This is a genomic window from Blautia sp. aa_0143 (genome assembly GCF_004167315.1).
Lineage (GTDB): Bacteria > Bacillota > Clostridia > Lachnospirales > Lachnospiraceae > Blautia_A > Blautia_A fusiformis.
Window position 1 is genome coordinate 1 of record NZ_RCXU01000029.1, and the last position, 49,148, is coordinate 49,148.

General features: G+C 46.1%; 43 protein-coding genes. 37 read left to right on the forward strand and 6 right to left on the reverse strand.

The window, feature by feature from the left end; genetic code table 11:
• Nucleotides 1-77: 77 nt before the first annotated feature.
• From EAI83_RS13760 to xylB, 3 genes are all read left to right on the forward strand, one after another.
• Nucleotides 78-554, forward strand: a complete 477-nt coding sequence (locus EAI83_RS13760; RefSeq protein ID WP_129975770.1) for a DUF4867 family protein — start codon at nt 78-80, stop codon at nt 552-554.
• Between the two features lie 83 nt (nt 555-637).
• Nucleotides 638-2,122, forward strand: coding sequence for an L-fucose/L-arabinose isomerase family protein (locus tag EAI83_RS13765; RefSeq protein WP_015527462.1), 1,485 nt, complete (start codon nt 638-640; stop codon nt 2,120-2,122).
• Between the two features lie 198 nt (nt 2,123-2,320).
• Entirely contained in the window at nt 2,321-3,781 is a 1,461-nt protein-coding gene (gene xylB / locus EAI83_RS13770; protein ID WP_059086154.1) for a xylulokinase, read from the forward strand.
• A 74-nt stretch (nt 3,782-3,855) separates the two neighbouring features.
• Here xylB and EAI83_RS13775 read toward each other — a convergent pair whose 3' ends face one another.
• The gene (locus EAI83_RS13775) at nt 3,856-4,746 is read right to left on the reverse strand and encodes an AraC family transcriptional regulator (protein ID WP_129975772.1); all 891 of its coding nucleotides are present in this window, start codon (nt 4,744-4,746) and stop codon (nt 3,856-3,858) included.
• A gap of 345 nt (nt 4,747-5,091) precedes the next feature.
• On the opposite strand from EAI83_RS13775, the gene EAI83_RS13780 reads away from it, so the two are divergent.
• From EAI83_RS13780 to glpK, 13 genes are all read left to right on the forward strand, one after another.
• Entirely contained in the window at nt 5,092-6,327 is a 1,236-nt protein-coding gene (locus tag EAI83_RS13780) for a galactokinase (protein WP_129975794.1), read from the forward strand.
• A gap of 282 nt (nt 6,328-6,609) precedes the next feature.
• Nucleotides 6,610-7,074, forward strand: a complete 465-nt coding sequence (locus tag EAI83_RS13785; RefSeq protein WP_022426942.1) for a DUF1700 domain-containing protein — start codon at nt 6,610-6,612, stop codon at nt 7,072-7,074.
• Nucleotides 7,075-7,745: 671 nt separating this feature from the next.
• Complete coding sequence (locus EAI83_RS13790) at nt 7,746-8,612, forward strand: carbohydrate ABC transporter permease (protein ID WP_022426943.1); 867 nt, start codon at nt 7,746-7,748, stop codon at nt 8,610-8,612.
• Nucleotides 8,612-9,430, forward strand: coding sequence for a carbohydrate ABC transporter permease (locus EAI83_RS13795; RefSeq protein ID WP_021651865.1), 819 nt, complete (start codon nt 8,612-8,614; stop codon nt 9,428-9,430). The genes EAI83_RS13790 and EAI83_RS13795 overlap by 1 nt, the downstream gene beginning before the upstream one ends.
• A gap of 89 nt (nt 9,431-9,519) precedes the next feature.
• Nucleotides 9,520-10,842 carry an ABC transporter substrate-binding protein gene (locus EAI83_RS13800; RefSeq protein ID WP_015527452.1) on the forward strand — a complete coding sequence of 441 codons (1,323 nt, stop codon included), beginning with the start codon at nt 9,520-9,522 and terminating at the stop codon, nt 10,840-10,842.
• Between the two features lie 288 nt (nt 10,843-11,130).
• On the forward strand, nt 11,131-11,847 hold the full coding sequence (locus EAI83_RS13805) for an MgtC/SapB family protein (protein ID WP_022426944.1): 717 nt from the start codon (nt 11,131-11,133) through the stop codon (nt 11,845-11,847).
• Nucleotides 11,848-12,312: 465 nt separating this feature from the next.
• A complete protein-coding gene (locus EAI83_RS13810; protein ID WP_129975776.1) occupies nt 12,313-13,770 on the forward strand; it encodes an NAD(P)/FAD-dependent oxidoreductase in 1,458 nt (485 codons plus the stop codon).
• Between the two features lie 7 nt (nt 13,771-13,777).
• Complete coding sequence (locus tag EAI83_RS13815) at nt 13,778-15,064, forward strand: NAD(P)/FAD-dependent oxidoreductase (RefSeq protein ID WP_118752936.1); 1,287 nt, start codon at nt 13,778-13,780, stop codon at nt 15,062-15,064.
• A gap of 5 nt (nt 15,065-15,069) precedes the next feature.
• The gene (locus tag EAI83_RS13820; protein WP_044961717.1) at nt 15,070-15,441 is read left to right on the forward strand and encodes a DUF1667 domain-containing protein; all 372 of its coding nucleotides are present in this window, start codon (nt 15,070-15,072) and stop codon (nt 15,439-15,441) included.
• 296 nt (nt 15,442-15,737) lie between these two features.
• A complete protein-coding gene (locus EAI83_RS13825; protein WP_021976755.1) occupies nt 15,738-16,469 on the forward strand; it encodes a glycerophosphodiester phosphodiesterase in 732 nt (243 codons plus the stop codon).
• Between the two features lie 141 nt (nt 16,470-16,610).
• The gene (locus EAI83_RS13830) at nt 16,611-17,729 is read left to right on the forward strand and encodes an Ldh family oxidoreductase (RefSeq protein ID WP_015527445.1); all 1,119 of its coding nucleotides are present in this window, start codon (nt 16,611-16,613) and stop codon (nt 17,727-17,729) included.
• 213 nt (nt 17,730-17,942) lie between these two features.
• Nucleotides 17,943-18,518 carry a glycerol-3-phosphate responsive antiterminator gene (locus EAI83_RS13835; protein WP_114002061.1) on the forward strand — a complete coding sequence of 192 codons (576 nt, stop codon included), beginning with the start codon at nt 17,943-17,945 and terminating at the stop codon, nt 18,516-18,518.
• Between the two features lie 51 nt (nt 18,519-18,569).
• On the forward strand, nt 18,570-20,069 hold the full coding sequence (glpK, locus tag EAI83_RS13840; RefSeq protein ID WP_022426947.1) for a glycerol kinase GlpK: 1,500 nt from the start codon (nt 18,570-18,572) through the stop codon (nt 20,067-20,069).
• Nucleotides 20,070-20,195: 126 nt separating this feature from the next.
• On the opposite strand, the gene EAI83_RS13845 is transcribed toward glpK, so the two are convergent.
• On the reverse strand, nt 20,196-20,603 hold the full coding sequence (locus EAI83_RS13845) for a DUF6465 family protein (protein ID WP_015527442.1): 408 nt from the start codon (nt 20,601-20,603) through the stop codon (nt 20,196-20,198).
• A 171-nt stretch (nt 20,604-20,774) separates the two neighbouring features.
• Between EAI83_RS13845 and holA the strand changes: the two genes are divergently transcribed.
• Nucleotides 20,775-21,770, forward strand: coding sequence for a DNA polymerase III subunit delta (gene holA / locus EAI83_RS13850; protein WP_022426949.1), 996 nt, complete (start codon nt 20,775-20,777; stop codon nt 21,768-21,770).
• A gap of 3 nt (nt 21,771-21,773) precedes the next feature.
• Here the strand turns inward: holA and EAI83_RS13855 are convergent, their stop codons facing one another.
• Both EAI83_RS13855 and rpsT read right to left on the reverse strand, forming a co-directional pair.
• Nucleotides 21,774-22,346: a M48 family metallopeptidase gene (locus tag EAI83_RS13855; protein WP_022426950.1), complete on the reverse strand. Its 573-nt coding sequence runs from the start codon at nt 22,344-22,346 to the stop codon at nt 21,774-21,776.
• Between the two features lie 132 nt (nt 22,347-22,478).
• Nucleotides 22,479-22,742 (reverse strand): 30S ribosomal protein S20, encoded by a 264-nt coding sequence (rpsT, locus tag EAI83_RS13860; RefSeq protein WP_022426951.1) that lies wholly within the window; start codon nt 22,740-22,742, stop codon nt 22,479-22,481.
• Nucleotides 22,743-22,812: 70 nt separating this feature from the next.
• Between rpsT and EAI83_RS13865 the strand changes: the two genes are divergently transcribed.
• From EAI83_RS13865 to EAI83_RS13945, 17 genes are all read left to right on the forward strand, one after another.
• A complete protein-coding gene (locus tag EAI83_RS13865; protein WP_015527439.1) occupies nt 22,813-23,031 on the forward strand; it encodes a hypothetical protein in 219 nt (72 codons plus the stop codon).
• 4 nt (nt 23,032-23,035) lie between these two features.
• On the forward strand, nt 23,036-23,965 hold the full coding sequence (gene gpr / locus EAI83_RS13870; RefSeq protein ID WP_129975778.1) for a GPR endopeptidase: 930 nt from the start codon (nt 23,036-23,038) through the stop codon (nt 23,963-23,965).
• A gap of 23 nt (nt 23,966-23,988) precedes the next feature.
• Nucleotides 23,989-25,359, forward strand: a complete 1,371-nt coding sequence (locus EAI83_RS13875; RefSeq protein ID WP_243113513.1) for a stage II sporulation protein P — start codon at nt 23,989-23,991, stop codon at nt 25,357-25,359.
• Nucleotides 25,360-25,441: 82 nt separating this feature from the next.
• A complete protein-coding gene (gene lepA, locus EAI83_RS13880; RefSeq protein ID WP_021651884.1) occupies nt 25,442-27,250 on the forward strand; it encodes a translation elongation factor 4 in 1,809 nt (602 codons plus the stop codon).
• 11 nt (nt 27,251-27,261) lie between these two features.
• Nucleotides 27,262-27,648, forward strand: a complete 387-nt coding sequence (locus EAI83_RS13885) for a hypothetical protein (protein WP_129975780.1) — start codon at nt 27,262-27,264, stop codon at nt 27,646-27,648.
• Nucleotides 27,638-28,774 carry a radical SAM family heme chaperone HemW gene (gene hemW, locus EAI83_RS13890; protein WP_129975782.1) on the forward strand — a complete coding sequence of 379 codons (1,137 nt, stop codon included), beginning with the start codon at nt 27,638-27,640 and terminating at the stop codon, nt 28,772-28,774. The genes EAI83_RS13885 and hemW overlap by 11 nt, the downstream gene beginning before the upstream one ends.
• 154 nt (nt 28,775-28,928) lie before the next feature.
• On the forward strand, nt 28,929-31,778 hold the full coding sequence (gene uvrA / locus EAI83_RS13895; protein WP_129975784.1) for an excinuclease ABC subunit UvrA: 2,850 nt from the start codon (nt 28,929-28,931) through the stop codon (nt 31,776-31,778).
• 132 nt (nt 31,779-31,910) lie between these two features.
• Nucleotides 31,911-32,894 (forward strand): rod shape-determining protein, encoded by a 984-nt coding sequence (locus tag EAI83_RS13900; protein ID WP_044961702.1) that lies wholly within the window; start codon nt 31,911-31,913, stop codon nt 32,892-32,894.
• Between the two features lie 125 nt (nt 32,895-33,019).
• Nucleotides 33,020-35,293, forward strand: a complete 2,274-nt coding sequence (gene recD2 / locus EAI83_RS13905) for an SF1B family DNA helicase RecD2 (RefSeq protein WP_129975798.1) — start codon at nt 33,020-33,022, stop codon at nt 35,291-35,293.
• Complete coding sequence (locus EAI83_RS13910) at nt 35,290-35,997, forward strand: ComF family protein (protein WP_243113512.1); 708 nt, start codon at nt 35,290-35,292, stop codon at nt 35,995-35,997. Before recD2 ends, EAI83_RS13910 begins: the two co-directional genes overlap by 4 nt.
• 147 nt (nt 35,998-36,144) lie before the next feature.
• Complete coding sequence (locus tag EAI83_RS13915) at nt 36,145-36,579, forward strand: hypothetical protein (protein ID WP_129975786.1); 435 nt, start codon at nt 36,145-36,147, stop codon at nt 36,577-36,579.
• Nucleotides 36,576-37,685 (forward strand): hypothetical protein, encoded by a 1,110-nt coding sequence (locus EAI83_RS13920; RefSeq protein WP_021651892.1) that lies wholly within the window; start codon nt 36,576-36,578, stop codon nt 37,683-37,685. Before EAI83_RS13915 ends, EAI83_RS13920 begins: the two co-directional genes overlap by 4 nt.
• A 42-nt stretch (nt 37,686-37,727) precedes the next feature.
• Nucleotides 37,728-38,612, forward strand: coding sequence for a diadenylate cyclase CdaA (cdaA, locus tag EAI83_RS13925; RefSeq protein WP_021651893.1), 885 nt, complete (start codon nt 37,728-37,730; stop codon nt 38,610-38,612).
• The gene (locus EAI83_RS13930) at nt 38,593-39,894 is read left to right on the forward strand and encodes a CdaR family protein (RefSeq protein WP_021651894.1); all 1,302 of its coding nucleotides are present in this window, start codon (nt 38,593-38,595) and stop codon (nt 39,892-39,894) included. The genes cdaA and EAI83_RS13930 overlap by 20 nt, the downstream gene beginning before the upstream one ends.
• Nucleotides 39,895-39,952: 58 nt before the next feature.
• Complete coding sequence (locus tag EAI83_RS13935) at nt 39,953-40,216, forward strand: HPr family phosphocarrier protein (RefSeq protein ID WP_015527424.1); 264 nt, start codon at nt 39,953-39,955, stop codon at nt 40,214-40,216.
• A 52-nt stretch (nt 40,217-40,268) separates the two neighbouring features.
• Complete coding sequence (locus EAI83_RS13940) at nt 40,269-43,169, forward strand: L,D-transpeptidase (RefSeq protein ID WP_129975788.1); 2,901 nt, start codon at nt 40,269-40,271, stop codon at nt 43,167-43,169.
• Nucleotides 43,170-43,340: 171 nt separating this feature from the next.
• Nucleotides 43,341-44,888 carry a GH25 family lysozyme gene (locus EAI83_RS13945; protein WP_129975790.1) on the forward strand — a complete coding sequence of 516 codons (1,548 nt, stop codon included), beginning with the start codon at nt 43,341-43,343 and terminating at the stop codon, nt 44,886-44,888.
• A 43-nt stretch (nt 44,889-44,931) separates the two neighbouring features.
• Here EAI83_RS13945 and EAI83_RS13950 read toward each other — a convergent pair whose 3' ends face one another.
• Both EAI83_RS13950 and EAI83_RS13955 read right to left on the reverse strand, forming a co-directional pair.
• Entirely contained in the window at nt 44,932-45,270 is a 339-nt protein-coding gene (locus tag EAI83_RS13950; protein WP_015527421.1) for an EamA family transporter, read from the reverse strand.
• Nucleotides 45,263-45,613, reverse strand: a complete 351-nt coding sequence (locus EAI83_RS13955; RefSeq protein WP_015527420.1) for an EamA family transporter — start codon at nt 45,611-45,613, stop codon at nt 45,263-45,265. Before EAI83_RS13955 ends, EAI83_RS13950 begins: the two co-directional genes overlap by 8 nt.
• Before the next feature lie 168 nt (nt 45,614-45,781).
• Here EAI83_RS13955 and EAI83_RS13960 point away from each other — a divergent pair, with 168 nt between their 5' ends.
• From EAI83_RS13960 to EAI83_RS13970, 3 genes are read left to right on the forward strand one after another with little or no spacing between them, the layout of a single operon-like run.
• A complete protein-coding gene (locus EAI83_RS13960) occupies nt 45,782-46,714 on the forward strand; it encodes a glycosyltransferase family 2 protein (RefSeq protein WP_129975792.1) in 933 nt (310 codons plus the stop codon).
• Nucleotides 46,714-47,685: a hypothetical protein gene (locus EAI83_RS13965; RefSeq protein ID WP_192926493.1), complete on the forward strand. Its 972-nt coding sequence runs from the start codon at nt 46,714-46,716 to the stop codon at nt 47,683-47,685. Before EAI83_RS13960 ends, EAI83_RS13965 begins: the two co-directional genes overlap by 1 nt.
• Complete coding sequence (locus EAI83_RS13970) at nt 47,682-48,974, forward strand: ATP-grasp domain-containing protein (protein WP_015527416.1); 1,293 nt, start codon at nt 47,682-47,684, stop codon at nt 48,972-48,974. Before EAI83_RS13965 ends, EAI83_RS13970 begins: the two co-directional genes overlap by 4 nt.
• The last annotated feature ends 174 nt before the right edge of the window (nt 48,975-49,148 follow it).

Genomic DNA, 49,148 nt, shown 5'->3' on the forward strand with positions numbered 1-49,148 from the left:
AGAAAACGCATACCGCTAAATCAGAATGGATGTACCGCTAATTTCAGAATAGGCGTACCGTTCGAGCAGAATTTGCACTGGAAGCTCTCGATGTGGAAAAAGAGCTGAAAAACAGAGCGTTTGGTGGATTACCTGTCCAGATCGGATATTGTAATGGTCACAATAAAAAGCTGAATGCCCTGGAATATCATCGGAATTCCGAGATCAATGTAGCAGTGACAGATCTTGTACTGCTTATCGGACATCAGCAGGATATAGAAGAGGATCTTACATACGATACCTCAAAGGTGGAGGCATTTCTGGTACCGGCAGGAACTGGGATCGAGGTTTATGCCACAACGCTCCACTATGCACCGTGTCATGTGAATGAGAGTGGATTTCAGTGTGTAGTTGTTCTTCCGAGAGGAACCAACACAGAGATTGATTTTCCGATGTCAGGGGACGGAGAGGACGGTCTGATGACAGCCAGAAATAAATGGCTTATCGCTCATGAGGATGCGAAGATCGAAGGCGCATTCAACGGATTGAAGGGTGAAAATATCACACTTGACTGATTTTGGGTGAAGTGAATAGTTACAAACGAACAATAATATCACCGGTGGAAAATCTGCCGGATATAAAAAGGAGAATGAAGATTATGAACAACATGCCAGAAGTTAAGATCGGAATCGTTGCAGTCAGCAGAGATTGTTTTCCGGAAAGCCTTTCCGTAAACAGGAGAAAAGCTCTTGTAGACGCTTACACAAAGAAATACGATGCAAAGGATATCTACGAATGTCCGGTCTGTATCGTAGAGAGTGAGATCCATATGGTCCAGGCTCTGGAGGATATCAAAAAAGCAGGCTGTAACGCACTCTGTGTATATCTTGGAAACTTCGGACCGGAGATTTCTGAGACCCTTCTTGCAAAGCATTTCGAGGGACCGAAGATGTTTATCGCAGCAGCTGAGGAAACACAGGATAATCTCTGCCAGGGACGTGGAGATGCTTACTGCGGTATGCTGAATGCAAGCTACAACCTGCAGCTTCGTAATGTAAAAGCCTATATTCCGGAGTATCCGGTAGGTGATGCAGAGGACTGCGCGGATATGATCCATGAATTCCTTCCTATCGCAAGAGCGATCGAGGGATTGAGCAACCTGAAGATCATCAGCTTCGGACCGCGTCCTACAAACTTCCTTGCCTGCAATGCACCGATCAAACAGCTTTACAACCTTGGCGTTGAGATCGAGGAGAACTCAGAGCTGGATCTTTTCGAGGCATTCAACAAGCATGAAGGTGATGAAAGGATCCCGGCGATCGTAAAAGAGATGGAAGAAGAGCTTGGTGCGGGAAACAAGAAACCTGAGATCCTTCCGAAGCTTGCACAGTACGAGCTGACTCTGAAGGACTGGGTAAGAGATCACAAAGGATATCGTAAATATGTAACACTGACAGGAAAATGCTGGCCTGCATTCCAGACACAGTTTGGATTTGTTCCATGTTATGTAAACAGTCGTCTGACAGCACAGGGCATTCCAGTATCCTGTGAGGTTGATATCTATGGTACATTAAGTGAATTTATCGGACAGGTAGTAAGTGATGATATCGTTACACTTCTTGATATCAATAACTCCGTTCCGAAGGATATGTACAAAGAATCTATCGAAGGAAAATTCAACTATACGCTTCAGGATACCTTTATGGGATTCCATTGTGGAAACACAGCATCCAGCAAGCTGTCCTTCTGTGAGATGAAATATCAGATGATCATGGCAAGATCCCTTCCAATCGAGGTTACAAACGGAACTCTTGAGGGAGATATCAAGCCTGGAGATATCACCTTCTATCGTCTGCAGAGTACAGCGGACAACAAGCTTCGTGCATATATCGCACACGGCGAGGTTCTTCCGGTTGCAACACGTTCCTTCGGTGCTATCGGTGTATTTGCAATTCCGGAGATGGGACGTTTCTACCGTCACGTGCTGATCGAGGGAGGATTCCCGCATCACGGTGCTGTAGCATTCGGACATCACGGAAAAGCTCTCTTCGAGGTGTTCAAATACATTGGTGTACCGGTTGAAGAGATCGGTTACAATCAGCCGGCAGGCGTGAGATATCCGACAGAGAATCCTTGGAGATAATTAAAACAGGCAGGTAAGATCATCCGTACGTGCTGCCTGATACAAGCAAGTCCCCACTCGCTGCTTATTGCTTTTCGTAACCCCGCAGGGGACTTTCTTGATTTGGTTAAATACGATTCAGAAACCGCGGGCTCTCAGGCGTGCAGGCGCTGCGAACTGAGAGCTGCGGTTTCTGTATTTACAGGAGGAAAAATTACTATGTATTATATTGGCGTTGATCTTGGAACTTCCGCTGTAAAGCTTCTTCTTATGGAAGGATCCGGAAAGATCTGCAACATCGTATCAAAAGAATATCCGTTGTTCTTCCCCCATCCGGGCTGGTCTGAGCAGAATCCGGAGGACTGGTTCGCCCAGAGCATGGAAGGGATCAAAGAGCTCACAGAAGGAATTGACCGCAAAGAAGTAGCAGGAATCGGTTTTGGCGGCCAGATGCACGGTCTTGTAACTCTGGATAAAGATGACAATGTGATCCGTCCGGCGATTCTCTGGAATGACGGCCGTACCGGTGAGGAGACGGAATATCTTAATACGGTTATCGGAAAGGAAAAACTTTCTCAGTATACCGCAAACATTGCATTTGCAGGCTTCACTGCACCAAAGATCCTCTGGATGCAGAAGCATGAGCCTGAGAATTTTAAAAAAGTGGTAAAGATCATGCTTCCGAAGGATTATCTTGCCTATCGTTTGAGCGGATCCTTCTGCACAGATGTATCCGATGCTTCCGGTATGCTTCTTCTGGATGTGAAGAACCGCTGCTGGTCAAAGGAAATGCTTGAGATTTGCCATATCACAGAGGAACAGCTTCCGAAGCTGTACGAGAGCTGGCAGGTAGTCGGAAACCTGAAAGCGGAAGTTGCAAAAGAGCTTGGCTTCTCAGAGGATGTGAAGGTTGTAGCAGGTGCAGGCGACAATGCTGCGGCAGCTGTGGGAACAGGAACGGTTGGCGATGGCCAGTGCAATATTTCCCTTGGAACATCCGGTACGATCTTTATTTCCAGCAAAGATTTCGGAGTAGATGAAAACAATGCACTGCATTCCTTTGACCATGCAGATGGAAGCTATCATCTGATGGGATGCATGTTAAGCGCTGCTTCCTGCAACAAATGGTGGTCAGAGGAGATCCTTAAGACAAAGGATTTTGTGGCAGAGCAGGCACCGATCCAAAAGCTTGGCGAGAATCAGGTATTCTTCCTTCCATATCTGATGGGAGAGAGATCTCCGCATAACAACCCGGATGCAAGAGGTGTATTTTTCGGAATGTCCATGGATACCACGAGAGCAGATATGACACAGGCAGTTCTGGAGGGAGTTGCTTTCGGACTTCGAGATTCCCTTGAGGTTGCAAGAAGCCTTGGGATCCATATTGAGCGCACCAAGATCTGCGGCGGCGGAGCTAAGAGCCCTCTCTGGAAAAAGATCATTGCAAATGTGATGAACTTGAAGGTGGATGTGCCGGAGAATGAGGAAGGTCCGTCCATGGGCGGTGCAATGCTGGCAGCAGTAGGCTGCGGTGAATACCCGGATGTGGAAACGATCTGTAATAAGCTGGTCAGGGTAGTAGATACGGTAGAACCGGAACCGGAGCTGGTTGCAAAATATGAAGAAAAATACCGGAAATTCCGCAAACTGTATCCGGCAATGAAAGAGTTGTTCAGATAACAGCCATTTTCACGGATAAATATTGTTCTGCTTCATAGGTATGGAGCACTGAACGGTTAAAGATCAGGAGCATGTCACAGCTCCTGATTTTTTCTGTACTGTCTTGGTGTACAGCCCTTGATTTTCGTAAAGACCTTTGTGTAATAATTAGAGTCCGAAAAACCGGACAGCAGTCCTGATTCCGTAATAGAACAGGAGGGATTTTCCAGATATTCCAGGCTGCGTTCAATGCGGTATTCCTGGATGTATCCGAAGAGAGTGATATTCATACATTTTTTGAAAAGCCGGCTGCATTCGCTGGGACTTAAGTGGATCAGGTCTGCAACATCATTCAGGAGGATCTTTTCAGAGTAGTGTTCTGCGATATAGGACATGATCTGACGGATGCGGCGGTAGTTTTCTTCATCCTGACCGGATGGAAGAGTTGTCCGGGAGATCGTATTTTCATACAAGCTCTTCCAGAAGTGCTGCAGTCTGGCGATGATCTCAAATTCATACGTGGGTTCCCGGCTACTGTCCAGGTCGATGATGTCACGGATATCTTTTATGGCCTCGGAATGCCATTTACAGGATAGATCAAGCGGTACGGCGGACAGGGAAAAGCTTCGGAGGATCGGTTCTGTATATTTCTGGAAAAGAAGGCTTCCCGAAAATCCGTAGATCAGTTTGGGGTCAAAGGTTATGGGGATATACTGACAGTCCTGATCCTGATACATATATCCGGCATGAAGGGCATTGGCATTGCCAAAGATTGCCTGTCCCTCTTTCAGGTGAAAGGTATTCTGATTGATCTTGTAGAGCATTTCGCCCTTTTCGATATAGGTAAGCTCGATCTCCGGATGCCAGTGCCACAGAAAGGAACCGGTCTCATAGCCGGAAAGCCGCTCGTAGCTTACCAGGAATGGGAAGGAGCTGTCTCCGTGTTTTTTCAGTTCTTTTCCGGCGGGATCTGTGATGATCTGCAAGGTGTTACCTCCTTCCTTCTGTGCGCGGATTCTGAAGTGTATATCTGCTTTTCATAGTGGAATTTATTTTATCAGAAAAGGCAGAAAATGCAAAGGGATATTCCAGGATCACCACAAAATAATACGGTTTTTACACAAAATTGTTATGGACAGAAAAGACGGGACTGTTATAATAAAAGTACATGAAGCGTTACTATTCACTGGTGATATTCTGCGCATTGCGAAGTGTGTTGCTGAGAACGGAGTGAACAGTAACCATGAAGCGTGACAGAGCGGAAGATTTTTTCAGGTTCTTCCGGATCTGGGGTGTAAACTATATAACAGGAGGAAGAAAAAATGGGAACAATTAAAATTCCGGCAGCAGACGTGCTGAAAAAAATCTATGGCGAGACAGAGGAGAGCAGCGCCCGTTATACCAATCTTGCTGTGAATTTCGAGAAGAAATATCATCATGACAAGGCAGAGTTTTTTACTGCTCCGGGCCGTACGGAGATCATTGGCAACCATGTTGATCATAACGGCGGTCAGATCATTGCGGCAAGTATTGATCTGGATACCATCGGTGCTGCTTATCCAAACGGAACCAATGTGATCCATATGATCAGTGAGGGTTACAAACAGGAAGTAGTTGTTGATCTTGACAAGCTCAGCACAGAAACCTATACAAAAGGTACAGATGCTCTTGTTGCAGGTATTATGGAGTATATGCAGAAAAAAGGCTATGCTACCGGTGGATTTGACGCTTATGTTTCCACCAAGGTTATTGCCGCTGCAGGTGTAAGCTCTTCTGCTTCCTTTGAGATGCTTGTATGTGCGATCACCAATTATTTCTTTAATGAGGGTAAGCTGGAGTATGGCGAGTATGCGAGAGCAGGTCAGTATGCTGAGAATGTTTACTGGAAAAAGGCTTCCGGTCTGATGGACCAGATGGCTTGTGCTGCCGGCGGCCCGATCCTTCTGGATTTCTCTGATAAAGAGAATATCAGCTGTGAGAAGATCGCATTTTCCTTTGAGGATATGGGCTGCAGACTTGTGATCGTAAATACCGGTAAGGGCCATGCAGATCTCAGTGAGGAATATTCTTCTATTCCTATGGAGATGCGTGAGGCTGCGAAGGCTATGGGCGTAGAGCTTCTCTGTGAGTCCAGTATGGAGAATCTTCTGGCACATGTGAAGGATATTCCGAATGACCGTGCTGTTCTTCGTGCGATGCATTTTTATGAAGAGAACAGACGTGTTGCAGATGCTGTGAAGGCTGTTGAGAATAAAGACGGTGAGGGATTCCTGCGCCTTCTTGAAGAGTCCGGTAATTCTTCCTGGGAGTGGCTGCAGAACTGTTATTCTCTGCAGAATTGTAAGGAGCAGAAGATCACGTTGAGTCTGGCGCTTACTAAGCTGTTTCTGAATAAGATCGGTGCTGGTATCTGCAGAGTTCATGGTGGTGGTTTTGCAGGCGTTATCATGTGCGTGCTTCCAATCGAGAACGCAGATGCGTATGTGGACTATATGGCTCAGTATGTTGGAAGGGAAAATGTCTATCCGATGAATATCAGGAGTACAGGGGCTGTTCATGTTGAGTGATTTTTGACGGCATAACGAACGTCATGGAGGGCGATTCGTTTCCGAATGCGGCTTTGGCGGCATCCGGAAATGAACCGCCCTTTGCGCTGTGCTATGATTTTTTATTTTTTAATCAAAATTTTATGATTTGTTTCTGATTTAAATTTATGGGTTATGGTATAATGAGAAAAATTTTAAGAGAGTATTAAAAAAGAATTTGCAGAAGTTTTCAAGGTGAGGTTTCTGGAGTTGTTTTGAGTTTTGTTTTTTCATTATATTTCATAAGAAAGGTTTGACATATTTATGAGCAGAAGAGAGTTTCTTGAGGTTTTACGGGGGCAGCTGTCCGGACAGATGACCCAGGGGAGAGCTGCGGCTCATGTGCGGTATTATGAGGATTACATTCAGTCTCAGGTCCGGAACGGTCGAAGTGAATCAGATGTTCTGGCAGAACTGGGGGATCCCAGGCTGATCGCCAAGACTTTGATCGATACAGATGACAGTGCAGCTGTTTATGATGAGTCTGGTTATTCTGAAGAGAGCTACGGTGCAGATGATTATGCGGATAATGGGACGGAGAGCAGTGCCGGAAAGGCAAGAAGCTTTAAACTGGATCTGAGCACATGGTATGGGAAGGCAATCGTGATCGCCATTGCAGCGTTAATTGTGATACTTTTAACAACTGTTTTGGTGGCAGTTGCTCCATTTTTGATAATTTTTGGTATAGTTTTGTATTTAATATCCTGGTACAGGAAGAAAAAAGTGTAATTGTTCCACAACAGCTGTGAATTAAAGACAATTTCCGTGTAATGAAATGGATTGCTTGTGAAAAAAGTATTTATAAGATTTGCATAAAAAATATGTGTTTGGTCTTGATTTATAGTGGATTTTACTGTATAATCTGGGTTAACAAGTTGAGATTGTGTCTGTTTTGTATAAAAACAGATGATGCCATTGAGAAGAGAGAACGGCAGAAGATATGCATCTAAGGATGCGTTATTTTCTGCCGATTTTTTTATCTGTTTTTTATGGAAGGTGATCAGAATGGATTGCCTTATTGAGGTGCGGTAAAATGTATAAAATAGATAAAAAAATAATTATTATTAAATGATAATTGTATAAAATAAATAAAGAAATATTGAAAAATAATAAAATAATTGTTGATTATATGCAAGAAATGTGTTATCATTTGGTAAAAAGTTGGTAAAGATAACAAACACGCAAATACAAAGGAGGGTAGTGGGAGGGCATTTTTGACAGCAGAACGTAAATGAGAGTTTTGCTTAATGTATTGGGGTAATTGCTGGAAGATATAACGGAAATGTTTTTCAGCAGAATGTGTAATGAGCAACATGATCAGCACTGTCAGGAGGACAGAGATATCGTGATGATGCAGCTGATCGGTAGTACGTAAATTTATGAAAAGCAGGTGATATACAATGAAAAGTAAAAAATCTTTTTTCAGGACAGTGGAGCCTTATCTCTATCTGGTTCCTGTAATGATCCTTTTTATACTGTTTGTATTCTGGCCGTTCGTTAAGACGATCCAGCTGAGCTTTGCCAGAACCACACCTCTTGGTCAGGTGGCACAGTATGTAGGACTTGACAACTATACGAATATTTTTACAGATGGAACGTTCCTTAACAGTTTGGTGACAACACTGAAATTTTCTGTTATGCGAGTTATCCTTTCTATTGTGCTCGGTTTTATACTGGCGATCATCAGTACAGAGAAGATCAGGGCAAAGGGATTTTTCCGTACTGTATATGCACTTCCGATGGCTATTTCCGCAGCAGCGGCATCTGTAGTGTTCATGTTTATTTTCCACAGCTCTCTGGGTATCCTGAACAGGGCTCTCGGAACTCATATCGGATGGCTGACAGATAAGAAATATGCACTGATCGCAGTTACGATCGTTAGTGTATGGATGGCGATCGGTATGAATTTCATTTACCTTACTGCAGCGATCCAGAGTGTACCGGCTGAGCTTTATGAGAGCGTTGCCCTGGATGGAGCGAATTTCTTCCAGAAGCACCGTCATGTAACGATTCCGTCAATCTCTCCGACACTGTTCTTCCTTCTCATCATCAATGTCATCAACTCCGTACAGGCATACGCAGAGTTCAAGATGATGACCCAGGGCGGACCGGCAGAGAGTACCAACGTTATCGTGTATGAGATTTACCAGGAGGCATTTATCAACAGCCGTTTCGGTGTGGCCTGTTCAGAATCCGTAATTCTGTTTGTTATTTTGATCATCCTGACTGCACTGCAGTTTAGACTGGAAAAGAAGGTGACCTACTGATGAAAGAAAAACCATATGTAAAAGTGGCGATGTATGCGCTGAATATTATTTTTGCAATTATTATTATTGTTCCTGTTATCTACTGTTTCAATGTTAGTATGATGGATCTGAAGGAGATCTACGGCGGAAAGTTCTGGCCGTCCCATCTGACTATCGAGAACTACACAAGAGCATTTCAGCTTGCACCGTTCTTTACCTTCATTAAGAACTCACTGATCGTATCCGGTGTTATCACATTTGCTCAGGTCGTTACAGGTGCTCTTGCAGCATATGCTTTTGCAATGATGGAGTTCAAAGGCAAAAAGGTCCTGTTCTATATTATGCTGGCAACCATGATGATCCCGAGCCAGGCGATCATCATCGCAAACTACCTGACTATTGCTGACTGGGGTATCCGTAATACATACGCAGCGCTGATCCTTCCTAATGCAGCAGCAGCTTTTGCGGTATTCAACATGCGTCAGGCATTCCTGACACTGCCGAAGGAGATCCATGAGGCGGCAGAGATTGACGGATGTACAAATTTCAAGTTCTTATATACCATCGGTGTTCCGCTTATCAAACCATCACTGGGTGCTCTGATCATCTATGTATTCCTTCAGAGCTGGAACTACTATCTGTGGCCACTGCTTGTAACAGACAGTGTAAATATGAGAACGGTTCAGATCGGTCTTGGTATGCTTCAGGGGGCTGAGGCAACAGACTTCCGACCGGTTATGGCTGGCGCTATGGTTATCCTGATTCCGTCGATCCTTGTATTTATCATTGGTCAGAAGCAGATGATCAGTGGTCTGACAGCAGGTGCTGTTAAGGGTTGATCCAATCACATAAGAGCAAGTAGCAAAAATGTTAATTTGTCCGACCTGTATTGGGGCGGGTCGGACCATTATAAAAGGAGGGTTTCTATATGAACAACAAAAAATGGATGGCGATTCTTTTAGGAGGAATCATGGCTGCATCTCTGGCAGCTCCGTGCTCAGTAAGTGCAGCTGAGAAAACAACACTTACATTCTGGCATGCAATGGGCGGCACAAACGGTGAGGTGCTTCAGCAGATCGTGGATGATTTCAACGCATCCCAGGATGAGATTGAGATTAAAGCTGAGTATCAGGGAACCTATGATGATACCATCACAAAACTGAAAGCTGCTATGCAGAGTGACTCCGGTCTTCCGGATGTCTGCCAGATGTATGACGTAGGAACAAAGTTCATGTATGACAGTGGTGCTGTCATTCCTGTAGAAGACAAATTTGAGAGCACAGGCTATGATAAGAGCTCTGTTATGGAGGTTATCAGCAGCTACTATACCGTAGACGGCAAGCAGTATGCAATGCCATTTAACGTATCCACACCTATGCTGTATTACAACAAAGACGTATTTGAGGCAGCAGGACTTGATCCTGAAACTCCGCCAACAACTTATGATGAGGTTCTTGAGGATGCCAAGAAGATCGTAGAGAGCGGAGCAGCTCCGGTTGGTTATTCACAGGCTATTTACGGATGGTTCTTTGAGCAGCAGCTTGCAGGACTTGGTGTAACATACGGAAACAATGACAATGGACGTAAAGAGGCAGTTACAGCTGTTGATTTTGATTCCAACGGCGGCGGCCTGAAAGTATTTGATATGTGGAAAAAGCTGTATGATTCCGGATATTTCGAAGATTACGGAACAACAACAGCAGATACTCAGACAGCATTCTTCTCCGGACAGGTTGGTATGATCATCGAGTCTACTGCTATCCTGAAAAATGCAGTTGATTCTTCTCCGTTCGAAGTTGGTACAGGATATCTTCCGAGAATCGAGCAGAATGATGAAGGCGGTGTTATCATCGGTGGTGGATCCCTGTGGCTTACAGATACAGGCAACGAAGCTAACGAAGATGCAGCATGGAAATTCATCGAGTACATCACAACTCCTGATGTACAGGCTAAATGGTCCATGGGTACAGGATACTTTGCGATCAACGAGAAAGCTTATGAGACAGAGGATATGAAGGCTTACCTCAAAGAAAACCCGAACTTCGAGACAGCTATCAACCAGCTGAAGGATTCTCCTGTAAACTGCAATACAGCAGGTGTTCTCTCAGGTGTACAGACAGAAGCCCGTCTTACATTCAACGAGATCATGCCGCAGGTATATGATGGCAAGCTTACAACTCAGGACGCTGTTGATCAGCTTGCAGCTTCTGTAAACAAAGCGATCGAGAACTATAACGAGTCTATTAAATAATCAGAATGCCCTCTGATCAGTAGATAGAGCAACAGATAGGGATACCGCCGCTGGGCGCCGGTATCCCTGCTGTTTTACATGCTGTGAGACTACAGATCATGTATATCCGGGGTATAGGATCATATGAAAAACTGCGTAGTGAGACGGACGGAGTGAGTCCGGCTGACTAGACAGCTTTCGAATGGAGTGAGTGTGGCCTGCGGCGTTCGTGCAAGGCAAAATGAAGTGATGCGCTATTGGCGTTATCACCGGCAGAAAATAATGTTACAACAGGAAAGGAGCAAATTTATGGGCGGAATTCTCGGAGCATGTAATGCAATATCGGATTATTTGCACACTTTAAATATGGGATCGACGCTGTTTCGGCTGATTCTTGCAATGTTTCTTGGATGTCTGATCGGTATTGATCGTGGAATGAAGAAGCGTGTGGCAGGTGTAAAAACACATATGATCGTCTGTATGGGGGCAACTTTGGTTATGATGACGGGCGATTTTATCCATGTATATTCTAATGGGGCAGGAATCGGAGATACTGCACGACTTGGCGCACAGGTTGTCAGCGGGATTGGTTTTCTTGGAGTGGGAACTATCATTGTGACCGGACAGAGACATGTATCCGGTCTTACGACAGCAGCCAGTCTTTGGACTTCTGCGTGTATCGGACTTGCTGTGGGAATCGGCTTTTACAGCGGTGCGATCTTTACCACGCTGGGGCTTATTCTGGTGTTCAAATATGCGAAATATATAGAGGTTTATGTGGAAGAGCATTCCAATACCTATGACGTATATATGGAGTTTGAAAATGAAGACAAGATGAGTATGGTCATAAAGAAGCTCCGGGAAGAGGACATCATGATCTCCAACGTAGTTATCATCAAAAAGAGATCCAAAACACAGAGTGTGGTGATCCAGGCAACAATGGAGGCTGCCAAATGGAAAGCACGCCATACTGTATTTCGTGAGGTAAGACAGCAGGAAGGAGTTATTTCTGTGGAGGAAATATGATCGGGAATCGGGAATACAATGAAACTTATCATGTTTTTGAGAAAGTTAAGAGCATGTTAAAGAAAAAACGATGTATTTTACGAAAAATGCACTTGAAATATGAAGAATAGTCTGATACAATGAATACAAAGTGAAGAAGGAATCTGATTCAGCTTGCTGAATACAGAGAATGCCATTGAGAACAGAGACCGGCATGAAGACACATGGATAAGTGTGTTTTTATGCCGGCTATTTTTATGCGCAAATGTTAATGTTTCAAAAGGATTACAAGGGTTACAAAGGGTTACGGCATAAAAATAATGGCATATTCACTTGAAAGATTGCTGTTCGTAAGCAGTACTCCTCGCAGAATATATACCTGCGGACGGCAATGCTTGTGTTGCAACGGATATTCTGCTGTTTCCGGCGCAGAGAAAGCCGGGGACAGTTCAGAAGATCCGCAAACAGGAAAGGAGAAACAGATCTATGTATGATGTGATCATTATCGGAGCAGGAGTTTCCGGAGCGGCAGCGGCGAGAGAGCTTTCAAGATATCGGCTGAAAATCTGCGTTCTGGAGCGAGAAGAGGATGTATGCTGTGGAACTTCCAAGGCAAACAGCGGAATCGCTCATTCCGGTTATGATGCAGAACCGGGAAGCCTTATGGCGGAACTGAATGTGAAGGGCAGCAATATGATGGGACAGCTTTCGAAGGAACTGGATTTTCCTTTTAAACAGACTGGTTCACTGACTGTCTGTACGACTGAGAATGGAATCGCCATGCTGCATAAGCTGCGTGAAAGAGGACTGAAAAACGGAGTAGAGGGACTGAGGATCCTTGACAGAGAAGAGGCACTTGCCATGGAGCCGAATCTGTCTGATCAGGTGCTGGCAGCGCTGTATGCACCGACAGCCGGAATTGTCTGTCCCTTTGAGCTGAACATTGCAATGGCAGAGAATGCATATAACAATGGTGTGGAATTTAAATTTGACACAGAAGTAAAGAACATCCGAAAACAGGAAAAAGGTTTTGTTGTGGAAACCTCAAAGGGTGATCTTGAGACAGGCTGTATCGTCAATGCTGCCGGTGTCTATGCGGATGTTTTTCATAATATGGTAAGTGAGAAAAAACTGCATATCACTCCTCGTAAGGGTGAGTATATGCTTCTTGATAAAAGTGCAGGAACACATGTGAATCATACGATCTTTGCACTTCCAAATAAGAACGGAAAAGGAGTTCTGGTAACACAGACTGTTCACGGTAATCTTCTGATCGGGCCTACAGCTACGGATCTGGAGGATCGGGAGGAAACAGCGACTACATCAGAGGGGATGGAGGAAGTAAGTGCCAAATCCCGGAAAACAGTAAAGGATATTCCACTGCGGAAGGTGATCACAAGCTTTGCAGGGCTTCGAGCTATCGAGGACGGTATGGATTTTGTGATCGAAGAGGTGGAGGATGCTCCCGGATTTATCGATTGTGCAGGAATCGCATCCCCGGGACTTACCAGCTCACCGGCCATTGGCTGTATGGTTGCTGACATCGTAAAAGAAAAATTACATCCGGAAGTAAATCCGGATTTTGATCCGGTGAGAAAAGGGATCCTGGATCCGTCAGAGCTTTCTCTGGAAGAAAGAAATGAGCTGATCGAAAGATCACCGGAATATGGAAATATCATCTGCAGATGTGAGATGATCTCTGAGGGAGAGATCCTGGATGCGATCCGAAGACCTCTTGGAGCGAAATCCCTGGACGGATTAAAACGTCGTACAAGAGCAGGAATGGGAAGATGTCAGTCAGGCTTCTGCTCTCCCAGAACAATGGAAATCCTCAGCCGAGAGCTTGGCATTTCCATGGAGGAGATCACAAAAACAGGCGGAGCTTCCAGACTGATCGAAGGAATCAACAAGAAAATTGCAGAGGAGGGCGAGAACCATGAATGATAAGATTATGGTGAAGAGAGATATCGTGATCATAGGCGGAGGCCCTGCAGGACTGGCAGCAGCCCTGGCTGCAAAGAAAGAGGGAGCAGAGAGTATCCTGATCCTGGAACGTGATAAGGAACTGGGCGGGATCCTGAATCAGTGTATCCATAATGGATTTGGCCTTCATACATTTCAGGAGGAGCTGACAGGACCGGAATATGCGGCACGTTTTATCCGGATGGTAAAAGAGCAGCAGATCGAGTACCGGCTGAACACCATGGTCATGGATATCAGCCAGGATAAGGTGATCACTGCCATGAGCCGCCAGGAGGGAATGTATCAGATCCGGGCAAAAGCTGTGATCCTTGCCATGGGCTGCAGAGAGAGACCGCGAGGTGCACTGAACATTCCGGGATATCGACCGGCAGGCATTTATTCAGCAGGAACAGCACAGCGCCTTGTAAATATGGAAGGATTTATGCCGGGAAAAAAAGTAGTGATCCTGGGATCCGGTGATATCGGACTGATCATGGCCAGACGTATGACGCTGGAAGGTGCAGAGGTTAAGGCAGTGGCAGAACTGATGCCATATTCCGGAGGCCTGAAGCGAAATATCGTGCAGTGCCTGGATGACTTTGGTATCCCGTTGAAGCTTAGCCATACAGTGGTTGACATAAAAGGAAAAGAGCGCGTGGAAGGAATCACTCTTGCAGAGGTAGATGAAAACAGACGCCCGATTCCCGGTACAGAGGAATTTTTTGAATGCGATACGCTTCTTCTTTCTGTTGGTCTGATCCCGGAGAATGAGCTTTCCGGACAGGCAGGTGTGAAGCTGAGCAATGTGACTTCCGGACCGGTGGTAAACGAAAGTCTGGAGACAAATGTAGAAGGTATTTTTGCCTGCGGAAATGTTCTTCATGTTCATGATCTGGTGGATTTTGTTTCGGAGGAAGCCGGCAATGCAGGAAGAAATGCGGCTCTCTATATAAACAACAATGGAGAGGACAAAATACCGGAAGAGATAAAGATCACGCTTTCGCCCCAAAACGGAGTCCGCTATACAGTGCCGTCTGAGATCCGTATCGGTCACATGGCGGAGGAGCAGCTGGTCCGTTTCCGTGTGGGAAATGTATATAAAAATTGTTACATCCGTGCATATCTGGATGGAGAACGGATCTTTTCCAGAAAAAAACAGGTGGCAGCACCCGGAGAGATGGAACAGATCAAATTGAAAAAAGAGCAGCTTCTTTCCATTCTGGAAGGAAAACAGAAACAGGATAAACATGAACTTGTGATCCAGGTGGAGGAGTGATGAAAATGGAAAAAAGAAATCTTACTTGTATCGGATGTCCTATGGGATGCGCCCTTCTGGTGGAAATGGATGGAAAAGAGATCATTTCCGTCACAGGAAATACCTGTAAAAAAGGTGCGGAATATGCAGTGAAGGAAGTGACAGATCCGACCAGGATCGTGACAACGACCGTGCGTGTGAAGAATGGAAGCATGCCGGTGGTGTCAGTAAAGACAGCACAGGATATTCCGAAAGGAAAGATTTTTGACTGTGTGGAAACGCTGCGGGATGTATGTGTGGAAGCGCCGGTTCAGATCGGGGACGTGATCCTGGAGAATGTAGCAGGCACAGGCGTGGATATCGTGGCTACAGGAAATGTGAAGCAGATCATACAGTGATCTGCAAAGGATATATGGCAATCTGTATGCTTATAATATGTCAGCCCTCCGGCAGACAAAGCGAATAAAATAAACCTGAAAAGGCTTTTTTATCGCTTTGTTTGCCATGAAATAAAATGTACAAAATGCACAAAAGATATTAGCACTTAAAAGAATAATTAATTAAAAAATAACAAAAAAATGCACAAAAGTCGATAAAAAATGTTGAAAATAAATAAAAGCTATGATATAATCAGAAATATGAATTGGCAAAAATGCTCACAACGATGTAATGCATTGAATGGAGGATGATTAGAATGAAAGTATTTGGACATCGTGGTTTCAGCGGAGAATATCCGGAGAATACAATGCTGGCGTTTCAGAAGGCAGTGGAGGCTGGTTGCGAGGGGATCGAGCTTGATGTGCAGCTGACCAAGGATCTGGTTCCGGTGATCATGCACGATGAGAAGGTTGATCGTACCACAGATGGAAACGGGTATATCTATGATCTTACATATGCTGAGCTGTGTAAACTGGATTGCAGTTATCCGGATAAGTTTGCCGGAAAATTCGGCAGGCTTCAGATTCCGACTCTGAGAGAGTATTTGGAGTGGATGGCAGAGGAGGAAGATCTGATTACAAACATCGAGCTGAAGAACAGTGTTTATTATTATGGTGGTATGGAAGAGAAGGTCATTGATATGATCTGCGAATATGGTCTGGAGGATCGGATCATCCTTTCCTCTTTCAATAACGCATCCATTGTATTGTGCAGACAGAGTGATGAGACTATTGCAGGGGGCTTTCTGGTAGAGAAATACGTGGATAATGCAGGGGTTTATGCAAGAACCTGTGATGTGCAGTATTATCATCCGAATCTGGAATACCTGAAGGAAGAACATGTACGCAGCTGTTCCCAGAACGGGATCGGGGTGAATGTCTGGACTGTAAACGAGGAAGAGGATATGAGAAGGATGAAGAAATGGGGAGTAAACTCCATCATCACCAATTATCCGGACAGAGGAAGAGCAGTGGCAGACGAGGATTGAAACTGCGATGTAAAGGCGCTTTCTGTAAGGTACATACAGGAGGCAGGCTAAATTTGAAATCTCCGGCAGGAGGGGGTCCTGCTGCAGATCTATATAAGCAAAATAAAAAAACTATAATAATGTATATGGAGGATTTTTACAATGGAGAAAGAAACAAGACCTTTTATTTCCTGGCAGCTTGCAGATGATTTTATGACTGCAGTATTTGAGAAAATGGGAGTTCCGACGGAGGATGCAAGACTTTGCGCTGATGTACTTCTGGAAAGTGACAGACGTGGAATCGAGAGCCATGGCTGCAACCGCTTTAAACCGATCTATATCGACCGTATCAAATCCGGAATCTTAAATCCTGTAACAAAGATCGATATTCTTAAAGAGACACCGACAACTGCAGTTCTTGATGCTAACGATGGTATGGGAATGGTAGCCAGCAAGAAGGCTATGGACATGTGTATTGAAAAAGCACATAAATACGGCATGGGTATGGTTGCAGTCCGTAACTCTTCCCATTATGGAATCGCAGGATATTGGACAGGTCTCGCAGCAAAAGAGAATATGATCGGTATCAGCGGTACCAACGCAAGACCATCCGTTGCACCGACATTTGGTGTTGAGAATATGCTTGGAACCAACCCACTGACATTTAGTATGCCTACAGATGAGCCGTTCCCGTTTACACTGGACTGTGCAACATCTGTTATCCAGAATGGCAAGATCGAATACTACGCACGTATCAACCATGATACTCCTAAGGGTCTTGTTATTTCCAGAGAAGGAGAGGAGCTTACAGATAGTGCAGAGATCCTTAAGAAGATCAGAAGCCAGCAGGCAGCACTTGCTCCTCTCGGTGGATTTGGTGAGACAACCGGAGGATATAAGGGATACGGATACTCTACTGTTGTTGAGATCCTTTCCGCTGCTCTTCAGTCCGGTCTCTTCCTGAAAGCTCTGGATGGTAAGGATGAGGAAGGAAAGATCCGTCCATATCATCTTGGACATTTCTTTATTGCTATCGACACAGAGGCATTTATGGGTGCAGAGGCATTCAAGAAAACATGCGGTGATATCCTGAGAGACCTGAGAGGCTCCGAGAAGGCTCCTGGACAGGAGCGTATCTACACAGCAGGCGAGAAGGAATATGATGTATGGATGTATCGTAAGGATAAGGGAGTTCCGGTGACAGAGGCAGTTCAGAAAGAGTTTATCGGACTTCGCGATGAATTCGGACTTACACAGTTTAAATTCCCGTTTGAGAAATAATGTATCTGTAGAAGGGAAGTCCATAGGGGCTTCCCTTCTTTTGCCAGAGAACAAGATTGTCTGAGAATTGTAATACAGCCGGAAATAAAACAGATATATTTGGCAAATGCGTCTGGTCTTTGAAGCAATAAACTGATACAATAAGAATAATATCTTCAAATAATGCGCGGAGATAAAATGATATTGTGTGAACATTGCGGAGGAAGAGAGAAGATGAACAAAGAATTTCTGGACGCGATCGAGGCGAACCCGATCATAGCGGCTGTAAAGGATGAGCAGGGGCTTCAGAACTGTTTGGGCAGGGAGGAGCTTACCGTGATCTTTATCCTGTATGGAGATATCCGTTCTATTGGGGGAATTGTGGAGCGGATCCACCAGGCGGGGAAGATCGCGATGGCACATATAGACCTGATCACAGGTTTAAGCTCAAAAGAGGTTTCTGTGGATTATATTTGTAAAAATATCCATGCAGATGGGATCATTTCAACAAAAGCATCCATGATCAACAGGGCGAAGAAGCTTGGAATGTATACAGTTCTGCGGTTTTTCCTTATTGATTCCATGGCGATCAAGAATATTGAGAATCTGGGAAATCAGCATGAGCAGCTGCCGGATGTGGTAGAGGTTCTGCCGGGGCTGATGCCGAAGATTCTTAAACAGATATGTAAAACAAGCAAGGTGCCTGTGATCGCAGGCGGTTTGATCTCCGATAAGGAGGATGTGATGGGAGCCCTGGGTGCGGGGGCAGCAGCGGTTTCCACTACAAATCAGAAGGTATGGAAATTATGAGGCTGCAGAGGCATTGAGCCGCAGCCAAGAAATGTATTGGAGGATTTTTATATGGCAAAATATGTTATGGCGCTGGATTCCGGAACGACCAGTAATCGCTGTATTCTTTTTGATGAAAGCGGAAGGATCCGCAGTGTGGCGCAGAAGGAGTTTATCCAGCATTTTCCGAAACCGGGATGGGTAGAGCATGATGCAGGTGAGATCTGGTCCACACAGCTTTCTGTTGCCAGAGAGGCTATGAACCAGATTGAGGCAACGGCAGAGGATATTGCAGCGATCGGTATCACCAATCAGAGAGAGACCACTATTGTCTGGGATAAGAATACGGGACAGCCGGTTTATCATGCCATCGTATGGCAGTGCAGAAGAACTTCAGAATACTGCGACAGTCTGAAAGCAAAGGGACTGGAAGAAAAATTCCGTCAGAAAACAGGACTTGTTATTGATGCGTATTTTTCTGCCACCAAGGTAAAATGGATCCTGGATAATGTGGAGGGTGCCCGCGAAAGAGCAGAGAAGGGAGAGCTTCTGTTTGGTACCGTGGAGACCTGGCTGATCTGGAAGCTGACCAAGGGAGCTGTTCATGTAACAGATTATTCCAATGCATCCAGAACGATGATGTTCAATATCAATACACTGGAGTGGGATGATGAGATCCTGGAGGAGCTTGATATTCCGAAATGCATGCTCCCGCAGGTAAAAGAGTCCAGTGAGATTTATGGTGAGACAGATCCATCCTTTTTCGGTGGAAGGATCCCGGTAGCCGGTGCTGCCGGGGACCAGCAGGCGGCGCTGTTCGGACAGGCCTGCTTTGAGAAAGGTGAAACCAAGAATACATACGGAACCGGTGGCTTTCTTCTGATGAATGCAGGAGATAAACCGGTATTTTCCAATAACGGGCTGGTTACAACCATCGGATGGGGACTTAACGGAGAGATCACTTATGTTCTGGAGGGATCCGTATTTGTGGCTGGTGCTGCGATCCAGTGGCTTCGTGATGAGCTTCATCTGGTGGATTCCGCATCGGATACCGAGTATTTTGCGGGAAAGGTACCGGATGCAAACGGCTGCTACGTCGTGCCTGCGTTTACGGGACTTGGAGCTCCCTACTGGGATCAGTATGCCCGCGGCACGATCGTGGGGCTGACCCGTGGTGTAAATAAGTATCATATTGTGCGTGCGACTTTGGAATCACTTGCATATCAGGTCAATGATGTGCTGGAGGTTATGAAGGAAGATGCAGGAAGTGACCTTGCAGTTCTTCGTGTAGACGGCGGAGCAAGTGCAAACAACCTTCTCCTGCAGATTCAGGCCAATATCAGTAATGTGGCTGTAGAACGTCCGGAATGTATTGAGACAACTGCTCTTGGTGCCGCATATCTGGCAGGTCTTGCTGTGGGATTCTGGGAAAGCAAGGAGGCAGTACTGGAAAGTCGTGATGTGGAACGTATTTTCCGCACGGAGATCGATGACGAGAAGCGAAATGCCATGGTAAAAGGCTGGAGAGCTGCAGTAGGCTGCTCCAGAGACTGGATCAAAAAGATCCAGTAAAAGATAAAAAAGAAAAGTCATGCAGCGGGACCGGATGAAAATGTCCTGTGCATGGCTTTTTTGCGTTTCCGGAATGTCACAGACAGACCGGCATAGTAAGTGATCGTGGAACAGATCCGCCGGAGCTTACAGAGTGGTCAGATCGATCCTGTAATCGTCGGAACCCTCTCCGTCAGCAGTGTAGTAAGCTGCTCTTTCTTCTGCATTTACATAGATGTGGAGCTCTTTGCCTTTCAGGCCCTTTGCTTCTGCATCTTTCTTAACAGCTGCCTCAAGGTCGGCAACTGTGATGGATGTCTCAAAAATTTCAAGTGTGATGCCGCTGATCTTATGATTTTTTACAGTGTTCTTAACTTCTTCTACTACTTCTGGTGCCTTGGCTGCTACAGTCTCTGTTGCCTTTTTGACTGCTTTAACGGTTTTTTCAGCTGCAGGTGTTTTTTCAATCTTTTCTACAGTTGATTTCACGGTAGCTTTGGCCTTGGTGGTTGCGCTCTTCAGGTTGCTTGTTCTGCTGTTTCTTCTTTTTTCCATAATGGAACACTCCCTTCCACATATTTCGCTGACAGAACGGATCTGCCGGAATATGTACCTGTTTACAGTAGCATGAATCCGGTGGAAAGTCAAATTTTTGCTTGGGTGTTGCATTTCCGGCAGTTGTCGTATAAACTGGATTACAGAGAAAATCAGACAGGGGTACAGAGATTGAAGAATATTCAGGAAGATATTAAAACAGGAAAATTTAAGCAGGCATATCTCCTTTACGGTGAGGAAGCCTATCTGAAACAACAATATAAAAGAAATCTGGTGAAGGCTCTGAACCCGGACGATGATACCATGAATTTTACCAGATATGAGGGGAAGGGGATCGATGTCCGGGAGCTTTTGAGTCTTTGTGATACCATGCCCTTTTTTGCAGAGCGAAGAGTAGTCCTTCTTGAGGATACGGGATTCTTTAAGAACAAATGCGAGGAACTGGCAGATTATATGAAAGCTCTGCCTGATTATCTGTATCTGGTGTTTTGCGAGTCTGAAGTAGATAAAAGAAGCCGTATGTACAAGGCGGTAAAAGCCTGCGGCAGCATCGGGGAATTTAAACAGCAGGATGAAAAGACTCTTATGCGGTGGGCAGCAGGGATCCTTGGAAAAAATGGCCGCAGGATCACCCAGAGAGATGTGGAGCTTCTGCTGACCATGACGGGAACAGATATGGGAAATATAAGGATGGAGCTGGAAAAGCTGATCTCCTATACGGTCGGAAGAGATGTTGTGACGGCTGCAGACATCCAGGCTGTCTGTACCACGCAGACAACCAATAAGATCTTTGATATGGTGCGTGCGGTGACGGAGAAGAACCAGAAGCGGGCCCTGGATCTGTACTATGACCTTCTGACTCTTCGGGAACCGCCGATGCGGATATTGTTTCTTTTGGCGAAACAGTTTCGTCAGATCTGCCTGACCAAGAAAATGTCACAGGAGGGTCTTTCTCAAACCGAGATCGCTTCCAAACTGGGAGTACCCTCTTTTGTTGTGCGGAACCTGGCATCCTGTGCCAGATCCTACACTGTGGAAGAGCTGGAGAATGCTGTGCGGGATTTTGTGGATGCGGAAGAGGCGGTAAAGACAGGTACACTTGGAGATGTGCTCAGCGTGGAGCTTCTGATCGTGAAGTACAGCTCGGCGAGAGCAGTGAGAGCCTGAGTTTTACGGAGACGGGTTCTGCCACAGGGTCGCTCCGTTGTCCCTGAGCCATTTTTCGCAGGCTTTATACTCCGGCATCACAGATGCCACCACTGCATAAAAGGCAGGGGAATGATTCATTTCTTTTCTGTGGGAAAGTTCGTGTACCACAACATAATCCAGGACTTTTTCCGGGGCGAAGATCAGCCGCCAGTTGAAGTTCAGGTTTCCTTCGCTGGTGCAGCTTCCCCAGCGGGTTTTTTGTTCCCGGATCGTGATACGGCCGTAGGTTACGCCCATTTTTCTGGCGTAGGCTGCGGTTTTTCTTTTGAATATTTTTCTGGCGGATTCCATATAATAACTGCGGCGGAATTCCGAAAGAGGCGGGTTTTCAGCTTGGGGCTGTGCCGGCCTGGAGGCAGAGTGGGAGAGGTGCTTCAGGATCCAGCTTTCTTTCTGGGAGAGAAAACGCTGGATGGTGGAATCTGGCATTGTGTGCGGAGCACGGACAGTCACCTGACCGGAAACGCTGACCTGGATCGCCAGGGTTTTCCGGCTGCTGCGGATAATGCGGTAGGGAAAGGGATGGGATATCATAAAAAACTCCTTTTGGTCAATGCAGAAATCTATATACAAAACAGAAATCTATATACAAAAAAGACAGTCGCTGACGGTTCGACTGTCTTTCCTTTTACTTATAAGCTTATAACTAAAATATTCCGTGGTCTATTACGCAATGCTGTTGACAGCTTTGGAAAGACGGGAAATCTTTCTGGCGCAGTTATTTTTGTGATAAACGCCCTTGGATGTAGCTTTGCTGATTGTGGAGATTGCGTCCTTAAGAGCAACCTCTGCAGCTGCCTTATCCTTATTCTCAACTGCTGTCTCAACTTTCTTGATGGAAGTCTTAACTGCAGAACGGATTGCTTTGTTTCTTGCAGCCTTAGTGCTGTTAACTAAGATTCTCTTCTTTGCGGATTTAATGTTAGCCAATTCGTACACCTCCGATTCCTTAAAAATATAATATTAAATTACATTCACAGGAACAGACACGGGCGCTCCTATGAAACATGCTTATATATATTATTATACGTGCACAGGAATGTCAAGATGTTTTTCGCAAAAATTCCAAAAAAATATGCAAAAAATACCAGATGCTGTGTGGAAAAGGGGAAATGATACATATTTATGGGAAAAAGGGGAAATAATAAAAGGGAAAACACCGGAAAAGCTGCAGGCAGCAGCGAAAAAGTCTTTGCAATCTTACAGAAAAAGAGGATGAGAGTATGGCTGGAAGGAGCAGAATCAGAACAGACCTGGCGCTGGAAGCAACGGAACGCTTTCAGGCGGAAAACGTAGAAGTACGTGGAGTAAAGATCAGGGAAAGATACGATGAGGAAAAGGATGTTCGGACTACCGTAGTGCGGATCACAACGGAAAACGGAGCCAGGACCATGGGAAAACCACAGGGGACCTATATTACCATTGAGGCACCGGATCTTTCCGTTCCGGATGAGGATTATCACAGGGAGATCTCGGAAGAGGTGGCACATCATTTGAGGGAGCTGATCGATCTCGGACGGCAGCAGTCGATCCTGGTGGTAGGCCTTGGAAATCAGGAGATTACTGCGGATTCCCTTGGCCCCCGTGCAGTTTCCAATCTTCATATGACAAGGCATGTGATCCGGGAATATGGGCTGAAGAGCAATGAACATATGAAAATGCATCAGATCAGCGGGATCGTTCCGGGTGTGATGGCACAGACCGGAATGGAAACTCTGGAAATTGTTCGGGGTGTTGTTTCTGAGACAAAGCCGGATTTGGTGATCGCCGTAGATGCGCTGGCGGCCAGAAGTACGACAAGACTTAACCGGACGATCCAGATCACGGATACCGGGATTAGTCCGGGCTCCGGCGTGGGGAATCACAGGGAAGGCCTGAATGAAGAAAATCTTTCGGTCCGTGTGATCGGGATCGGTGTTCCGACTGTGGTGGATGCGGCTACTATTGTCCATGATTCCATGGCAGAGCTTCTGGAGGCACTGGAGGAGGATGAGCAGAAGGAGTTTCTGGAAGAAATGATCTCACCGAAGCTTTACACCATGTTTGTAACACCAAAGGATGTGGATGAAACGGTACGATATTTAAGCTTTACCATTTCCGAGGGACTGAATCTGGCTTTTTCCGATAGTCTAATCGAAGAGGACAGGTCATAAAATACCATAAGAGGTGATCGTTGGTGACGAATATCCAGAGGGCTTTCTGCGTGGTTTTGAGCCTGATCTTCCTGGGTGTGGTGGCTGTCCTTCCGGGAGATTTTTTCAGGCATGGTGAGATCTACAGACAGCTGCCGCTGTATTGCTTTCTGGAAAAGAAAGCTCTGCAGAAGGAAAATGGCAGAGACCGGGAAACAGAGATGCTTTTGCAGAAAAAAAACGCAGAGCATCTGGGTGAAGAAGTGGAAGCAGAGAACCGAAAAGAGCAGGAGACGCTGCTGATGGCCGAGGCGGAAGAAGTGGAAAAGAAAGAAGCCCTTCAGAAGAAAGAAGAGCTTCAAAAGAAAAAAGAAATTCAAAAGAAAGAAGCGGAAGAGGCAGAAATGGCAGGGAAAAAATCCTCTGCCGGCAAAAAAAATGAAAAGGAGACTGTTAAGGGAAATACAGAACAGGAAGTTGCTGAGCCAGAAATTACAGAGCCGGGAGGTTCAGAACAGGAAGCTACGGAGCCGGGGGACACAGAACCGGAGACTCCTCCGTCAGAGGAGAACCGATCCGGTGAAAATACTGCGAAGGAACAGGAGACTGTGGCACTGCCACATCCGCAGATTGACTTGTCTCAGGCGAAACTGGCAGATTTTGACTATGTGATGAATCAGTTTTTTATATTGGATTCCAATACGGAAACGAATGCGCAGCAGATCAGTGCGCCCCGTTTTCTGAAGGAGGATCTGTCCGTTAAAAAGGATTCATCGGTACCCCAGATCCTGATCTATCATACCCATTCCCAGGAGGCTTTTGCAGATTCAAGAGAAGGACAGACTGAGGACACCATCGTAGGAGTGGGAGATCATCTTACTGAACTTCTGGAAAAAACATATGGATACCAGGTCATTCATATAACAGATGCCTTTGATATGATGGGAGGAACACTGGACAGGAGCAAGGCTTATGATTATGCCAGGGCATCCATAGAAAAAGTGCTGGAAGAAAATCCCACCATTGAAGTTGTGATCGATCTTCACAGAGATGGTGTGCCGGATGAGCGTCATCTGGTAACGCAGGTGAATGGAAAACCTACTGCTCAGCTGCTTTTTTATAATGGATTAAGCTATACAGTCAGTCAGGGGGCAGTGAGTTATCTGCCCAATCCTTACATAGAAGAGAATCTGGCATTTTCCTTTCAGCTGGAATATCAGGCGGCACAGTATTACCCCGATCTTTACCGGGGGATCTATCTGGCAGGTCTTCGCTATAATCTGCATCTTAAGCCACGGGCCCTGCTTCTGGAGGCCGGAGCACAGACAAATACCGTAGAGGAAGTCCGAAATGCCATGGAACCATTTGCAGATATCTTAAACAGAGTTCTGAAAGGCAGTGACAAAGAAGGCTGAAATATGATATGATAAAGAGCAGTATGGAAAAATATGCGTTCTGAACGCTTTATACGAGAGAAATTTAAGGAGGACTTCCTGAATGATAGACCAGAGTAAAATTCGGAATTTTTGTATCATTGCACATATCGACCATGGCAAGTCAACACTTGCGGACCGTATCATCGAGATGACGGGACTTCTTACCGAGAGGGAAATGCAGGCCCAGGTTCTGGATAACATGGACCTTGAGAGAGAACGAGGGATCACCATCAAATCCCAGGCGGTTCGTATTGTATACAAAGCCAAGGACGGAAATGAGTATATTTTTAACCTGATCGATACCCCGGGACATGTGGATTTTAACTATGAAGTTTCCCGAAGCCTTGCTGCCTGTGACGGAGCGATCCTTGTTGTGGATGCAGCACAGGGAATCGAAGCTCAGACACTTGCCAATGTATATATGGCACTGGACCATGATCTGGATGTGGTTCCGGTGATCAACAAGATCGACCTTCCAAGTGCGGATCCGGAGCGTGTTATCAATGAGATCGAGGATGTGATCGGAATTGAAGCGCAGGATGCACCGCAGATTTCCGCAAAAACAGGACTGAATGTAGACCAGGTCCTGGAGCAGATCGTCAATAAGGTCCCGGCGCCGGCGGGGGATGTGGATGCACCTCTGAAGGCTCTGATCTTCGACTCTGTTTATGACCCTTATAAGGGTGTTATCGTATTTTGCAGAGTGAAGGACGGACGTGTGAAAAAGGGCACGAGGATCCATATGATGGCGACCGGATTCACCACGGAGGTTGTGGAGGTTGGATATTTTGGAGCGGGTCAGTTTATCCCGTGTGACGAGCTGACAGCAGGTATGGTCGGATATATCACAGCCAGCATCAAGAATGTCCGTGATACCCGCGTGGGTGATACGGTAACGGATGCGGACAACCCCTGTGCAGAGGCACTTCCGGGATATAAGAAGGTAAACCCTATGGTTTATTGTGGCCTTTATCCGGCAGATGGTGCCAAGTACGGCGATCTCCGTGACGCGCTGGAGAAGCTTCAGCTCAACGATGCTTCCCTTTATTATGAACCGGAGACATCGGTCGCCCTTGGATTTGGTTTCCGCTGCGGCTTCCTGGGACTTCTTCATCTGGAGATCATCCAGGAGCGTCTGGAGAGAGAGTATAACCTGGATCTTGTAACTACAGCACCGAGTGTTATCTATAAGGTCTATAAAACCAATGGTGAGATCATCGAGCTGACCAATCCCACCAACCTTCCGGATCCTTCAGAGATCGAATACATGGAAGAGCCTATGGTGAAGGCGGAGATCATGGTAACCACAGAGTTCATTGGTGCGATCATGGATCTCTGCCAGGAGAGACGTGGTCAGTATGAAGGCATGGAATATATGGAAGAAACCCGTGCACTCCTGAAATACAGACTGCCGCTGAACGAGATCATTTATGATTTCTTTGATGCACTGAAATCACGTTCCAGAGGTTATGCATCCCTGGATTACGAACTGGACGGATATGAGAGAAGTGAGCTTGTGAAGCTGGATATCCTTGTGAATAAAGAAGAAGTGGATGCTCTTTCCTTTATCGTGCATGCAGATACTGCTTACGAGCGTGGAAGAAAGATGTGTGAGAAGCTGAAAGACGAGATCCCGAGACAGCTCTTTGAGATCCCGATCCAGGCAGCTATCGGAAGCAAGGTCATTGCCAGAGAGACGGTAAGAGCCATGCGTAAAGACGTACTTGCCAAGTGTTACGGTGGAGATATTTCCCGTAAGAAGAAGCTTCTGGAAAAACAGAAGGAAGGTAAGAAACGTATGCGTCAGGTAGGTAACGTGGAGATCCCGCAGAAGGCATTTATGAGTGTCCTGAAGCTGGATGATAAATAGGAGATGACTTTTTGAAAAAAAATATAAAAAAACTGTTTCTGGCAGCAGGACTTCTGGCTATAACAGGAGCTCTGCTTACCGGATGTGGTTCAAAGAAGAAAAATGCAGAAGAGGAAAGTGTGATCAAAATCAGTACAGCGCCGGAACCAACTGCCACTCCTGATCCGAAAACCGTAGATCCGGATGCAGTGACGAGCAATGGAAATCTGACAATGGTCAATGAGTACCTGGCAGAAAACGGCAGTGAGGCATTGGGGATCGATGGCGTGACACCGACACCGGCTGTTTCAGACGGAAGCACGGATAATGCGGATAGTGCCGGTGAAGATACAAGCTCCGATGAGGATAATGATACATCAGGTAGTGGTGGAGAGGAAGGAGCCATGGATGGAGAATGAGGCGAAAAAACCGCTGGAGCTCTATATCCATGTTCCGTTTTGTGTGAAAAAATGTGATTACTGTGATTTCCTTTCCGGACCTGCCGGAAAAGAGAGGCAGCGTGAATATTTCCAGGCTCTGGAAAGGGAGATCGCCGCTGTTCCGGATTTTTCGGAAAGGGAGATCACCACAGTTTTTATCGGCGGAGGAACACCTTCCGTGCCGGATCCGTCTCTTGTTGGAGAGATGCTGGATCAGATCAGAAATAAGTTTTTTGTGGCCCCGGATGCTGAGATCACCATCGAAGCAAATCCGGGGACTTTATATAAAGAAAAACTTCAAATATATCTGGAACACGGGATCAACCGACTGAGTCTGGGACTTCAGTCCCCGCAGAATCGGGAATTAAAGATCCTTGGAAGGATCCATACGTGGGAAGAGTTTCAGGAGAGCTTTTTTATGGCAAGGGATGCAGGCTTTTCCAACATCAATATCGATCTGATGAGTGCCATTCCGGAACAGACCTATGCAGACTGGGAAAAAAATCTCCGCACGGTGGCAGGGCTTTCGCCGGAACATATTTCCGCCTACAGTCTGATCATTGAGGAAGGCACTCCTTTCGGGGAGAGAAAGCTGAAATTGCCGGATGAGGATACGGAGTACCGTATGTATGAGAATACGGCAGGGATCCTGGAGGAATATGGGTTTCATCAGTACGAGATCTCCAATTATGCGAAAGGCGGACGGGAATGCCGTCATAATAAGGGATACTGGCAGAGGATCGATTATCTGGGACTGGGACTTGGGGCGTCTTCACTTCTGGATCATATGCGTTTTTCCAATACTGCGGATATGAAGGAATATATTGGAAACAGTGCGTTTCCGGATAAGATCCGCCAGAATATGGAAAGCCTTACAGAGGCAGATGAGATGGCTGAGTTTATGTTTCTGGGGCTTCGGATGACAGAGGGCGTTTCAATGGAAGCGTTTGCGGAATATTTCGGAAAAAATATGGAAAACGTTTACGGAGAGGTCCTGAAAAAACATCTGGAGATCGGAATGCTGGAACAAAAAGGAGACAGGATATATCTTTCGAGAAAGGGAATCCATGTGAGCAATGGAGTGATGGCGGATTTTCTGCTGTAGAAAAATTTGTCGATTTTTTCACCTTGACGAACGGATGTTCTGGCAGTATACTGATAAAAAATCAGAAGTTTTACAGCGGAATAAAAGAGGTAGATTCTGCTGTTGAGAAGAATACCGGAGTATTTTTTATGACCGGACAGAGTAGGAGGCTTTCATGTCAGCAGAAGCAAACGATAAGAAGCGTTTTATCAGGATACGCGGAGCCAATGAGAATAATCTTAAGAATCTTAGCGTCGATATTCCCAGAGACCAGTTTGTGGTACTTACCGGACTCAGTGGCTCCGGTAAGTCATCTCTTGCATTTGATACCATTTATGCAGAGGGACAGAGACGTTATATGGAGTCACTTTCTTCCTATGCGAGGCAGTTCCTGGGACAGATGGAGAAACCGGATGTGGAGAGTATCGAGGGCCTTCCGCCGGCAATTTCCATTGATCAGAAGTCAACGAACCGGAATCCCCGTTCTACAGTGGGTACGGTAACGGAGATCTACGATTATTTCCGACTTCTGTATGCCCGTGTGGGAATCCCGCACTGTCCCAAATGTGGAAGGGAAATTCGCAAACAGACGGTAGATCAGATGGTGGATCAGATCATGACGCTTCCGGAACGCCAGAAGATCCAGCTTCTTGCACCGGTAGTGCGGGGCCGCAAGGGAACCCATGTTAAACTTCTGGATCAGGCCAGAAGAAGTGGATATGTGAGAGTGCAGATCGACGGAAATCTCTATGAGCTTTCTGAGGAGATCAAGCTGGATAAGAATATCAAACATAACATTGAGATCGTTGTGGATCGACTTATTGTGAAACCGGGAATAGAGAAGCGTCTTTCCGATTCCATTGAAACCGTGCTGGATCTGGCGGATGGTCTGCTGGTAGTAGACACTATGGACGGGAAGCTTCTGAATTTCAGTCAGAGTTTTTCCTGTCCGGATTGCGGCATCAGCATTGATGAGATCGAACCCAGGAGCTTTTCCTTTAATAATCCATTTGGTGCCTGCCCGCAGTGTCTGGGTCTTGGATATAAGATGGAATTTGATATCGATCTGATGATCCCGGATAAGAAACGGAGTATCAATGAAGGGGCTATCGCTGTTCTCGGATGGCAGTCCTGTACCACGCAGGGAAGCTTTTCCAGAGCAATCCTGGATGCCCTGGCAAGGGAATATGCATTTTCTCTGGATACACCTTTCTGCGAGTATCCGAAGAAGGTCCAGGATATCCTCATCCATGGTACCGGCGGTCATTCTGTGAAGGTTTATTATAAAGGACAGCGGGGAGAGGGCGTTTACGATGTGGCGTTCCCGGGACTGATCCGCAATGTGGAGCAGAGATACCGTGAAACCGGTTCCGAGGCCATGAAGCAGGAATACGAGAGCTTTATGCGGATTACTCCGTGCACCACATGTAAGGGACAGAGGCTGAAGAAGGAGTCACTGGCAGTGACCGTGGCGGATAAGAATATTTATGAAGTGACCAATATGCCGGTACAGAAGCTGCAGGGCTTTCTCCGTGATCTGAAGCTTTCAAAGCAGCAGGAGCTTATTGGAAGGCAGATCCTGAAGGAAATCCGCGCCAGGGTTGGATTTCTGGCAGAGGTTGGCCTGGAGTATCTTTCACTTGGAAGAGCTACCGGAACCCTTTCCGGCGGAGAGGCTCAGAGGATCCGTCTTGCCACACAGATCGGATCCGGGCTTGTGGGGGTTGCATATATCCTGGATGAGCCGAGTATCGGGCTTCACCAGAGAGATAATGACAAGCTTCTGGGGGCACTGATGCGTCTCCGTGATCTTGGCAACAGTCTGATCGTGGTGGAGCATGATGAAGATACCATGCGTGCGGCAGACTGTGTCATCGATATCGGCCCCGGAGCCGGAGAACATGGCGGACAACTGGTCGCAATGGGGACAGCTGAGGATCTGATGAAAAATGAGGAGTCTGTGACAGGAGCTTATTTAAGTGGAAGACTGAAGATCCCGGTACCGGAAGTGAGGAAGGAACCAACCGGATTTCTTCATATAAAGGGTGCGGCAGAGAACAACCTGAAGCATATCGACGTAGATATTCCTCTGGGAGTGATGACCTGTATCACAGGTGTTTCCGGCTCCGGTAAGAGTTCTCTGATCAATGAAATCTTGTACAAGAGACTTTCCAGAGACCTGAACCGTGCCAGAGTGATCCCCGGGAAACATGATGACATCCTGGGTATCGATCAGCTGGATAAGGTGATCAATATCGACCAGTCCCCGATCGGAAGAACTCCTCGTTCCAATCCTGCCACATATACCGGAGTTTTTGACCAGATCCGTGATCTTTTTGCAGCCACCGCAGATGCCAAGGCAAAGGGCTACAAGAAAGGCCGTTTCAGTTTTAATGTCAAGGGCGGACGGTGCGAGGCCTGCAGCGGTGACGGAATCATCAAGATCGAGATGCATTTTCTTCCGGATGTATATGTGCCTTGCGAAGTCTGCAAGGGCAAACGCTACAATCGTGAGACTTTGGAAGTGAAGTATAAGGGCAAGAGCATTTATGATGTATTGAATATGACTGTGGAAGAAGCACTGACATTTTTTGAGAATGTACCGTCGATCCGGAGAAAGATCGAGACCTTGTATGATGTAGGGCTTTCCTATATCCGTCTGGGTCAGCCCTCCACCACTCTTTCCGGAGGAGAAGCACAGCGTATCAAGCTTGCCACAGAACTCAGCAAGCGCAGTACCGGAAAGACGATCTATATCCTGGATGAGCCTACCACAGGACTGCACTTTGCGGATGTCCACAAGCTGATCGAGATCCTGCGCCGTCTGTCTGAAGGAGGAAACACCGTTGTGGTCATTGAGCACAATCTGGATGTGATCAAGACGGCGGATCATATTATTGATATCGGACCGGAAGGCGGTGACAGAGGCGGAACGGTAATTGCCAGAGGAACTCCGGAGGAAGTAGCAGAGAATCCGGTTTCCTACACCGGTAAATATGTGAAAAAATATCTGGAACAGAAATAACCGGTAAAAGTTCTTTTCAATTTCTGTGGTTTTGTATATAATGAAGTGCGGGAACGTTTCGGCACAGACCGGAACAGAATAAGTCAGAAATGCGTCAGCATATGAATGTGTATGACGCAGGCGGGAGGATTTATGCCGGCAAAGGATATTGGAATCGATCTGGGAACCAGAAACAGTCTGGTATTTTCCACAGGCAAGGGAATCGTTTTAAGAGAGCCCTCTGTGGTTGTTTATGATAAAGATACAGAGAAGATCAGAGCAATTGGTGAGGAAGCCAGACAGATGGCAAGCCATCTGACTTCCAATATGGAAGTGATCTGGCCAATCCGAAGAGGTGTGATCGTAGATTATAATGTAATGGAAAAGATGCTGAAATATTTTATTTCACAGGCTATGGGACGGAGAGCGTTCCGGAAACCGAGAGTCAGCATCAGTGTTCCGAGCGGGATCACGGAGATCGAGCGCAAGGCAGTTGAGGAAGCTGCTTATCAGTCAGGGGCCAGGGAAGTTTTTCTTGTGGATGAGCCCATTGCTGCTGCTATCGGGGCAGGTGTAGACATTACCAAGCCATTTGGCAATCTGATCGTGGACATCGGTGCAGGGACCACGGATGTTGCGGTCGTATCCGTAGGAGGTGTGGTTGTTTCCGCATCTGTGAAGGTTGCAGGAGATAATTTTGATCATGCGATCATGAATTATGTACGTGAGAAGCACAGCCTCTTTATCGGGGAGGATGCAGCGGAGAATATCAAGATCAAGATCGGAACAGCCAGTGAAGAAGCGGATCTTCGCACGATGGAGGTCAAGGGCAGAAATATCATCACAGGACTTCCGAAGGTGGCAACACTGACTTCTGAGGAGATCCGGACCGCTTTGCGGGAAACGACCGGGCAGATTGTGGAGACTGTACATGGTGTTCTTGAAAAAACACCGCCGGAGCTGGCGGCAGATATCATGGATCGAGGAATCGTTCTTACAGGCGGAGGTGCCATGCTGCATGGAATGGATGCATTGATCGAGCAGAAAACAGGAGTCAGCACACTGACTGTACAGGATGCAATGCTTGTAGTGGCTGCAGGAACAGGAAAATATGCGGAAATCATGTCAAGGATGTAAACCGTTATGAGGCGTCCGGACGGCACAGGGTCAGAGAAGAGACTGCCGCAGGAAACTCATACAGATAAGGCGCTGCAGCTGCAGTGCCTTTTGCTGTTATCAGAGGTTTATAGATGGAGAAGAAAATGAGTGAGACAGTTACAGGATATATAGATCATGTGATCTTCCGGAATGAAGATAATGGATATACGGTCATGGTACTGAAAGGGATGGAAGAGGAACAGGAACTGACCTGTGTGGGAACATTTCCTGCGATTACCCAGGGGGCTGCCATTGAAGCTTCCGGAAATTATACAACGCATCCGGTGTATGGCAAGCAGTTTCAGATATCCTCCTACGTGGAAAAAATGCCGGAGGATGCATTGGCCATGGAACGCTACCTGGGTTCCGGCGCGATCAAGGGGATCGGAGCGGCACTGGCAGCCAGGATCGTACGTCGTTTCGGCGATGATACTATGCGTATTGTAGAGGAAGAGCCGGAGCGGCTGGCTGAGATCAAGGGAATCAGTGAAAAAAAGGCCATGGAGATCGCAGAACAGATGACGGAGAAAGCAGATATGCGCCGCGCTATGATCTTTCTCCAGAAATACGGGATATCACTGAATCTCGGCGCAAAGATCTATCAGAAATATGGGCAGACTGTATATGGAGTCCTGCAGGAGAATCCGTATCGCCTTGCAGAGGATATCAGTGGTGTGGGATTCCGTATCGCAGATGAGATCGCTTCCCGGATCGGGATCCATACAGATTCAGATTACAGGATAAGAAGCGGAATGTTGTATACTCTCCTACAGGCTTCAGGAGAAGGCCATATCTATCTCCCGAAGGAGGAACTTTTTTCCAGGGCATCCGGACTTTTGGGAGTAGATTCCTCCTACATGGAAAAACATCTCATGGATATGGTAGTAGACCGGAAACTGATCCTGAAAGAAACAGAAGACGGTGCAGTTGTCTATCCCACACGATATTATTATCTTGAGCTGAATTCAGCCAGAATGCTCTGTGAGCTGAACATCCTCTGCCCGGAAGATGAGGAGATGATGGAGAAACGGATCAACAGGATCGAAAAGGAGACAGGAACCCGGTTAGATGAAATGCAGAAACAGGCAGTGGCGGCAGCTGCCAGTCATGGTCTGTTCATTCTGACCGGCGGGCCGGGAACCGGAAAGACTACAACGATCAATGCGATTATCCGTTATTTTGAAGAGGAAGGCGCTGAGCTGCGGCTTGCAGCTCCCACCGGCCGTGCAGCCAAGCGAATGACAGAGGCTACCGGATACGAGGCTCAGACGATCCACAGACTTCTGGAGCTGAATGGAATGCCGGAGGAAGAGCAGGAAGGCCGTGCAGTTCATTTTGACAGGAATTCGGAGAATCCGCTGGAAGCGGATGTGATCATCATTGATGAGATGTCCATGGTAGATATCGCACTGATGCATTCATTGCTTCTTGCAGTGACTGCAGGGACCAGACTGATCCTGGTAGGTGATGAAAATCAGCTTCCCAGTGTAGGCCCGGGAAATGTTCTGAGGGATATTATCCGCAGCGGCTGTTTTCCGGTAGTAGAGTTGAAAAAGATTTTCCGCCAGGCATCCGAAAGTGATATTGTGGTGAATGCCCATAAGATCAACCGGGGCGAGCAGGTGACCATCAATAACAAGAGCCGGGATTTCTTTTTTCTGAAAAGATATGATGCGGATATCATTATCCGTGTGGTGATCGCGCTGATCCAGGAGAAGCTTCCGCGTTATGTAGATGCAAAGCCCTATGAGATCCAGGTGCTCACGCCTATGCGTAAGGGACTTTTAGGTGTGGAGCGGCTGAACCAGATCCTTCAGAGATATCTGAACCCGCCGGATGAAAAGAAAAAGGAGAAAGAGATCGGACAGCGTCTTTTCCGTGAAGGGGATAAGGTGATGCAGGTGAAGAACAATTACCAGCTGGAGTGGGAAATCCTTGGACGATACAAGATTCCTGTGGATAAAGGTGTGGGCGTGTTTAACGGAGATACCGGTATTATGACGGAGATCAATGAATTTGCGGAAACGGCTACCGTGGAATTTGAGGATGGCAGACAGGCAGAATATTCCTTCAAACAGCTTGAGGAACTGGAACTTGCCTATGCAGTGACCATACATAAGTCCCAGGGCTCAGAATATCCGGCAGTGATCCTTCCGATCCTTTCCGGACCAAGGATGCTGATGAATCGGAATCTTCTGTATACAGCAGTGACCAGAGCCAGAAAATGTGTTACCGTAGTAGGCAGCGAGACCACTTTTGCGGAGATGATCCGTAATGAAAAACAGCAGCAGAGATACAGCTCTCTGGACAGACGGATCCGGGAGCTGGATGAATCTGAACAGAAAGAGAGCGCCATCGGGGAGAAAGGACTTTCTTGAAAAAAACAGCAGATTTTTTACTGGACATGCTTTACCCGAAAAAATGCCCGCTGTGTCATCAGATACTGAAAGAAAAAGACCGGCTGATCTGCCCGGAGTGTTCCGGAAAGGTCAGGCCTATATCCGGTCCCAGGTGTATGAAATGCGGAAGACCGGTAAAAATGGAAGAGGAATACTGTGAAGACTGCCGCAAGGGTGCCCATCATTTTACGGAGGGCAGAAGTATTTTCTGGTACGGAGAGGTCTGGAGACAGTCTCTGGTACGATTTAAGTATTACGGATGTCGGGAATATGGGGATTTTTATGCAAAGGCAATGAGCGTCTTCGGAAAAAAATATCTGGAACGGTGGAAGCCTGATCTGATCGTTCCCGTTCCTCTGCATCCCAGAAAAAAAAGGATGAGAGGTTTTAACCAGGCAGCATATCTGGCAGAAAGGCTCAGTGTTCTTACAGGGATCCCATGGAATGGGCATCTGGTAAAGAAGATACGAAGCACAAGATCTCAGAAAAAACTTAATGCCATACAGAGGCGTCAGAACCTGAAAAATGCATATCAGGTAACCGAAAGGATCCCGGGTTTTTCTGTACTTGTGGTGGATGATGTATACACAACAGGAAGTACGGCAGATGCCATGGCAATGTGTCTTCTTGAGGCCGGTGCAGAGAAAGTTTATTTTCTGACAATATGCGCAGGAAGGGCATGAAACAGCCGAAAAAACACTTTTCATAGGTATGGAACTATGCTACAATAAATTTGATTGCAGTTAAACAGTATAACTGTATGGAAAGCGTAATGCGGATCATATATTGGGGATTTTCCTGATAAAGAAAGCTTATGAGGAGTTATTTTTATGGTAAATGAAGAAAAAGTGAAGATCATGAACCGTCTGGCTATGTATGAACATGGCGAAGGCAGGAAGTATCTTCCGGTGAGCAGATATTATCGAAGTGATTATATTGGACTTGCACTGATCAGAAACTTTTTTCTGGTAACGATCGGATATGTATTGGGACTTGCAGGCGTTGCCGCATATTTCAGCGAATATCTTATGGATAATGTGAATAAGATTAATCTGGTCAAGGTTGGAATCTATATCATCGTCGGTTATCTGATCGTGCTTGTTGTATATTCGATACTGACCTACATCCAGTATTCTGTGAAATATTTCCGGGCAAAAAAAAGTGTCAGGGAATATTATCAGGATCTTACAAGACTGGAAAAAATCTACGGGCGGGAGGAAAAAAGAAATCCGGTCCGGAGAAATGCAGGAGGACATAGAAAATGACAGCTTTACTTGAGATCAAACAGAATATCAAAAGATTTTACGGACAATATGAAGTATATATACTGCCGGTCCTGAAGTTTGTTCTGGCATTTGCCTATTTTCTCTGGATCAACAGCAATATGGGTTACATGAAACAGCTGGATAATATTTTTGTTGTCCTGATCCTGGCGCTTGTATGTTCGATCCTTCCGGTTTCCGTGATGATGTTTCTGGGATTTGCGTTGATGATCGGGCACTGTTATGCAGTCGGGATCGAAACGGCAGGATTTATGCTGCTTCTTATTCTGTTGATGCTGATCCTGTTCCTAAGATTCAGCAGGTCACAGAATCTTGCAATGATCCTTACACCACTTTCCTTCGGATTTGGTGTTCCTGCACTTATGCCGATCGGAGCAGGCCTGCTGGGTAGCGCATTGTCAGCGCTTCCGGCCGGATGCGGTGTTGTGATCTATTATTTTATACGGTTTGTACATGCACAGTCGGCGGCACTCAGTGATCCTGCTGCAGAGATCACAGAAAAACTGAAGCTGATCTCTGACGGACTTGTCCACAACTGGGCAATGTGGATCACGGTGATCGCGTTTGTGGTAGTGATCCTGTTTGTGAACCTTCTGAGAACACGGGCGTTTGATTATGCATGGAGGATCGCTGTCATTGCCGGTGGCGTGATCTATATCCTGGTTATCCTTGCCGGAGATTTCTGCCTTAGTATTACGGTAGCCATGGTGCCGATGATCCTGTCCACAGTGATCTCCGTACTGGCAGGATTTGTTCTGGAGTTCTTTGTTTTTGGCGGAGATTACAGCAGAACAGAACGTCTGGAATATGAGGATGATGAGTACTATTACTACGTAAAAGCCGTTCCGAAGGCATCAGTCGCCACTTCTGAGAGAAGTATCAAAAAAATCAATGCGGAGCCGGTAAAAGAAGAAAAAAAAGAAGACAATGTTGTGTCTTTCAGTGATGATGTATTTCCTGAGAAGAACGAAATGCATACAGTAAAGATGCCGGATATGGTTTCCGAAAATACAGTAAGTGAGAAACCGCAGGGATTGGACAAGATCGATTTCGAAAAACAGCTGGAGGAATCGCTGAAGGATCTTTAAACAGGAACGATTGGAATAGCTCAGGAAGAAAGGAGGAGACTTATGCAGAATGTGCTGACAGTTGTGGTCGGATATCTTGGGAAAATTTCCCTTCCGGGACTTGGCGTGATAGATATCATTGAGATCGGACTGATTTCCTTTTTTGTATATCAGTTTATGGCATGGATCAAATTTACACGTGCATATACCCTTCTGAAGGGCATTTTGATCGTCCTTGGATTTATCCTGGTCGCATATATCTTCAAAATGAATACGATCCTCTGGATCTTCCGGAACCTGGCTAATGTGCTGGTGATCGGTGTGATCGTAATCTTTCAGCCGGAGCTGAGAAAGGCGCTGGAGCAGCTGGGACAGAAGAAGTTTGTTTCCAACATTATTCCCTTTGATTCCGGCAGGGAAGTGCAGGAGCGTTTCAATGACAAGACTATCAACGAACTGGTAAAGGCCTGTTTTGATATGGGTGAAGTTAAGACCGGAGCACTGATCGTAATCGAGGAAGAGATCCGGCTTGATGAATATGTGAGAACCGGTATCAATATTGACGGTATCCTTACCAGTCAGCTACTGATCAATATTTTTGAGCATAATACACCTCTTCATGACGGAGCGGTGATCGTGCGGGGGAACCGCGTAGTAGCAGCAACCTGCTATCTGCCTCTTTCAGATAATATGGAACTGAGTAAACAGCTGGGAACAAGACACAGAGCAGGTGTGGGTATCAGCGAAGCTACGGATTCTCTTACGATCATTGTTTCGGAAGAGACAGGACAGGTTTCTGTGGCCAGAGGCGGTGAGTTATCCAGAGGGCTTAACAGTAAGCAGCTTCGTGAAGTACTTGTTTCTGCTCAGAATAAAAAGGTTGTTGACAACGGTAAGCTGAGAAATCTGCTGAAAGGGAGAGTGAAACATGAAGAAAAATCTGACTAAGAACATCCCTTTGAAAATCATGTCGATCATTGTGGGAATCCTGGTGTGGCTGATCGTAGTAAATGTTGATGACCCTATCATTACGAAAGGCTTTGTGATCTCAGATGTGCAGATCATCAATGAAGCTTATGTGGATCAGCTGGGCAAGATGGTCATGCAGGATGATCGTGAAAATTCAGTACGTGTTTATATTACAGGTGAGCGGAAGATAGTCAACCGTCTCACCTCAAGTGATATTAAGGCAGTTGCAGACCTGCAGCAGGCTCAGTCTACCGATACAGACCCTGTAATGATCCCCATTACAGCAACCTGTTCCGGGATACTTCCAGAGAATATCCAGGTGTCACCGCAGAATCTAAGTGTCCATCTGGAAAAAAAGGTGACCAAGGAATTTGCGATCAACGTTACCAGTGATGACAGCAAGCCTGCACAGGGGCTGGAGGTTGCTTCGCTTACCGCAAATCCGGAAAAAGTCCGTATTACAGGACCGGAATCCCTAGTTGGTAAGATAGACAGTGTGAGTGTGGATGTAAGTTCAAAGCTTGAGGGAATCGACCAGGATACGACGATCACAGGCGCAGAACTGACCATCACAGATAAGAATCAGGATACACTTTCATCAAATTCCATGAGCTATCTGAAATTTGACAACAACGGAAAGGTTAATGTCACGGCAAAGCTCTGGAAGGTGCGTTCTGATATACGGATCAGTGCGGGATATACGGGAGAACCGGCAGAAGGTTATGTTGTGGACAGTGTCACGACAGTACCGGAGACTTTCAGCGTAGCTGGAAGTGAAGAAGCACTGAACAATCTGAAACTTCAGGGAAATACTATTTATCTTGATAATGAGAATGTGGATATTTCAGGAAAGAGCAATGACGTGGAAAAGAAAGTAAACCTGTCAGAACTTCTTCCGGATGGCCTTAAGCTGACATCTGGATCCAGTACGGACCTCTGGATCACAGTCAATATCCTGCCGGAGGGCAGTAAGATATACAGCTTCCCGACAGAGGATATCAAAGTAAAGGGTCTGCCTGATGATCTGCAGCTGGCGTTTGAAGTTGCGGATATTGAACTGAAGGTGCAGGCGGAAGATGGAGATCTTTCCCAATTTGATCTGAAGTCGGTAGGAGCAGCACTTTCCATGGATGACTGGGAGGAGGGCAGCTACGAAGTACCGATCAAAATCAGCCTTCCGGAAGGCTACAAGCTGCTGGAGGATGTAACCGCCGAGATCAAAATCTCCAAGGTTTCCAATGTAGACAGCAGCAGTCAGTAAGTAATCACAGCTTTGGACAAGGCTTGAAGGATAAGTAATATAAAGGGAGACAGCAGCAATGTTAAGTTATAAGGTAACGGTCAGGAACCCGTCAGGGCTTCATCTTCGTCCCGCAGGGCTTTTGTGCGGCGAGGCAATAAAATACAAATCGTCCATAACATTTCAGTATGCCGGAGGTACAGCGAATGCCAAAAGTGTTCTGAGTGTTCTGGGTGCCTGTGTTAAAAGCGGGGATGAGATCACACTGGTCTGCGAGGGTGAGGATGAACAGGCTGCGATAGATGCGCTTGTGGCTCTTATCGAAGGCGGACTGGGCGAATGATACGTAACAGATACAATAATTATTTACAGCAGCATGATCAGGAGGGATTATCGTGAAGAGAAGAGTTGTGGCAATTTTTCTCAGTCTGACATTATGCATGGGCGGAACTCTGGAAGCCGGCGCTGCGGCTTTGGGAAGTACAGACGTGCAGATGGCAGCAGAGACAGCCGGCGATCCGGCTGAGGATGTATTCAGTGATGAAGAGGGAACGACTGTACAGCAGCCGGAGACAGAAGCGGGTCAGACAGGTAGTACTGACAGTTCAGAAGAAATACCGGTTGAACCGGAGAATCCAGCAGAGACACCGGATGTTATAGAAACACCGGAAACTACAGAAACACCGGAGGCTACAGAAACACCGGAAACTACAGAAGCACCGGAGGCTACAGAAGCACCGGATGCGACAACAGAAGACAGTACAGATCCGGGCGATGATTTCAGTGCAGGTGATGCACAGGAGCTGGATGCACCGTCAGCAGATACCGCAGTACAGAACAAAGTAGAGAACAACAAGGCAGAGGAAACTTCTGCTACCGGAGCATCACTGGTAAACGGTGTAGTCGTTGCCAAGACAAGTGACTGGGTTTCTGCAAACGGTTTTTACAGACTCCGCAAAAAGAAGGTTGCTGCATCTGCAGCCCCGGAGGGAAAAGCTTCTGAGGATCCGGCAGAAAGCAGTGAAGAAGAGCAGAAAACAACAGTTGATGAAACAGCTGCAGCAGTACAGGAAGTACAGCAGACTGAAGAGCTTCCGGATGGTGCAGCAGAGAGTGATCAGGCTCAGGCGATCCAGAATGAGTCAGCAGAAGGAGAGCAGGAGACTGCAGCTGAGGAAGGTACAGCAGAAGAAGCGCCTACAGAGGAAGTATCCGCAGCAGAAGCTTCTGCAGAGACAGCACCCGCAGAAACAGAGACGGCAGCCGAAACATCAGAGAGCGTAGATAACGCAGAGACTCTTGCCCTGGATGAAGGGAACGCTTCTCAGGTATCAGAAACAGGTTCCATCGAAGATAATTATTTTACTGCGCAGGATGGTCTTCTTAAGATCAATACCAACGGACATGTGGGATATTATCTTTTTAATGAAGACGGATATCTGGTAACCGGCCGTATGACCCGTGAGCCAGGTGCAGCAGGTTATACCGGAACACAGAAGACAGAATGGTATTTCCTCGAAAACTCCAAAGCTTCCCTGTATTCGGATTCCACCGGAAAAGCAATCACACCGTGGACATCCAATCTTGGCCAGCAGAAGAGAAATTACTGGTTATGGACAGGAACTGTTTTCCGCTATTATAATTCCCAGGGTGATTACAAATCCATAGAGGCTCAGAACCTTGTAGGCAAGATCAAGAAGATCGGAAATGCTTATTATACACTGATGCGTAACGGAAAACCGCGAACAGGAATCCTGAAGCTGACAACCGGTTCCACAACATATCAGTATTACTTCCAGCCGGCATCAAAGGCAGGAGAGATTCCAGGAAAGCTTTTTTATGGCGGATGGACATATGTTTTAAACAGCAAAAATCAAAAACGTTTTATCTATTGTAGTCCGAAGGCTGCCACACGTGGACAGATCATGAAACATGGAGTTTATGTATCACCTGTAATGTCCAAGAAATATCGATATATGCTGAATGCCAGCGGCTATGTTATGACGAATACAATGGCGAAGGCGCAGAATAACGCATATTATGTTTCAGACAGCAAGGGCCGCATCATTACAAAAAAACTTGTGAAGTATAAAGGCAGCAGATATTATTTCGGAGGCAATGGCCAGAGAGTTTCCTGGAAGAACTGCTGGCATGGCTGTCCGGGAGCATCCAACAAGATTTATTATTTCGGAAGCACAGCAGGAAAAGTTGTTGAAAAATATGGCTGGCAGAAGGTGACCGACGCAAAAGGCCAGTTCTTCGGATGGTTTTACTTTGACAAAAACGGAAACCACTATAAGAGCCAGATGATAACAAACAAGTCCTCCAAAAAGAGCTATTACTTTAATAGCACAGGACAGCTTGCAACAGGAAAAACAAAGATCGGCAAAAAATACTATTTCTTTGCAACATCAGATGCCAATGCGCACAGAGGCTGGATGTACAAGAGTACATTGATCCGTTACCAGAATAAGTGGTATTATGCAGGCGGCAACGGTGTTCTGAAAAAGTCAGGCTGGCAGAAGGTCGGTAAATACTGGTACTATCTGCAGAACTATACCGTTGTGACAAATAAATCTATGAAGCGTGGTTCCGTAAATGGTTATCTGGACAGCCAGGGACGTTTTTCCACCGGCTGGGTGATCGTCAGCGATTACTATGATCAGGTCAAATATATCGATCCGGACAGCGGTTCCAAGTATCTGACCAATACAAGCAGATGGATCGATGGAAAACTGTATTACTTTGATAAGGATGGTTACCGCCGCAATGATGTTTCCAGTATTTACGGAGGACCATATTACCTGGAGGTTGATAAGACCAACGGTGTTATGACTGTATACACAAATAGTAGCAAGACGATTCCTGTTAAGACAATCCGTGTTTCTGTAGGTCTCGCCGGAACACCTACATGGGATGGTACATACAGACTGACCCGCAGTCTGAGATGGCAGCCACTGATGGGACCGTCCTGGGGACAGTATGGAACACATGTTGACGGATGCGGACAGGGAGGAATCTTTATCCATTCCGTAGCCGGATCGACCAGGAGTGTTTATAATCTTCCGGCAGGCGAGTACCTGAAGCTTGGTCAGCCTGCATCTCACGGATGTATCCGTACCTGTGTGGCTGATGCGAAGTGGGTATTTGAGAACTGTAACGGTTCTACGATCCACATTTACAGCAGCGGAAATTACGTTAACAATGAATCCTTCAAGGGACCGTTAGGCCGCAGACCGCTGGCAACCTTCCGTGGAGCCGGAAACTTTGATCCTACAGACCCGGAAGTTCCGTGATCTTTACCGAACAGTACCAGAAAGAAATATATAGAATAACTGAAGACCGATGTTCAGCTGTATGAAGCTGACATCGATCTTTTTCCATATATGGCTTTACTTTCCATTTTTTCATATGTATAATAAAAGTCATGCACAAATAAACAACATAATTTATGGAAGGAAACTAAAATGAAAAACTGGAAGAAATGGCTGGTGGCAGGCTGTATGGCAGCACTGCTGGGAATCGGAACAATGGGAACTACAGCGATGGCCATGGGCGGCGGAGGCGTAGACCGAAGCGAGGCAGTTGCTGAGGAAGAAAAGGTCCCCAGCGGGAAGGCAACACAGAATTCCAGGGTAAGTTCAAAGGCTTGGAAGAAGATCAACGGTGTCTGCTATAACGGAAGCGGCCAGAAGCTGGAAGGTGCTGTCACACGTGGAATCGATGTTTCTGAGTGGCAGGATACCATCAACTGGAGCCAGGTCAAAAAATCTAATGTAGATTTTGCCTTTGTCAGGATCTCCTATGGTCTGAATCATCTGGATAAGACATATGATTACAACATGAAACAGGCAGAGAAGGCAGGAGTTCCGACAGGAACCTATGTGTACAGCCTTGCGCTGAACACACAGCAGGCACTGAAGGAAGCGCAGCTTGCTATCCGTAAAATGGATGGATATAAAGTATCCTATCCGGTGGTTTATGACATTGAATATGATCAGATGCGCAATCTTTCCGCATCACAGATCGCAGATCTGGCAAAGACCTTCTGCAATGAGGTAAAAAAAGCCGGATATCATCCAATGATCTACTGCAATACAGACTGGTATGACAACAAGCTTGACTGGAGCAAGATGACAGGTTATGATGTATGGCTTGCGCGGTATGGTGATACGATCCCGGCTCCTGACAAGAAAAAGTACAAATATACCATCTGGCAGTCCACCGATGGTGACGGTGGCGGATATCTGAATACCACCAAGGGTCTGGTTGCGGGAATCCCGTCTTATTCTACTGTAGATATTGACTTCGGTTATGTTGATTATACCAAGATCATCACACCCAGATGGCATGTACAGACCGGATACAAGGCATCCACCAGACCGGATACCAGCAACTATAAAGGAAAAACCGGCTGGGCAACAGAGAACGGAAAGAAATTTTATTATGTCAATGGTGTCAAAAAATACGGCTGGGTTCAGGTGAAAAATAAGAAATATTATATCCATAAGACCGCAGGAATGTGCCGTTCAAAGCTGATCAGGGATTCCAAGAATATTTCCAGATATGTAGACAAAAATGGAGTCCTTGTGAAAAATACTTGGATCACCTATAAGGAGAAAAAATATTATTTTGACAAAAACGGACATGCGTTAAAGGGCATGAAAAAGGTTGGAAAGGACTATTATTATTTTCAGGCCAAATACGGATACATGATGAGACATGTGCGGTACATGAACAGCAGGAATGATGTATATTATTTTGGCGGTGACGGCGTTATGGTCAAAAAGGTATTCTATACATGGAGCGGAAACAATGAAAGCCATACCTATTATTTTGGCTCCAATGGAAAGATGCAGAGAGGCTGGCTCAAACTGGACGGAAAGAGATATTATTTTGATCCGGAAACAGGAATCATGTACAAAAACTGTACTATTGAGAAAAACGGAAAGAGCTATACATTCGATGAAGATGGTGTATACACAACTGTATCCGCAGCAAATAAGAAAAAATAAAAAAATGCCGGCAGCGAACATAAAGCTGCCGGCATTTTTATGATCATAAGGTATAAACAAGGATTCCCAGGATGATGATCAGATTTCCGATGATCTTTCCGCGGGAAATCTTTTCTTTCAGGATCCGCCAGGAAAACAGCAGGACAAAAACATAGGCGGCAGTATCAATCACCGGTCCGAATTTCATATCCACTTTGGTGTAGCACCAGGTATTCAGGAGTAACACTCCAAAAAAGATACCATAGGCCAGGATCACCCGCCAGTTCAGATATTCCCGGAGGGGATTTTTATATTCCATATTGGCACTCTGCTTCAGAAGTACCTGGGAAATTGCCGAAAAAAAGGTTCCTGCCAGCATGATCAGCATAAACGTTCTATTCATATCTCTGCACCATCCAGACTCCGATCAGAACGATCAGGATGCCGATGATGTTCTGAAGCGAAAGATTTTCGTGAAAAATGATCACAGCCCATACCTGGGACCACAGAAGATAGACGCTTTTGTTGGCGTAGGCCGTGGAAAGGGAAAATTTTTTGATCACCTGCTGCCATGCAATGGCGTAGATCCCACAGTTTGCGATCATAAGAAAAAGAAATACATAGAGAAGAGGACTATGAAGCCCTTCTTTATTGTAATAAACCGATGCAAGCTTGGAAAAAACGCTGGTAAGAGAAAACAGCAGGATATTCAGATGAAGCTGAATATAATCTTTGATTTTTGTCATGTTTCCTCCATATCATAAATGCGATTATCATAGACTGATAATCAATATATATCATCCGGCAGGTTTATGCAAGAAAATGTTTGAACAATGTAACGGTTTACAACAGGAAATGAAAATGATAAGATTAAACGATAAGTGTCAATTGATACAAAAGAGAGGAAAAACGATATGTGTTTATATTCAGTGGTTGTTCCTGTATACAATTCAGAACATACGCTGCAGGAACTGTACACCCGTCTGGAAAAAGTATTCCGTGAAACGATAAAAGAAGAATTTGAACTGATCCTTGTAGATGACGGGTCCAGGGACCGGTCTTTTGCGGTTATGCAAGAACTCCGGGAAAAAGATCCCCGTGTCAAGATCATCCAGATGGCAAGGAATTTTGGACAGCATCCTGCGCTTCTGTGCGGATTTGCCCACGCAAAGGGAGAGTTCATCGTAACTATGGATGATGACCTTCAGCATCAGCCTGAGGAGCTCCCCAAAATGATCAATGTAATGAAGGAACGTGACGATGTGGATGTGATCATCGCAAGCTATGAAGGACGTAAGCATAATCTGATCCGGAAGCTGGGCACAAAGCTGTCTGTATGGGCAACTTCCAAAATGCTCGGCAAGGATCCGAACCTTCAGATCACCAGTTATCGACTGATCCGCCGTTTTCTGGTGGAAGCCATGCTGAAGACCAATACATATCTTCCGCAGATTGGAAATCTTCTGGTTTTAAGCTCCAACCGTATCATCAATGTTCCGGTGCAGCATGCAGCACGTGCATATGGAAAGAGCGGATATTCTTTTCGCCGCCTTGTGAAGGATCTCATCTATGATATTACTGCCCATACGGCATTTCCGTTGCTTATGGTGCGAAACATCGGCATTGCCAGTTTTCTGGTAAGCTTTTTACTGGGGATCTATTATCTGGTGAGATATTTTCTGTGCGGGATCTCAGTAGAAGGCTGGACATCTCTGATGCTTGTGATACTGGCATTTTTCGGACTGACATTGCTTTCGATCGGGATCATCGGTATTTATCTCATGAATATTCTCAATGAGGCCAAAAAGATGCCGCACTATGTGATCCGTCAGGAGGAGACAGACTGATGAAAAAAGAGATCGGCGGCTATCTGGAACTGGAAGAACCGGCGGGACAGGAATACTATCCGGATCTCTGCGGCGTGAATCTCGGAAGAACAGCGCTTTTGTGGCTGATGGAAGCACGCAGGTGCAAAAAGATCTACCTGCCATTTTTTCTCTGCGATTCCGTAACCGGTGCCTGTGAGAAATCCGGGGCAGAAATCGAATTTTATCATATGGATGAAGGTCTGCATCCGATCCTTGAGGAGAGAACGCTTCCGGAAGGAGAATATCTGTATCTGGTAAATTATTATGGCCAGCTTACCGATGATAAGATCCGGAAATATAAAAAAATCTATGGAAATATCATTGTGGATCATACGCATGCGTTTTTTCAGAAGCCGCTGCCGGGTGTGGACACTCTGTACTCCTGCAGAAAATTTCTCGGAGTCAGTGACGGAGCATATCTGTCTACCGATGCGGAACTGGAACCGGAAAAGAAGCCTCTGGACCATTCCATGGGAAGAATGGAGCATATTCTGGGACGTTATGAATATGATGCCGGAACCTTCTATCAGAAAATGCTGGATAATGCAGCAAATTATCATGAGATGGAGATCCGCCGAATGTCCCGTCTGACCGGAAACCTCCTCAGGACTATGGATTATTCCGGTATCAAAGCAAGAAGAGAACAGAACTACCGTCTGCTGTCGCAGCTTCTTCCTTCAAGGAATGCTTTTACAGGGGAGGTGCCGGAGGGACCGTTTGCCTATCCGTATTATCATAAGAACGGATTAGAGCTTCGACGCTGGCTGGCAGGCCGGAAGATTTTTGTGCCGACAAACTGGCGTAATATCCTGGAAGAATTTGACAGGGATACCATGGAATATGACTGGGCTGCCAATGTGCTGCCGCTTCCCTGTGACCAGAGATACGGGACAGAAGAAATGCAGTATATCGCGGATTCCATAAGAGAATGGGAGGAAACGGAATCATGAAACACAGATTGCTGATACTGGGAACGTTGGGAGAATTTGAGCAGCTGGTGCAGAAGGCCCGCGAAAAAGGATACTACACCATTGTCTGCGACGGATATCCGGATGGTCCGGCAAGAAAATTTGCAGATGAGGCATTTCAGATCCCGGTAACAGATACGGAACGGATCGCCTGTCTCTGCCGAGAAAAAGAGATCGATGGGATCATCACATCCTTTTCCGACCTTCTTCTGGAATGTATGGTAAAGATCGCGGACCGGGCAGGAATCCCCTGTTATCTGAAACCGGAGCAGCTTCCCTGGTATCGTGATAAATCAGCGACCAGAGCACTGCTTACTGAACTGGGACTTCCCACTCCAGGCTTTCGAAAAATCCCGATCGCATATTTTAAAGACAGGTCCAAAAGAACTCAGCTGAAAGAGCTGCTTGAGGGACTTCGTTATCCGGTGGTCAGCAAGCCACTGGATAAATACGGCTCCCGCGGGATCTATATATCCGAAGATCTGGAGGAGCTGATAAACGGGGCAGAAAAAACAGCAGGATTTTCTGATATGCCGGAGATTTTGGTGGAAGAATATAACGATGGCTATGAATTCAATATGATGACCTGGGTGCGGCATGGAAAAGTCCATGTGATCAGTATTGCAGACCGTGAAAAGACATTTGTTGCCAAAGGTGAGATCCCCATCAGCACAAGAAATGTGTATCCTTCCAGATTATTGTCAAAAGTTGAAAAGCCTGCCACAGAACTTCTTCAGGCATATGCGGACAGAACCGGTCAGAAAGACGGAGCCCTTTCCATGCAGTTTTTCTGGAAGCCGGGAGAAGGTATCCAGGTCTGCGAGATCGCCGCACGATTTTTCGGATATGAGCATGAATTGACCGATATGGTCTATGGCTTTAATATGGAAGAGCTTCTTCTTGCATCTCTCTATGATCCGGATAAACTGGAAAAAATGCTTGCAGAACACGATGTTCATAAACCACAGTGCTGTGGAGCTGTCATTTATTTTCAGGGAAGGCTTCTTACCATTGAAGATCAGTCTGCGGCAGTCCGGCTGGGAGAGAAAGAACAGGTGGAAAAGCCCTGGATCTTTTATCAGGAAGGAGAGAAGGTCATTGAGCATGGTCCTAATCCGTATCTGGCATTATATTATGTAAAAACAGAGAATCGTAAGGAAATGGATCTTCTCACAGAAGAGTTTTATGAGGAAATGCATATTCTGGATCCCAACGGCCAGGAGGTGGCATACCATAATCAGATCCCGGATTATGCACCGGCAGAAAAATAGGCATTGAATTTACAACATGAGTGTGAGAAAATGGAATGTGCAGTTAATGTAGAAAAACCATGAAGAATAAGAAATAAAGAGGAAATACATGATTGATTTTAACAGACCTGCGTTTACAGGTAAGGAATTTGAGTACATCCGTGACGCAGTAGAACGGGGAATGCTCTGCGGCGA

Coding starts and splice junctions, on each gene's coding strand:
- EAI83_RS13935 (WP_015527424.1), top strand. CDS start 39,953: ATGTTAAGTTATAAGGTAACGGTCAGGAACCCGTCAGGGCTTCATCTT.
- EAI83_RS13790 (WP_022426943.1), top strand. CDS start 7,746: ATGAAAAGTAAAAAATCTTTTTTCAGGACAGTGGAGCCTTATCTCTAT.
- lepA (WP_021651884.1), top strand. CDS start 25,442: ATGATAGACCAGAGTAAAATTCGGAATTTTTGTATCATTGCACATATC.
- EAI83_RS13800 (WP_015527452.1), top strand. CDS start 9,520: ATGAACAACAAAAAATGGATGGCGATTCTTTTAGGAGGAATCATGGCT.
- glpK (WP_022426947.1), top strand. CDS start 18,570: ATGGCAAAATATGTTATGGCGCTGGATTCCGGAACGACCAGTAATCGC.
- EAI83_RS13915 (WP_129975786.1), top strand. CDS start 36,145: ATGGTAAATGAAGAAAAAGTGAAGATCATGAACCGTCTGGCTATGTAT.
- EAI83_RS13825 (WP_021976755.1), top strand. CDS start 15,738: ATGAAAGTATTTGGACATCGTGGTTTCAGCGGAGAATATCCGGAGAAT.
- EAI83_RS13970 (WP_015527416.1), top strand. CDS start 47,682: ATGAAACACAGATTGCTGATACTGGGAACGTTGGGAGAATTTGAGCAG.
- gpr (WP_129975778.1), top strand. CDS start 23,036: ATGGCTGGAAGGAGCAGAATCAGAACAGACCTGGCGCTGGAAGCAACG.
- EAI83_RS13855 (WP_022426950.1), bottom strand. CDS start 22,346: ATGATATCCCATCCCTTTCCCTACCGCATTATCCGCAGCAGCCGGAAA.
- EAI83_RS13950 (WP_015527421.1), bottom strand. CDS start 45,270: ATGAATAGAACGTTTATGCTGATCATGCTGGCAGGAACCTTTTTTTCG.
- EAI83_RS13930 (WP_021651894.1), top strand. CDS start 38,593: ATGAAGAAAAATCTGACTAAGAACATCCCTTTGAAAATCATGTCGATC.
- EAI83_RS13945 (WP_129975790.1), top strand. CDS start 43,341: ATGAAAAACTGGAAGAAATGGCTGGTGGCAGGCTGTATGGCAGCACTG.
- EAI83_RS13785 (WP_022426942.1), top strand. CDS start 6,610: ATGAGCAGAAGAGAGTTTCTTGAGGTTTTACGGGGGCAGCTGTCCGGA.
- uvrA (WP_129975784.1), top strand. CDS start 28,929: ATGTCAGCAGAAGCAAACGATAAGAAGCGTTTTATCAGGATACGCGGA.
- EAI83_RS13900 (WP_044961702.1), top strand. CDS start 31,911: ATGCCGGCAAAGGATATTGGAATCGATCTGGGAACCAGAAACAGTCTG.
- hemW (WP_129975782.1), top strand. CDS start 27,638: ATGGAGAATGAGGCGAAAAAACCGCTGGAGCTCTATATCCATGTTCCG.
- EAI83_RS13960 (WP_129975792.1), top strand. CDS start 45,782: ATGTGTTTATATTCAGTGGTTGTTCCTGTATACAATTCAGAACATACG.
- cdaA (WP_021651893.1), top strand. CDS start 37,728: ATGCAGAATGTGCTGACAGTTGTGGTCGGATATCTTGGGAAAATTTCC.
- EAI83_RS13920 (WP_021651892.1), top strand. CDS start 36,576: ATGACAGCTTTACTTGAGATCAAACAGAATATCAAAAGATTTTACGGA.
- EAI83_RS13820 (WP_044961717.1), top strand. CDS start 15,070: ATGGAAAAAAGAAATCTTACTTGTATCGGATGTCCTATGGGATGCGCC.
- EAI83_RS13810 (WP_129975776.1), top strand. CDS start 12,313: ATGTATGATGTGATCATTATCGGAGCAGGAGTTTCCGGAGCGGCAGCG.
- EAI83_RS13955 (WP_015527420.1), bottom strand. CDS start 45,613: ATGACAAAAATCAAAGATTATATTCAGCTTCATCTGAATATCCTGCTG.
- EAI83_RS13830 (WP_015527445.1), top strand. CDS start 16,611: ATGGAGAAAGAAACAAGACCTTTTATTTCCTGGCAGCTTGCAGATGAT.
- xylB (WP_059086154.1), top strand. CDS start 2,321: ATGTATTATATTGGCGTTGATCTTGGAACTTCCGCTGTAAAGCTTCTT.
- EAI83_RS13815 (WP_118752936.1), top strand. CDS start 13,778: ATGGTGAAGAGAGATATCGTGATCATAGGCGGAGGCCCTGCAGGACTG.
- EAI83_RS13765 (WP_015527462.1), top strand. CDS start 638: ATGAACAACATGCCAGAAGTTAAGATCGGAATCGTTGCAGTCAGCAGA.
- EAI83_RS13835 (WP_114002061.1), top strand. CDS start 17,943: ATGAACAAAGAATTTCTGGACGCGATCGAGGCGAACCCGATCATAGCG.
- EAI83_RS13865 (WP_015527439.1), top strand. CDS start 22,813: ATGAAACATGCTTATATATATTATTATACGTGCACAGGAATGTCAAGA.
- recD2 (WP_129975798.1), top strand. CDS start 33,020: ATGAGTGAGACAGTTACAGGATATATAGATCATGTGATCTTCCGGAAT.
- EAI83_RS13845 (WP_015527442.1), bottom strand. CDS start 20,603: ATGGAAAAAAGAAGAAACAGCAGAACAAGCAACCTGAAGAGCGCAACC.
- EAI83_RS13805 (WP_022426944.1), top strand. CDS start 11,131: ATGGGCGGAATTCTCGGAGCATGTAATGCAATATCGGATTATTTGCAC.
- EAI83_RS13965 (WP_192926493.1), top strand. CDS start 46,714: ATGAAAAAAGAGATCGGCGGCTATCTGGAACTGGAAGAACCGGCGGGA.
- EAI83_RS13795 (WP_021651865.1), top strand. CDS start 8,612: ATGAAAGAAAAACCATATGTAAAAGTGGCGATGTATGCGCTGAATATT.